Genomic DNA, 56738 nt, shown 5'->3' with positions numbered 1-56738 from the left:
CGCCCCTGCGGGGCTACTCGACCAGCATGATTGCGCCGACCGTTCTGCGAACGGCGCTGCCGTCCCCAGGAGGAGCTCGTCGCGCAGCGACGGCTGTGCTCAGGAGGCTCGTCGCGCAGCGACGGCCCTGCTCCCGAGTGCTCGTCGCGCAGCGACGGCTGTGCTCCCGAGTGCTCGTCGCGCAGCGACGGCTGTGCTCATGAGGCTCGTCGCGCAGCGACGGCCCCACCCCCGTCAGTACCGATCTGCGGGTGCTGGTGGGTGTGATCGCAAGGCGGAGGAGGGGTGCGTAGCGGGAGCTACGGACCCCGACGACAACGCCGCGAGCGCGCCCACCAGCGCCCGCAGATCACATGCCGGTGTCGAGGCCGGAGTAGGCGTGAAGCCCCTTGAAGAAGACGTTGACGACGCCGAAGTTGAACATGACGGCGGAGAAGCCGATGATCGCGAGCCAGGCGGAGGGGGTGCCGCGCCAGCCGCGGGTGGCGCGGGCGTGGATGTAGCCGGCGTAGATGGTCCAGATGATGAAGGTCCAGACCTCCTTGGTGTCCCAGCCCCAGTAGCGGCCCCACGCCTTCTCGGCCCAGACGGCGCCGGCGATGAGGGTGAAGGTCCAGAGGATGAAGCCGATGATCGTGACGCGGTAGGCGAGGTTCTCGAGCGTCAGCGAGCTGGGCAGGGTGCGCAGGAAGCGGAGGACGGAGGGGGCGCTCTCGCCGCTGGTCTCCCTCCGCGACTGGAGCAGCTGGGTGACGGAGAGCGCGAAGCCGAGCGCGAAGAAGGCGGTGCCGAGGATCGCGACGAGCACGTGGATGACGAGCCAGTAGGACTGCAGTGCCGGCGGCAGCGGGACGACGTCGACGTAGTAGTTGACGGTCGCGACGCCGAGGAGGACCAGCACGAGGCCGGTGATGAACGCCCCGAGGAAGCGGAGGTCCCAGCGCAGCTGGACGGCGAGGAAGACGCCGATGATGAGGACGGTCCCGGTGATCGAGAACTCGTACATGTTGGCCCACGGCACCCGGCCGGCGGCGATCCCGCGGAGGACGGTGGCGCCGAGGTGCAGGACGAAGGCGAGGAGCGTGAGCGAGAAGCCGATCCGCATCGCCTTCGAGCGGGACGGCGCGTTGTAGACCTCGTCCTCGACGCGGCTGCCGAGGCGGGAGAGCGTCGCGGTGCGTCCGTTGCCGCCGGCGGAGGCTGCTCCGGTGGCGACGGTGGCCTTGCCGCTCGCCGCGCGGTCGGCGGCGGCGCTGGAGGCGACCCGCTCGGCCTCGCGGACGACCTCGATCGAGTCGCCGTCGGCGACCGACGAGCGCCGGGCCAGGTCGATGGCGAAGAAGATGAAGGCCAGGGCGTAGATGCCCATGGCGGAGTAGAGGCACAGCACGGAGTACTGCGAGAGGGTCTCGATCACCCCTCCAGGGTAAGCGACGGCGCCGTGAGGCGCCCCTGCACACATGCACAGGTTGGATCACTTGACCGCGACCCCTGAGGAGTCCGGTGCCGGCCGCCGTCAGGGCCGGCCGGCGTCGGAGCAGATCGACGTCGGGCCGGCCGTCGTCAGGGCTGGTCGAGCGGAGCGTGCCGGTCCGCGATCGTCCGTACGGCGCGCGTCAGCTGCGGGTCCTCGCCGCGGGCGAGCCCGGCGTACTCGAGCGTCAGCCCGCCGTCCGCCCCGCTCGTCGCCTTCACCCACACCCGGCGCCGCGGCACGAACAGCGAGGTGAGCAGTCCCGCGAGCACGAGGATCGCGAAGAGCAGCACCCAGCCCTGGGTCGCGTCGTGGTGGATGTCGAACGAGGCGAAGCGCTTGACGCTGTCCGTCCCGACGACGGAGGTGTCCGCTCCGACGTTGTCGAAGGTCACCGTGCCGAGGCCGTTCGGCAGCTCGGCGGAGTCGCCCGGCTTGAGCGTGATCGACGGCACGCCGGTCTGCCCGCCGGTGAGGCGGGTGAGCGAGTCGGTGTTCAGCACGTAGACCGAGGTCGGGACGCCGCCGTCGAGGCCGAGGTCGCCCTCGAAGACGTTGAGCGAGAGCACCGGGTACTGCAGGTCCGGGAAGATCGAGGTCGATGCTCCCGAGGGCAGCTCGTCCTGCGTCGGGTAGAAGAAGCCGGTGAGCCCCACCTGCTCGGCGAGACCGTCCGTCACCTTCACGACGCCGACCGAGGTGAGGTTCGCGTCCTGCGGCAGGAACGGCACGGAGTCGGTGAAGATCGCCGTCCCCGAGGGGTCGCGCACCGTGATCGTCGGCGCGTAGCCGTTGCCGAGCAGGTAGACGTTGGTGCCGCCGATCGCGAGCGGGTCGTTGACCTTGATCGTCTCGTCGGAGGAGTCGCCGCCGCGCTCGGTGGTCGTCACGTGCGCGGTGAAGTCGACCGGCTGCCCGAGGGCCTGCTGGTTCCGCTCCTCGTACTGCACGTCGAGCGAGTCGAGGGTCAGCTGGTACGGATCGAGCTGGCCGCTGTCGAAGAAGCGCCCCGGGTTGAACGAGTCGTAGCCGGCCAGGTTGTTCGCGAAGCCCTGCGAGCCCTCGACCAGCACGCGCTGGCCGCTGTAGCCGAAGCCGCCGCCGATGCCCACGGCGACGAGGATGCCGACCAGGGCGGAGTGGAAGACGAGGTTGCCGGTCTCGCGGAGGTAGCCGCGCTCGGCGGAGACACTCGACCAGCGGCCGCGCGGGTCGTCGTGGCGCTCGGTGCGGTAGCCCGCCCGGCGCAGGACGGCCTGCGCGGAGGCGACGGCCTCCTCCTCGCTCGCGCCCTCGACCTCGCGGACGGTGTAGCCGGCCAGGCGCTGCAGGCGGGCGGGGGTGCGCGGCGGCCTCGAGCGCATCGCCTCGAAGTGGTGCTTCGTCCGCGGGATGATGCAGCCGATCAGCGAGACGAACAGCAGCAGGTAGATGCTCGAGAACCACGCCGAGGTGTAGGTGTCGAAGGCCTGGACCTTGTCGAGCAGCGGCGCGAGGTCCGGGTTGTCGACGAAGTACTGGGTGACGCCGTTGGGGTCGGAGGAGCGCTGCGGCACGAGCGAGCCCGGCACCGCCGCGATCGCGAGCAGCAGCAGCAGGAACAGCGCGGTGCGCATGCTGGTGAGCTGGCGCCACATCCAGCGGACCCAGCCGGTGAAGCCGAGGGTCGGCTGCGTGATCGAGCCGTCGGAGTCGAAGTGGTCGGCGGGGCGGAAGGACGCGTCCGCCTTCTGCTGGGTCGCGTCGGCGCCTGCCGAGGCGTCGGTGCCCGAGTCGGACTCGGTGCTCGAGTCGGACTCAGAGCGCGGGCTGGAAGCCATTGATCACCTCGAAGAGTGCTCCGTAGACGAGGGTGTTCCACAGGCCCGTGACCATCAGGACTCCGATCAGGACGAGGGCGACGCCGCCGGCGATGTTGATGACGCGGATGTGACGCTTCACGAACGCGAGGGTGGTGGTCACCCAGCTGAAGCCGAACGCCACCAGGAGGAAGGGGATGCCGAGGCCGAGGCAGTAGACGACCGTCAGCAGCGCGCCGCGCCAGGGCGAGCCGGCGCCGTAGCTCAGGGCGAGGATCGAGGTCAGCGTCGGGCCGAGGCAGGGGGTCCAGCCGACGCCGAAGACGATGCCGAGCAGCGGGGCCCCGATCAGCCCGGTCGCCGGGCGGAAGCCGGGCCGGACGGTGCGCTGCAGGAAGGAGAGCTGGCCGATGAAGACCAGCCCCATCGCGATGACGAAGACGCCGAGCACGCGGGTGATGACGTCGGCGTAGGCGCGCAGCCAGAAGCCGATCGAGCCTGCGGCGACGCCGAAGAGCACGAAGACCAGTGAGAAGCCGAGCACGAACAGCAGCACGCCGAGCACGACCCGGCGGCGGCCCCGGGCGGCGCGCTCGCCGGCGTCGGTGAAGCCGCCGACGTAGGCGAGGTACCCCGGCACGAGCGGGAGCACGCAGGGCGACGCGAAAGAGACCAGCCCGGCCAGCAGCGCGATCGGCACCGCGAGGAGGAGCTGGCCGCTGATGACGACCTCGCTCACCGCGCTACTCCGACTCCGCGAGCGTGTCGCCCACGAGCGTCGAGAGGATCGACGCCTCCTGCAGCTGGCCGAGGATGCGCGAGGCGACCCGGCCCTCCTTGTCGAGGACGATCGTGGTGGGCACCGCGTTCGGCGGCACCTCGCCGGTGAAGGCGAGCTGCACCGAGGAGTCGGTGTCGACGATCGAGGGGTAGGTGAGTCCGTAGTTCGCGGAGAACGCGGCAGCCGTCGGCGCCTGGTCGCGCACGTTCACGCCGACGAACGAGACGTCCTGGTCGGCGAACTCGGTGTTGACCGTCTCGAGATCGGCCGCCTCGGCACGGCAGGGAGCGCAGCTGGCGTACCAGAAGTTGACCACCACGACGCGGCCGGCGAGATCGGCGGAGTCGATGGTCGCGCCGTCCTCGTCGGTGCCGGTGAACTCGATCGCCTCGCCCCGCCGGTCGACGGGGACCTCCTTGATCGTGCCGTCGCCCGAGATGAAGCCGTTGTTCGTGCCCTGCCGGTAGTCCTCGGCGAGCTTGTCGCGGGTGCAGCCGCTCAGCGCGAGGGCGCCGACGAGCACGAGCACGCCGAGCGCGCGGGTGCGGCGCATCAGACGGCTCCGACGTCGGTCGCGAGGCCCTGGAGGCCGGCCGCCGGGTCGGAGTAGCCGACCTCGACGAAGCGGTCGCCCCGGCGCTCGAAGGTGGTGATGCTCGACAGCGCGCAGCGGCGCTTGCGCGGATCGTGGAAGAGCTTCTCCCCCGCGATCGCGCGGTGGGTGGTCCAGATCGGCAGCTGATGGCTGACGAGCGCGGCGTCGCCGGAGGCCGTGCCCTGCCAGGCGGACTCGAGCGCCGCATACATCCGCGCCGAGATGGAGAGGTAGGGCTCGCCCCAGCTGGGCTCGAAGGGGTTGCGGAGCAGCGGCCAGCTGCGCGGGTCCTTGAGCGCCGAGTTGCGGGCGGCGACGCGCTTGCCCTCGAAGCGGTTGGTCGGCTCGATCAGGCGCTCGTCGGTGACGATCTCGAGCTCGAAGGCCTGCGAGATCGGCTGGGCCGACTCCTGCGTGCGCTGCAGCGGCGAGGCGAAGAGCGCCGTGACGGGGCGGCGGCGCTCGAGCAGGTCGTCGGCGGCGGCGCGCGCCATCCGGTTGCCCAGGTCCGAGAGCCGGAAGTGCGGGAGTCGCCCGTAGAGGACCCGGTCGGGGTTGAAGACCTCGCCGTGCCGCACGAGATGGATCTGATCGGCAACCACGAGCGTCAAGTGTACGGAACGCCGCGTGGAGGAACGCCGGGAATAGGGACGGCCGATCCGCACCTCTGCCGTGCCCGGCTGCGGCGGGCGGTCAGCGCCGCGCGCTCACCGCCGCGGAGAGCCGGCGGACCAGGGAGCCGGGCAGGTGGCGCACCACGCTGATCGGCACGCCGAACCGCCAGGAGGGGATCGAGACGACCGAGCCGCGCGCCACGTCGCGCAGGAACTCCTCGACCACCGCGTCCGCGTCCAGCCAGAGGAAGGAGGGGATCGAGGCGGTGTCCATCGCCGCGCGCTCGTGGAACTCGGTGCGCACCCAGCCCGGGCAGAGCGCCGCGGCCCGCACGCCCGTACCGCGCAGCTCCACCGCCAGCGACTGGGTGAAGGCCGTCGCCCAGGCCTTGATCGCCGAGTACGGCCCGAGGTGCACGAAGCCGGCGACGCTCGACACGGTGAGGATCGCCCCGCGCCCCCGGCCGACCATCGCCTGCGCGGCGGCGCCCGAGAGCACGGACACGGAGCGGACCATCACCTCGAACGCCTCGTCCTGCGCCGCGACGTCGGGCTCGGCGAAGCTGCCGTCGATCCCGAAGCCGGCGTTGTTGACCAGCACCCGGACGGGCCGCTCGGGGTCGACGAGCCGGACGCGCACCCGCTCGACGTCGTCGCGGTCGGAGAGGTCGGCGGGCAGCACCTCGACGCGCGGGGCGCCGAGCGCGCGGAAGGCGGCGGCCGCCTCCTCGAGCCGGCCCCGGTCGCGCGCGACGAGGACGAGGTCGAAGCCCCGGCGGGCGAAGGCGCGCGCGAACGCGGCGCCGATGCCCGTGGACGCTCCGGTGATCAGTGCGGTGCTCATGCGGGCGACGCTACCGCGCCGCGGACCGCCGACCGGCCGGCACCGCGACGCTCGGCTCGCCGGCCGACAGCCGGCCGTCCCGCATCGTCGCCACGCGGTCGAGCCGCGGGAGGTGCGCCTCCTCGTGCGTCACCAGGAGCGTCGCCGTGCCGCGCTCCCGGGTGAGGCGGACGATCAAGTCGATGATCGCCGCGCCGCGCTCGGTGTCCAGCGCGCTCGTCGGCTCGTCGACCAGCAGGACCGACGGCGCGTTCATCAGCGCGCGGGCGATGTTCACCCGCTGCCGCTGACCGCCCGAGAGCTGCGCCGGGCGGGCGTGGGCGCGGTCCGCGAGGCCGACCACCGCGAGCAGCTCGTCCGCCCGCGCCGACGCCGAGGAGCGCCGCCGGTCGCCGAGCCGGTCCATCACCAGCAGCTGCTCGCGGGCCGTCAGCGCGGGCAGCAGGTTGGCCTGCTGGAAGACGATGCCGATCCGGGAGCGGCGCAGCCGCGCCGCCCCCGCCCGGGACAGGCGCGACACGTCGTCACCGTCGATCAGCACGCGGCCGGAGTCCGGGCGGATCAGCGTCGCCGCCAGGGCGAGCAGGCTGGACTTGCCGGAGCCGCTCGGGCCGGTCAGCCCGGTCGTGGTCCCGGGCCGGCAGTCGAGGCTCGCCCGGTCGACGGCGGTGAGGCGCGAGCCGCCGTCGTCGAAGGTGAGGGTGGCGTCGTGCAGTTCGATCATCGTGCGCTCCCGAGTGCGGTGAGGGGGTCGGTGGAGACGACGGCGCGCAGGGCCGCGGCGGCGCCGAGCAGTCCCAGCGCGATCATCAGCGCGGCCGGGGCCAGCGTGGTCACGGGACTGAGCAGGAAGGGCAGGGCGGAGCCGGCCAGGCTCCCGAGCCCGACCACGGCGAGCAGCCCCGCCCCCGTCCCGGCGACCAGCACGACGAGGGCCTGGCCGAGGGCGTCCCGGAGCAGCGAGCGCGTCGACGCCCCGAGGGCCTTCAGCACGGCGATGTCGCCGGAGCGCTGCATCGTCCAGACCGTGAAGAACGCGCCGACGACCAGCGCGGCGATCCCGAAGAGCATCGCGACCATCAGCAGCAGCGAGCCGATCTCGGACCGGAACGACCCGATCGCGGTGAGCGCGGCGAGCGGAGCGCGCGAGACCGTGCCGATCGCCGCCTCCCCCGCTGCCCAGTCCGGCGAGCCGCGCACCGCGAGGACGGTCGCGTCGGCCGGTGTGCCGAGCGAGGCCGCGAGCGCCTGCCAGGCGGCCAGCGGGAGGCGGACGACGGGGGTGTGGCTGTACCAGTCGTCGCCGCCGATCGAGGAGACGACGGCGGAGGCGCCCGCGAGGCTCACGGTGTCGCCGACTCCGACGCCGAGCGCTCTCGCCGCCGGGGCCGAGAGGGCGATGCCGCCCGGGTCGGCGGGAGCCCCGAGCGCCGCGTCGACGCCGAGGACAGCGACCGCGACGCGCGCTCCGCCCGCCTCCGCCCGGGCCTGCAGCACGCCGAGCGGCTCGACGGACGCGACGCCCGGCAGCGCCGCCCACTCCGCCTCCTGCTGCGCGGTGACCGAGGAGTCGGCGAACGAGGGTGCGTCGTCGCCGGCCGAGAAGACGAGGCGGTCGGCGGGGACGCCGAGCACCGCCGAGACGTTCTGCAGGGCCAGACCGCCGGTCAGGCCGGAGAGGAACCCGACCAGGAGGGTGAGCAGCGCGACCACTGCGCCGATGAGCAGGAATCGGCCGCGTGCGGAACGCAGCTCGCGCCAGGCGACGAACACGGGGACCTCCAGGGAGTCGATGCCGCGGGGATCGGCGGCCCCTCCAGCCTGGAAGCGGCGCGGATCCAGCGCATCGTGCGGTCGACCTGGGGCGCCGCCCGCTCTTCGAGGGACGGCCGCCTCCTCCTTTCGCACGATGACAGGCAGCCCCGCGGTGCGTAGCGTTCCCCCGTGCCGCACACTCCGCTCGCCCCCGTCCTGACGGGACTGCGCGCGGGACTGCACCTCCTGGTCGGCGGCCTGCTCGCCCTCGTCGCCGTGCGCACGCTCGTCGAGCCCGGCCCGCGCACTCCGGCGGTGCTCCTGCTCTGCCTCCTCCTGCTCGGCGCGTACCTCGCCGGGCCGCGCTGGACGGCCCGCTCGCGGCGCCGCGGGATGCTGTGGCTCGCGGGAGTGACCCTCGCCTGGGCCGCCCTCGTCCTGCTCGAGTCCGACGCCGCCTACCTCGCGTTCCCGCTCTTCTTCCTGGCGATGCACGTGCTGCCCCCGCGGGCGGCGATCGCCGCGGTGCTCGGCCTCACCGCCATCGCCGTCGCCGCGCTCGGCTGGAACGACCGGTGGAGCATCGGCGGGGTCGTCGGCCCGGTGATCGCCGCCGGGATCGCGATCCTGATCGGCCTCGCCGCGCGCGCCCTCGCCCGGGAGGCGCGCGAGCGGGAGGAGCTGCTCGCCGAGCTGCTCGCCACCCGCGACCGGCTCGGCGCGAGCGAGCGCGCAGCCGCCGTCGCCGAGGAGCGCTCGCGGCTGGCCCGCGAGATCCACGACACCGTCGCGCAGGGCCTCTCCAGCATCCAGATGCTGCTGCACGCGGCCGAGCGCGCGGACCCGGGGCGGCCGGGGATCGAGCACGTCCGCCTCGCCCGGGAGACGGCGGCGGCCGATCTGGACGAGACCCGGCGCTTCATCCGCGAGCTCGCCCCGCCCGCCCTCGACAGCGAGAGCATCGACGGAGCGCTGCGGCGACTGGCCGCCACGCACTGGGAGCGCTCGGGAGTCGTCGTGACGGTCGACGCCGAGGACGGCCGCGCGCTGCCGATGCAGACGCAGACGGCGCTGCTCCGGCTCGCGCAGGGCGCGGTCGCGAACGCGCTGCAGCACTCGGGAGCGAGCACGGTCGCGCTGACGCTCCGCAGCGACGGTCGCACCGCCCGCCTCGAGATCGCGGACGACGGGGCCGGCTTCGATCCCGAGGCGGACACCCCCTCGACGCGGCAGGACTCCTTCGGCCTGCGGGCGATGCGCGAGCGGGCCGAGCAGCTCGGCGGGCGGCTGGACGTCGACTCCTCGCCGGCCGGGACGACGGTCCGCGCCGAGCTCCCCGCGGGAGGCGCCGCGTGATCCGCGTCCTCCTCGTCGACGACCACCCCATCGTCCGCGCGGGGCTGCGCGCGCTGATCGGCGCGGAGGACGGGCTGACCGTGGTCGGCGAGGCCGGCTCCCCCGCGGAGGCGATCAGCGCCGCCGCCCGCCTGCACCCGGACGTGGTGCTGATGGACCTGCGCTTCGGCGCCGACCGCGAGACCGGCGTCGACGCGACGCGGGCGCTGCGCTCCTCCGCCGAGCCGCCCTCCGTCCTCGTCCTGACGACCTACGACACCGACGCGGACATCCTGGGCGCGGTGGAGGCCGGCGCGAGCGGCTACCTGCTCAAGGACGCGCCGCCGGAGGAGCTGCTCGCGGCGATCCGCGCGGCCGCCGCCGGCGAGAGCGCGCTCGCCCCCGCCGTCGCCGCGCGGCTGTTCGAGCGGCTCCGCTCCCCCGCGCCGCGGCTCAGCGCCCGCGAGACCGAGGTGCTCGCCCTCGTCGCCCAGGGCCTCAGCAACACCGAGGTCGCCGCCCGGCTGTTCGTGACCGAGACCACCGTCAAGTCGCACCTCGCGCACGTGTTCGCGAAGCTCGGCGTCGCCTCCCGCACCGCCGCCGTCTCGGCGGCCCGCCGCCTGGGCGTGCTGCGCTGACCCCTCAGCGGACCCCGCGGGTAGACTCCCCTACCGTGACCGACGAGACCCGCCTCCCCCGAACCACCGTCAGCAAGCTCGCCGCGCTCGAGGACGGGCCGGTGCGCGTCGCCGGCTGGGTCGAGACCGTGCGCGATCAGAAGAAGGTGCAGTTCGTCGTCCTCCGCGACGAGTCCGGCGCCGTGCAGCTGGTGAACCCGGCTGTCCGCGAGGCGGTCGAGGGCGACGACGCCTCCGCCGCGAAGCTCGCGATCACCGAGGCGATCTCCGGGCTCGCGCAGGGCTCGTTCGTCAGCGTGACCGGCCAGCTCAAGCACGACGAGCGCGTCAAGCTCGGCGGCCTCGAGGTCAAGCTCGAGTCGCTCGAGATCGTCAGCGCGTCGATCCCCGAGGCGCCGATCGCGGCCGACTCCGGCATCGACAAGCGGATGGACTGGCGCTTCCTCGACCTGCGCCGCCCCGAGCAGAACCTCATCGCCCGGGTGCAGACCACGTTCGAGCACGCGCTGCGCACGTACTGGATCGAGCACGACTTCATCGAGATCCACACCCCGAAGCTGATGGCGAGCGCCTCCGAGTCGCGCGCCGAGCTCTTCGAGGTCGAGTACTTCGAGACCAAGGCGTACCTCGCGCAGAGCCCGCAGTTCTTCAAGCAGATGGCGCAGCCGGCCGGCTTCGGCAAGGTCTTCGAGGTCGGGCCCGCGTTCCGCGCCGACCCGAGCTTCACCTCGCGGCACGCGACCGAGTTCACCAGCGTCGACGCCGAGGTCTCCTGGATCGACTCGCACGAGGACGTGATGGAGCTGCACGAGCAGCTCATCGTCGCCGGCCTCGCCGCGGTCGTCGAGAAGCACGGCGAGGCGATCAAGGCGCTCTTCGACATCGACCTGCGCGTGCCGACCACGCCGTTCCCGCGCATCCCGCTCGCCGAGGCCAAGCGGATCGTCGCCGAGCGCGGCTACGAGGTGCCCCGCGCCGACGACGACATGGACCCCGAGGGCGAGCGCCGCATCGCGGCCTTCGTGCAGGAGGAGTTCGGCCACGACTTCGTCTTCCTGACCGACTACGCCTCGAGCATCCGGCCGTTCTACCACATGCGCCGCGAGGGCGACGGAACGATCACCAACAGCTACGACCTCATCTACAACGGCGTCGAGATCTCCACCGGTGCGCAGCGCGAGCACCGCGTCGACGTCCTCGTCGAGCAGGCGCGCGAGAAGGGCCTGGAGCCGGAGGAGCTCGAGTTCTACCTCGACTTCTTCCGCTACGGCGTTCCGCCGCACGGCGGCTTCGGCATGGGCCTCTCCCGCGTGATCATGCTGATGCTCGGCCAGGCCAACCTGCGCGAGGTCACCTACCTCTTCCGCGGCCCGACCCGCCTGCTGCCGTAAGGCCGGCGGACCGGGGTCTCGATACGCCGCTGCGCGGCTGATCGACCAGCAGGGGGACGCTCGTCAGCGGGGCAGGCGCTCGTACGGGACGCGGCGGCTTAGCCAGGCGAGCAGCCCGGCGACGAGCGCCGCGACCGCCGCGGGGACGAGCAGCAGCCAGAGCGCCGACGTGACCGCGACGAGCGCGAGCGCCACCGCGGCGACGCCGGCGCCGATCGCGAAGTTCCAGCGCACGTCGGTCGCCACCCCGGCCTCCGGTCGCGCCCAGAGCACGACGAGCGCCGTCGCGATCGGGCCGAGCAGCAGCCCGAGCACGAACCAGCGCCAGCGCGAGCGGCCCTTCTGCTCGGCGAGACCGGCCGTGACGATCGCGAGAGCGAACCAGAGCCAGCCGGAGCCTTGGGTGAGAGTCATGCCCGGAGCCTACGGCGCGGGCAGGATCATCAGGTCGAGGTAGTCGGTCAGGCAGGCCACCATGTCGACCGCGTCGTTCTCCAGCAGCCACTGCAGCTGGATGCCGTCCCAGAGCGCGATGATCGAGGCGGCCACCCGGTCCGGATCCGCGCCCTCGCGCAGCCGGCCCGCGGCGCGCAGCTCCCGGAGCTGGCCGGCGTAGTCCGCGCGCAGCCGCTGGAAGCGCGACGCGAAGAAGTCGCGCCCCGGGTGCTCGTCGGTCGTCGACTCGCCGCAGAGCACCGCGTAGAGCTCGATCACCCCGGGCGCCGTCTCGTTGTAGCGGGTCTGGCGGACGATGCCCTCGACGAGCCCCTCCTCGGGATCGACGGGCGTCGAGCCGTCGCCGGTGATCCGGTCGCGGTGCTGCAGCACGGCCAGGAGCAGATCGGTCTTCGACGGGAAGTAGTGCAGCAGGCTCGTCTGGCTGAGCCCGACCCGGTCGGCGACGTCCTGCAGCGAGCCGCGGGCGTAGCCGCGGGCGGCGAAGACCGCGTGCGCCGCCTCGATGATCGCGCGCCGCCGCTCGGCCGACTTCGCGTAGGGGCCGCGGCGCGCGCTCCGGGTGGTGCCCGCCTCCGCCATCAGCCGCTCCTCGCCCTCGAAGTGCCGGCTGCGCAGCCGGTCGATCGCCCAGCGTAGCGCGCACTCGGAGCGACCGAGCGGTGCCGTCCGCCAATTTCGAGTACGCACTCGAAATTGTGATAGCGTCCGGATCAGCCGGGCGGACTGGTCCCGGACTCCACCACGATGAAGTGAGGGACACATGCATCCGTTCACCCGGCGACAGCTGCTCGCCGCGGGCCTCGGCACCGCGGCACTCGGCGGCCTCACCGCCTGCTCCACGCCCGGCACCGTCTCGGTCAACGCCGGCGCGGCGATCCCGGCGGCCGACGGGCCGATCCGGCTCCAGTACTGGGCCTGGCTCAAGGACCTGCAGAAGGTCTGCGACGTCTGGAACGCCTCGCACCCCGAGGTCCAGGTCGACGCGGTCTGGATCCCCGGCGGCAACGCCGGCGGCTATCAGAAGCTCTACTCGGCCCTCGCGGCCGGCGGCGGGCCCGACCTCGGCCAGGTCGAGATGCGCTCGCTCCCCGAGTTCCTGCTCGTGAACGGCCTCGTCGACCTCAACCGCTACGGCGCCGAGGACTACGCCGACCGCTACGACCCGACCCTCTGGGGACAGGTCAGCTACACCGGCGGCGTCTACGGGATCCCGCAGGACAGCGGCCCGATGGCGCTGTTCTACCAGCCGGAGATCTTCGACAGCGTCGGCGCCGAGACGCCCACCACCTGGGACGACTGGGCCGCGGTCGCGACCGAGCTGCGCGGCGTCGACTCCTACATCGACTGCTTCCCGCTCGCCGACGCCTCCGTCTTCGCCGCCTTCGCGACGCAGGCCGGCGCGCAGTGGCTGAAGGCGGAGGAGGACGGCTGGGTCATCGACATGACCGACGAGGCCACCACGAAGGTCGCCTCCTTCTTCGACTCCGCGATCGACCAGGACCTGGTCGAGGTCGGCTACGGCGCCTACTCCCCCGCCTGGTTCGCGGCCGCCGCGAACGGCGGGATCGCCTCCTGCACGACCGCGAGCTGGGGCGACGCCCTGATCGAGGGCGTCAGCGGCGGGGCGGGCAAGTGGCGCGCGGCGCCGATGCCGGTCTGGGAGGGCACGGGCTACGGCTCGAGCTTCCTCGGCGGCTCGACGGCCGCGGTCTTCGCGAACAGCAAGCACCCGAAGGAGGCGCTCGAGTTCGCCGTCTGGATGACCACCACGCAGGAGGGCATCGACGCGATGATCGCCAACAGCGGCATCGGCTGGTCCCCGGCGGTCGGCGAGATCGGCTCGGTCCGGAAGGGCCCGAGCGAGTTCTTCAGCGGTCAGAACTACAACGAGGACGTCTTCGTCCCCGCCGCGACGGAGCAGAACCCGGACTGGTCCTGGTGGCCGGTCACGCAGCAGTCGTTCAACATCCTCAGCGACGGCTTCCGCAAGAAGGCGTCCGGGCTCTCCCTCGTCGACGCCGTCGCGCAGGCGGAGCAGCAGATCATCACGGTCTTCCAGAACAAGGGCCTCAGCATCAGGAAGGCCTCCGCATGACCACCACGACCTCCCCCGCCGCCGCCGCGGTCGCCGCCACCTCGAAGGCGCCCGGCGCCTCGAAGCGGAGCCGCTCCGTCACCCGCGCCCCGTGGATCCTGCTGGCGCCGTTCCTGGCGCTCTTCGTCCTCACCTTCATCATCCCGATCGTCGTCGCCATCGGCTCGAGCTTCACGAAGGTGACCCGCTCGGGCCTCTTCGGCGAGGCGGGCGTGACCAGCGGCTTCGCCGGCTTCGACAACTACGCGCAGGCCCTCGCCGACGGCAACTTCATCGCCTCGATCGGCCGGATGTTCCTCTTCGGCATCGTGCAGGTGCCGATCATGATCGCGCTGTGCACGGTGCTCGCGCTGATGCTCGAGTCCGCGTCCGCGCGCTTCCCCGGCTTCTTCCGCGCCGCGTACTTCCTGCCCTACGGCGTCCCGGGCGTCATCGCGACGATCCTGTGGTCCTTCCTCTACGTGCCCGGGCTCAGCCCGATCATCGACGCGGCGAACGTGGTCGGCCTCGACCCCGACTTCCTCGGCGCGAACTCGGTGCTCTGGTCGATCGCGAACATCTCGCTCTGGAGCTACACCGGCTACAACATGCTGATCATCGTCGCTCAGCTGAAGTCGATCCCGGTCGAGCTCTACGAGGCCGCGAAGGTCGACGGGGCCTCCACCTGGCGGGTCGCGCGGAGCATCCAGCTGCCGCTGATCCGCCCGGCCCTCGTGCTCACGACGATCTTCTCGATCATCGGCACGCTCCAGCTGTTCGCCGAGGCGCAGGTGCTGAAGACGGTCGCACCTGCGATCGACAGCCAGTACACGCCGAACCTCAGCGCGTACACCACCGCCTTCGCCTACAACGACTACAACGTCGCCGCCGCGCAGGCCGTGCTGATCGCGCTCGTCGCGTTCGCCCTCTCCTTCACGTTCCTCTCGATCTCGAACAGGAAGTCCTCATGAGCACGACGGAGCGCGCCACCGCCGATGCGCCCACGACCACCGGCATCGTCACCGCAGAACGACCCGCAAAGGCCGGCCGCGGCCCCGACCGCTCGGCCGGACGCAACCGCGCCTCGACGATCATCGTCACCGCGATCCTCGTCGTCGTCGCGATCTACTTCCTGATCCCGGTCTACTGGGTCGTCGTCGCCGCGACGAAGACCACCGGCGACCTCTTCGCCACCTACGGCTTCTGGTTCGCGCCGACCTTCGCGCTCTGGGACAACCTGGGCCAGGTGCTGACCTACGACGGCGGCATCTTCGTCCGCTGGTTCCTCAACTCCGTGCTCTACGCCGGCGTCGGTGCGCTGCTCGCGACCTACCTCGCGGCCGCGGGCGGCTACGCGCTGGCGAAGTACGAGTTCAAGGGCAGCAAGCTCGTCTTCGGCACGATCCTCGCGGGCGTCCTCGTCCCCGGGACCGCCACCGCGCTCCCGCTGTTCCTGCTCTTCAGCCAGATGGGCATCGCGAACACCTACTGGAGCGTGCTGATCCCCTCGCTGGTCTCGCCGTTCGGCCTGTTCCTCTGCCGGATCTACGCGCAGGCGACGGTCGACACGGCCATCATCGAGGCCGCCAGGATCGACGGCGCGAGCGAGCTGCGGATCTTCCACACCCTCGGGCTGCGGATCCTCACCCCGGCACTGGTCACCGTGTTCCTCTTCCAGCTGGTCGGGATCTGGAACAACTACTTCCTGCCGCTCGTGATGCTCTCGGACACCGAGCTCTTCCCGATCACCCTCGGCCTGAACAACTGGCTCAGCCAGGTGGACCGGCTGCCCGAGTTCTACGAGCTCACGACCGGCGGCGTCCTGCTGTCGATCATCCCGCTCGCCATCGCCATGATCGTGCTGCAGCGCTTCTGGCGCGGCGGCCTGACCGAAGGATCCGTCAAGTGACCCTCGCCCCGACGTCCCTCCACTACCTCGCCGACACCGGCCCCGGCTCCGGCCGGCGCCGCGCCGCCCGCTCGTGGCTGCACACCGACGCACCGACGCTCTCGCTCGACGGGGACTGGCGCTTCCGCCTGCTCCCCGCCGCACCGGGCACGCCCGGCGGCGCCGATGCGCTGCCCGAGGGCGAGGGGGTGGACGACGTCGGGGCGGAGTCCTTCGACGACTCCGGCTGGGACGTGCTGCCCGTCCCGTCGCACTGGGTCCTCCAGGGCGACGGGCGCTACGGACTCCCCGCCTACACGAACGTGCAGTTCCCGTTCCCGACCGAGCCGCCGTTCGTCCCGGACGAGAACCCGACCGGCGACCACCGCCGCAGCTTCGAGCTGCCGGAGTCCTTCGCCGGCGCCGAGGCGGTCGTGCTCCGCTTCGACGGCGTCGAGTCGCGCTACCGCGTCTGGGTCAACGGCGTCGAGATCGGCATCGGCTCGGGCAGCCGGCTCGCGCAGGAGTTCGACGTCACCGAGGCGGTGCGGCCCGGCGAGAACCTCGTCGTCGTCCGCGTGCACCAGTGGTCCGCCGCGAGCTACGTCGAGGACCAGGACCAGTGGTGGCTGCCGGGGATCTTCCGCTCGGTCCACCTGATCGCCCGCCCGGTCGGCGGCGTCGAGGACGTCTTCGTGCGCGCCTCCTTCGCCGCCGGCGCGGGCCGGATCGAGACCGAGCTGACGGCGGACGACGCGGCCTTCCCGGTCACCCTCCGCGTCCCCGAGCTCGGCATCGAGACGGTCTGGGCGAGCGCCGTGGAGGTCGCTCCGATCGAGGTGCCGGCCGTCGAGCCGTGGTCGGCGGAGGCACCCCGCCTCTACGACGCCGAGGTCGCCTCCTCGGGCGAGACGGTCTCGCTCCGCCTGGGCTTCCGCACCGTCGAGATCCGCGGCGACCGCTTCCTGGTCAACGGCGAGCGCGTCGTCTTCCACGGCGTCAACCGCCACGAGACGCACCCCGACCGCGGCCGCGCCTTCGACGAGGACTTCGCCCGCGCGGACCTCGCTATGATGAAGCGGTTCAACGTCAACGCGATCCGCACCAGCCACTACCCGCCGCACCCGCGCCTGCTCGACCTCGCCGACGAGCTCGGCTTCTGGGTGATCCTCGAGTGCGACCTCGAGACCCACGGCTTCGAGCGCTACGGCTGGAAGGGCAACCCCAGCGACGACCCGGCCTGGCGCGAGGCGTACCTCGACCGGATCGAGCGCACCGTCGAGCGCGACAAGAACCACCCGAGCATCGTCATCTGGTCGCTCGGCAACGAGGCCGGCACCGGTGCGAACCTCGCCGCCATGTCGTCCTGGGTGCACGGCCGCGACCCCGAGCGCCCCGTGCACTACGAGGGCGACTACACCGGCGCCTACACCGACGTGTACTCGCGGATGTACTCGTCGATCCCCGAGACCGAGCAGATCGGCCGCGACGACTCGCGGACGCCGCTGCTCGGCTGCTCCGCGGGCGAGTCGGCGCGCCAGCGCTCGAAGCCGTTCCTGCTCTGCGAGTACGTGCACGCGATGGGCAACGGCCCCGGAGCGATCGACCAGTACGAGGACCTCGTCGACCGCTACCCGCGGCTGCACGGCGGCTTCGTCTGGGAGTGGCGCGACCACGGTCTGCGCGCCCGCACTCCCGAGGGCGTCGAGTACTACGCCTACGGCGGCGACTTCGGCGAGGTCGTGCACGACGGCAACTTCGTGATGGACGGCATGGTCCTCTCCGACGGCACGCCGAGTCCGGGGCTGTTCGAGTGGAAGCAGATCGTGGCGCCGGTGCGCGTCACGGTCGAGGCGGACGCCGTGCTGGTCGAGAACCGCCGGCACGACGCGTCGACCGCCGACCTGCGCTTCGCGTGGCGGGTGGAGCTCGACGGCAGGGTGAGTGCGGAGGGAGTGCTCGACGCTCCCTCGATCGCGGCGGGCGACTCCGCTCGGCTCGCGCTGCCCTCCTTCGACGTGCCGACCGGCGGCGAGGCGTGGCTGACCGTCGACGCGGCGCTCGCGTCGCGCACCGTCTGGGCCGAGGAGGGGCACGTGATCTCCACCGGTCAGCGCCGTCTCTCCGCGCTCGCACCGATCCCCGCTTGGGCGCGCTCGCCCCGCGGCGGCGCTTCCGTCGAGGGTGCTCTGGGCCTCGCGAGCTTCCGGAACGGCCGGCTCACCGCGCTGGCCGGCCTGGCGGTCGACGGGCCGCGCGCCGAGCTCTGGCGTGCGCCGACCGACAACGACGAGGGCGACGGCTTCCCCGGGTACACGGAGGGCGACCCGCGCGCCGGCAACGGCAACGGCGTGCCCGCGCCGTCCTCCGCGTCGCGCTGGCGCGAGGTGGGACTGGACCGGCTGGTCGGCCGGGTCGAGTCGGTCGACACCTCGTCGGGGGTCCGCCGGCGCACCCGCTGGTCCGCCGCCGACCTCGACGCGGCGCTCCTCGTGGAGGAGCACTGGAGCCTCGACGGCGACGCGGTCGTCCTCCGGGTCGACCTGGTGCCGACCCGCGGCTGGGGCTCGGTCTGGCCGCGGCTGGGCATCCGGCTCGACCTCCCGGCGTCGGTCGACGGCGCGGAGTGGTTCGGCACCGGACCGCGGGAGTCGTACCCCGACAGCATGCGCGCGACCAGGGTCGGCCGCTTCTCGGCCGGCATCGACGAGCTCAAGACGGAGTACGCGCGCCCGCAGGAGAACGGTCACCGCAGCGCCGTGCGGGAGCTGATCCTCAGCGAGGGCGGGTCCGCTCGCCTGCGCATCGAGGCGGCAGCCGACCTGCACGGCCGGCTGCCCGGATTCACGCTCGCGCGCCACACCGCGCACGAGCTGACGGCGGCAGGCCACCCGCACGAGCTGCCCGCGTCCACCCGCTCGGTGCTCACGATCGACGCCGCCCAGCACGGCCTCGGCTCGCGCGCCTGCGGCCCGGACGTCTGGCCCGACTTCCAGCTGCGCCCGGAGGCCCGCACCATCCTGCTGCGCTTCACCGCCGCCGGCTGACGTCCCCTGCTGATCGAGTAGCCCGCGGAGCGGGCGCATCGAGATCCACCCACCGGACGACGGTGGGTCTCGATACGCCCTCCGGGCTACTCGACCAGCAAGAAGGGTGCCGGCTCGTCGAGCTCAGCCGACGCCCTCTTCCGGACATGTCCGCAAGCGGCGCTTGCGGCGCGCGGGCCCGACTCCGGACACTGGGGACTGCCTGGTCGGCGCAGACGACCACTCGGGGCGACCCGAACCCTCCCCGAGTGGTCGGGACCCTTCTCGGCACCTGGGCCGGGAAGCCCGGACCGGAGCCGCGCCGCTACACCTCGGCCGGTCCCTCCGGGGCCGCCCGGCCCTCCTCCGCCGCCCAGGCCGCTCCCAGGGCGAAGAGAGTCGGAGCGCCGTAGTGCTCCATCGCGGCGGAGATGCGGCGCCGCCCCGTGCGGGGGTTGATCCCCAGCCGGTGCGACGCCGTCTCGAGAGTGAGGCCCGTCCGCATCAGCCGGAGCAGCGACGTCCAGCTCTGCTCGGCCGCATCGACCGGCAGCGCCTGCCGCCACAGCTGCTCGAAGTAGGCGCTGACGAGTCCGGCGAGCGCCTCGTGCCGCACGCCCAGCACGCTCGTCGGCCGGGTCTCGCCCCACTCGAACGGCACGGCCAGGTACTCGCCGTCGACCCAGAACCAGCTCGGCATCGCCTCGAGCAGGCGGTACTCCACCCCGGCCTTCTGGTACGCCTCGATCCGCGCGAGCACCCGCGGGTCCCGGACGCCCTCGGCGGGGATGATGACCCGTACCCGGTCCTTCGCCGCCAGCGCCTCGCCGAAGCGCAGCGCCCGCTCGGTCGGCGGATCGAGGAAGCGCTGCACGTCCGGGAGCACCGCGATCAGCGTCCCGGAGTCGCTGCGGACGAGGTCGAACCAGAGGTCCTCCGAGGCGTGCGGCCCGTGGCGCAGCAGCGTGGGGACGAGATCGTCCGCGGCGGCGCCGACCGACCACGCTCCGAGCAGCGAGGGCAGGTCGCCGACGAGGCGCTCGATGCCGTCCAGCGCCTCGAGCGTGGCACGGCGAGCCGCCACGGTGTGCCGGAGGACCGCGTCCGCCGCCCAGTCGGCGGGCGGGACGTAGGCGATCTCCTCGCCCTCGCCGCCGAGGAGCCCGAGGGCGCGGAACCGGTCGACGGCGATCCGCACGTCGGCCGGCGCCAGGTGGACCAGCTCCGCCGCCGCCGCGATCGTCCGGGGACGACCGCGGTGCAGCGCCGCGATCAGACTGTCGTCACGCACCGGGCGCGGCGCCTCACTGCTCCGTCGGGTGCGGGAGCGGTCCGCCGATGAGCAGGTCGTCGTTCTCGCGGCGACGGCGCAGGACGACGGCCGTCACGAGTCCGGCGATCAGCAGCGCGACGAGCACGCCGGCGCCGATGGTGAGGCCGACCCCGGCCGAGAGGCCGCCGGTGCCGGCGGCCGCGGGTGGCACGGCGCCGGCCTTGGCGGAGGTGATCGCGATGCCGCAGACCTGCGCGGCGTCGGGAGCGGTCGCGGTCGCGCCCTCCGCCGGATAGGCGACCGTGACCGCGGCGGTGCGCTTGCTGACCGAGCCGACCGCGACGATGCAGTAGACCTCGGCCGTGGGCTCCGCGACGACGGCCTCGCCGAGGTCGAGGTCGGACCAGCCGAGCGCGTCGACGCGGACCGCGAGGTCGCCCGCCGCGAGGTCCGCCTGGACGCCGGCGGTCGTGTACGCGCCGACGGTGACGCTCTCGACCGGGCCGAAGCCCCAGACCGCGCCGCGCGGCATGGCCGCCTCGGAGCTGGAGGCCTCGCGCGGCTCGACGAGGATCCCGGGAGCGGAGGAGGCGATCAGAGCGAACGTCGTGGTCGCCGACGAGCCGCGGTCACCCGAGATCGTCACCGTGTAGGTGCCGATGGAGAGGAGCGCGGCGGTCGGAACGGTGGCCGATCCGGTGCTGGTCGTCTCGCCGTCCTGGCGGTTCTCGACGGTCAGCGGGGTCTCGGTGCCGGCCGGCGCCTTGAGCGTCGCGGTGGCGTTCTCCTCGCGCTGGAATCCGGCGTAGGCGACGCCGACTCCGTAGAAGCGGGCCAGGTCGACGGTGAGCGCGCCGGGGTCGACGCCGGCGTCACGGGTGAGGAACACCGAGACGGCGGGACCGCCGGCGGTCTCGGTCCCAGGCGTGGGAGCCGCGGCGGGGTCGCCAGCGGAGGTCGAGAGCAGGGTCCGGCCGGGCGCGGAGGCGCGGGGCGGCGTCGCGCCGGCCTCGGTGGTCGCGGTGCCGCCGGTGCTGCCGCCGCCACTGCCCGAGCCGCCGGCGGGCGACTGCTGCGTCTGCCCACCGCCACCGGTGGTCGGCTGCTGCTGCGGTTGGGAGGGCTGCTGGGGCTGGGAGGGCTGCTGGGGCTGGGACGGCTGCTCCGGCTGCGACGGCTGCTCGGGCTGGGACGGCTGCTGCGGCTGCGACGGCTGCTCGGGCTCGGACGGCTGCGACGGCTGCTCGGGCTGCGACGGCTGCTCCGGCACGCTCGGCACCTCCGGCTGCGACGGCTGCTCCGGCAGACTCGGCACCTCCGGCTCCGAGGGCTGCGCCGGCTCCGACGGCTGCTCCGGCTCGGAAGGCTGCTCCGGCTCCGCCGGCTCCGAGGGCTCCTCGGGCAGGCTCGGCACGTCCGTCGACTCGGCCGCGGTGGTCGCAGTACCGCCCGGAAGCGTCTCCGCGTGGGCCGACGCCGGCAGCGCGAGCCCCGCGACGAGCAGGGCGAGCGCGAGCGCGGAGGCCGTGGAGCGGCGACGCTGCTTCAGCAGACGCTGTCGAGTCATGGAAGTTCCTCCCCCGCGAGACGCCGAACGCACCCCGAACGCGGGGAGCGAGCCTCCCCGTGAAGAGACTATGCGCGAACCGCGAGCACTCGCAGGCACTCCGGTCCCCCATCCGAGGGGCCTTCTACAACATTCGCATCACGGCGGAGTCCCGCCGTCGCGCTGCCGTCAGGCGCGCTCGAGCAGGGCTCGACGCAGGCGGTCCGGCTCGACCCGCCAGTAGGTGTGCACGCGTCCGTCGATCAGGACGACCGGGATCTCCTCGACGAAACGCTCGTGCAGCTCCGCGTCGTCGAGGATCGAGGCCTCGGCGAGCGAGACGCTCGGAGCGCCGGGCACGTCCGCGAGCTCGGCGAGGACCTGCTGGACGATGGCGCGGGCGTCGTCGCAGAGGTGGCAGCCGGGCTTGCCCACGAGAGTCAGTGCCACATCCACGTGACCACTGTAGCCGCGGCCATCGCGCGGGACCCGGGACGGAGCGACCCCATAGACGCAGACGAGCGCCCGACCCCAGAGGGGCGGACGCTCGAAGGGTGAAGAGGCGCGAGCCTACTTCTTGTTGCGACGCTGGTGACGAGTCTTGCGAAGCAGCTTGCGGTGCTTCTTCTTCGCCATACGCTTGCGACGCTTCTTGATGACAGAACCCACGAAGACCTCACAACGTTCAGGGGGTCGACCGCCCGACGGACGGCCGCTTACGAAAAACTGGCTCCCGCGAGCTTACACGACGCGGACACCGACGAGGATCCGCGCCGTCGCGCCACCCCTGGCGGCGACCGACGTGGCCTCACTTCCGGATGCGCAGCGCCCCCGCGACCTTCGTCGCTCCCTCGCTCACGCCGCGCTGGATGTCCTGCACGACCGCGGTGACCTGGTGGGTGCGCTCCGCGAGCGCCCGCCCGAGCGACTCGGCCCGGGCGGCGGCGGCCGCGTCGAGCACGGCGGCGCCCTCGTCGGCCTCGTCCGCCGCGCCGAACGGCAGCAGCCAGTCCTCGACGGCGACCAGCGGCCCGTACTGCAGTGCGTAGATGCGGTGCTGCCCGCTCTCACGGACGGTGACGAGCCCCGCCTCGCGCAGCACCTTGAGGTGCTTGGACACCGTCGGCTGGCTGAGCTCGAGCTTCGCCACGATGCGCGAGACGCTCATGCCGCCGGCGCCCCCGGAACCCTCGACCCGCTGCTCCAGGAGGAGCGAGAGGATGTCGCGGCGGGTGCCGTCCGCGATCACCGCGAAGATGTCAGCCATCCCCCCAGGGTAGTCAGCGCCCTCCGCCGCGGGCAGGGTGTCGCCCGTGCGTATGCCCCGCGGCGCATGGCGTCCCGGCGCCCCGGGCGACGACCGGCGAGCGGGTAGCATGGCCGCGATCGAGTGGAGGGCCCGCCGTGGTGGTTCGGCAGCAGTTCCGCAGCCCCGTGGGCGTCTCGCCGGCCTCGCCGTGGTCGAGCTTCGCCCGGGCCCGCGACCTCGTCGACGACTTCGCCGGCCGCTCGCCGTCGCGCTTCGCGATCATGATCTTCTCGGGCCTGATCCTCGTCTTCACCCTGCTCTTCTCGCTGCCGGTGTCGAGCACGACCGGCACCGTCACTCCGCTGCACGACGCCTTCTTCACCGCGATGTCGGTCATCTGCGTCACCGGCCTCGCCACGGTCGACATGGCGACGCACTGGTCCGCGTTCGGCCACTCGATCGTCTTCATCGGCGTGAACATCGGCGCCCTCGGCGTGCTGACGCTCGCGTCGATCATGGGTCTCGCCATCTCGCGCCGCCTCGGGCTCCGCGCGAAGCTGATGGCTGCGAGCGACTCGAACCCGCTCCGCATCCACTCCGGTCCCGTCGCCGAGGGCCAGGCCGTGCGGCTCGGCGAGATCGGCGGTCTGCTCGCGACAGTCGCCATCAGCGCGGCGGTGATCGAGATCGTGGTCGCCCTGCTCCTCTTCCCGCGGATGCTGATCGACGGGATCCCGATCGGCGAGGCGATCTGGCACTCCTTCTACTACTCCGCGATGGCGTTCACGAACACCGGCTTCGCGCCCAACGCTGCCGGCCTCACGCCGTTCGAGGACGACTACTGGTTCCTCGGCATCCTGATGATCGGCGTCTTCCTCGGCTCGATCGGCTTCCCGGTGATCTACGCCTTCTCGCGCGGCTGGCGGCGCCCGCGCAAGTGGTCGGTGCACGTGAAGCTCACGCTGGTCACCTCGCTGATCCTGCTCGTCGCGGGAGCGGTGCTCTACATCGTGCTCGAGTTCGACAATCCGACGACCTTCGGCACCCTCGACGCCGGCGACACCGTCTTCCAGTCCTTCTTCCTGTCGACGATGACGCGCTCGGGCGGCTTCTCGACCATCTCGATCCCCGATCTCAACGGCTCCAGCCTGCTCGTCACGGACATGCTGATGTTCATCGGCGGGGGCTCGGCCTCGACCGCGGGCGGCATCAAGGTGACGACGCTCGCGATCCTCTTCCTCGCGGCGTTCGCCGAGGCGCGCGGCAACAACGACATGGAGGCGTTCGGCCGCCGGATCCCCAACGACGTGCTGCGCCTCGCGGTCTCCGTCGTGCTCTGGGGAGCCACCACCGTCGCCGTCTCCTCGGTCCTGATCCTGCACATCACCAAGGCGTCGCTGGACCACGTCCTCTTCGACGTGATCTCGGCGTTCGCCACCTCCGGCCTGTCGACCGGGCTCACCGCCGAGCTGCCGACGTCGGGTGTCTACGTGATGGCGCTGACGATGTTCATGGGCCGCGTTGGTACCGTGACTCTCGCTGCCGCGCTCGCCGCGAGCCAGCGCAGGCAGTTGTTCAGACGACCGGAAGAGAGGCCCATCGTTGGTTGACCGCATCAGGTACGACGCCCCGGTGCTGGTGATCGGCCTCGGTCGCTTCGGTGCCGCCACGGCCGGCCAGCTCGACCGCCTCGACCGCGAGGTGCTCGCGATCGACGCCGACGCCGGACTCGTGCAGAAGTGGTCGGAGCGGGTCACCCACGCGGTCCAGGCCGACGCCCGCTCGCTCGACGCCCTCGCCCAGATCGGCGCGCAGGACTTCCAGGTCGCCGTCGTCGCCGTCGGCTCCTCGATCGAGGCGTCCGTGCTGATCACCGCGAACCTCGTCGACCTCAAGATCCCGCAGATCTGGGCCAAGGCGATCTCGCGCTCGCACGGCAAGATCCTGGAGCGGATCGGCGCCAACCACGTGATCTACCCCGAGGCCGAGGCGGGCGAGCGCGTCGCGCACCTGGTCTCGGGCCGCATGCTCGACTTCATCGAGTTCGACGACGACTTCGTGCTGGCCAAGATGTACCCGCCCAAGCCGATCCGCGGCCTGACCCTCACCGAGTCGGGCGTGCGCCGCAAGCACCGCGTCACCGTCGTCGGCGTGAAGAGCCCGGGCAAGCCCTTCACCTACGCGACCGAGCAGACCGTCGTCTCGAACCACGACCTCATCGTCGTCAGCGGCACCCCCACCGACATCGAGCGCTTCGCAGCCCTCGGCTCCTGACCCCTCCCGCGAGATGCCACTTATGAGCTCCCGTCACGGCGTGTCGGGCTCATAAGTGGCATCTCGCGGAGGAGCGGCAGGGGTCAGGAGGCGGCGAGCTCGCGGGCACGGGCCAGGGCCGCGTCGGTGGCGCGGGTGAAGAGGGCGGCGAGGTCGGCCTCCTGCAGCACGGCGATCGCGCGCTCGGTCGTGCCGTTCGGGCTGGTGACCCGGCGGCGCAGCTCGGCGGGCTCCTCGCCGGAGTGCACCAGCAGCTCGGCGGCGCCCCGGAAGGTGCCGGTGACCATCGTCGCCGCCTGCTCGGGTGTGAAGCCCTTGGCGAGCGCCGCGGCGGTCAGCTCCTCGACCAGGAGGAAGACGTAGGCCGGCCCCGATCCCGAGATCGTCGACAGCGCGTCGAGCTGCGCTTCCGGCACCTCCACCACCTCGCCGACGGTCTCGAACAGCCGGCGGACCAGCGCCAGGTCGTCCTCGCTCGAGCGGGTGCCGGCGCTCAGGCCGGTGACCGCGCGGCCCACGACGGCCGGGGTGTTCGGCATCGAGCGGAGCACGGACACCGACGCGGGCAGGTGCGCCTCGAACGTCGCGACGGTCACTCCCGCCGCGACGCTGACCACGATCGTCCCGGGGGCGACGGCGTCGGCGATCTCGTCGAGCAGCGCGGGAACCATGTGCGGCTTCACGGCCACCAGCACCACGGCGGCGCCGTCGACCGCGCGCCGGTTCGCCTCCGGGTCGTCGGCGGTCGCGAACGCGGTCACCACCGGGTGGCCGCTCCAGCGCGCCGCCTTCTCCGCGTCGCGGTTGGTCACGCGGACACCGCCCTGCACCTCCACGTCGGGGGCGAGCAGTCCGCTGAGGATCGCGCCCCCCATCGAGCCGAGCCCGAGGACGGCGATGGACGGGAGCTGCACGGGTGCGTCGGTCATCCGCCCATCGTACGAAGGCGATCTCTCCGCAAGGGGCACGACTCGGTCGACGGCGGGAGCCTGCTGCCCGGCGCCCGCCTCCTAGGATGGGCCGACCACCCCCGAGCACCAGCACCCCGACGAGTCACCCCGAGGAGACCCCGTGAGCGCATCCGGAGGCGGTTCCGCCATCATCGCGGCGCTGGCCGCGAACCTCGGCATCGCGCTGACCAAGCTCGTCGCCTGGTTCTTCTCCGGCTCGGCCTCGATGCTGGCCGAGGGCGTGCACTCGCTCGCCGACTCCGGCAACCAGCTGCTGCTGCTGCTCGGCGGCCGCAAGTCGCGGAAGGCCGCCGACGAGGAGCACCCGTTCGGGTACGGCCGCGAGCGCTACGTCTACGCCTTCGTCGTCGCGATCATCCTCTTCTCCGTCGGCGGTGTCTTCTCGATCTACGAGGGTGTCGAGAAGATCGCCGAGCCGCACGAGCTCGAGAACGCCTGGCTGCCGATCCTGGTCCTCGTCGTCTCGATCTGCCTCGAGGGCTACTCGCTGCGCACCGGGGTCAAGGAGTCGAACAAGGTCCGCGGGCAGCAGTCCTGGCTGCAGTTCATCCGCCGGGCGAAGGCGCCGGAACTGCCGGTCGTGCTGCTCGAGGACGTCGCCGCGCTCACCGGTCTCGTCTTCGCGCTGCTCGGCGTCGGCCTCTCGGTGATCACCGGGAACACGGTCTTCGACGCGATCGGCACCATCATGATCGGCACCCTGCTGGTCGTCGTCGCGATCGTCCTCGGCGTCGAGACCAAGAGCCTGCTGGTCGGCGAGGGCGCGACCCCGGCCGACGCCGCGGCGATCCGCGCGGCCATCGAGGCCGGTCCGGACGTCGAGCGCGTCATCCACATGAAGACCCTCTACCTCGGTCCGGACGAGATCCTCGTCGCCGCCAAGCTCGCCTTCCCCGCCGCCGAGACCATGGCCGAGCTGGCCGAGGGGATCGACGCGACGGAGAAGCGGATCCGCGACGCGGTCCCGGCCGCCCGCGTCATCTACCTCGAACCCGACGTCGACCGCGGGGCGCAGCCGCCCTCGGCGGAGCCGACCGCCACCAGCGGGAGCGCCGGCTGATGCGCCGCGTCCTCGCGATCGTCAACGAGCGCGGCGCCGGACTCGGCGCCCTCGAGCCGATGCTGCGCGACCGGGGCTTCGCGGTCGACGCGGTCGCCGGCACCGACCTCGACTCGGTCGACATCCTCGCGCCCGATCTCGTCGTCACCCTCGGCTCGAGCGCCGGCGTCTACGAGACCGCCCGGCACCCCTTCATCTCGCCCGAGATCGCCCTGCTGCAGGACCGGCTGCACCACCGCCGGCCGACCCTCGGCGTCTGCTTCGGCGCGCAGCTGATCGCCGCCGCGCTCGGCGAGGAGGTCCGGCCGGGCCCGACCCGCGAGGTCGGCTTCCGCGGCATCGTCGCGACCGAGGCGGGGACCCGCTCGCCGCTGCGCCACCTCGCCGAGGTCCCGGTGATGCAGTGGCACAGTGACACCTTCGACCTGCCGGCGGGGACGACCCTGCTCGCCTCCTCGCCCTCCTACGCCGTCGAGGCGTTCGCGATCGACGACTGGCTGCTCGGCGTGCAGTTCCACCCGGAGCTCACCGGCGAGCTGGCCGCGCGCTGGCTCGAGGGCGACGCCGAGTACGCCGCGGGAGCGGGCTACGGGCACGAGCAGCTCGAGGACGACGTGCGCGAGGGCCGCTTCGAGCGGATGCGGACGGCGACGGAGGCGGCGCTGACCGAGTGGGTCGGCGCGCAGGGCTGACCGCGCTCCGGCCCGCTCAGCGCTTCGCCGCGAAGAAGTCGAGCAGCAGCCGGGCGCCCTCGTCGGCGCGCAGCCCCGGGTACACCTCGACCACGTGGTGCAGCCGTCGGTCGCGGAGCAGGTCGTGCACCGAGCCGGCCGCGCCCGCCTTCTCGTCCCACGCTCCGAAGACGACGCGCTCGAGCCGGGAGGCGAGGATCGCCCCCGCGCACATCGCGCACGGCTCGAGCGTGACCACGAGGGTGCAGCCCGCGAGCTGCCAGTCACCGCGGGCCGCCGCGGCCTCCCGCAGTGCGACCACCTCGGCGTGCGCCGTCGGATCCGTGCGCAGCTCGCGCTCGTTCCGGCCGCGCCCGATCACCGCGCCCTCGGCGTCCACGACCACCGCGCCGACCGGCACGTCGCCCCACCCGGCGGCCCGGCGGGCCTCGTCGAGCGCGAGCCGCATCCAGGCGTCCGCCTCGGGAGGGAGGGGGAGGTCGCTCTCGCGCATCGCGCCCCCTCGTCCGGCTCCGGCCGACTCCGACCGGCAAGTAGATTGAGCTTATGCGCGTCCATGTAGCCGACCACCCGCTGATCACGCACAAGCTCACCGTGCTGCGCGACAAGCGCACCCCCTCCCCCACCTTCCGGCAGCTCGCCGAGGAGCTGATGACCCTGCTCGCCTACGAGGCGACCCGCGGCGTCCGCACCCGCACCGTCACCATCGAGACGCCGGTCACCACGACCACCGGTCTCGCGCTGAGCGACCCGCAGCCGCTGGTCGTGCCGATCCTGCGCGCGGGCCTCGGGATGCTCGAGGGCATGGTCAAGCTCATCCCCACCGCCGAGGTGGGCTTCCTGGGCATGGCACGCAACGAGGAGACCCTCGAGCCGACCACCTACGCCGAGCGCCTGCCCGACGACCTGTCCAACCGCCAGTGCTTCGTGCTCGACCCGATGCTCGCCACCGGCGGCTCGCTGATCGCCGCCATCCAGTTCCTCTTCGACCGCGGCGCCGAGGACGTCACCGCCGTCTGCCTGCTCGCCGCCCCCGAGGGCCTCGCGGCCGTGGAGAAGGCGTTCGTCGGCAAGGACGTGACCATCGTCCTCGGCTCGCTCGACGAGAAGCTCAACGAGCTGGGCTACATCGTCCCCGGCCTCGGCGACGCGGGCGACCGCCTCTACGGGCTCGCCGGCTGAGCCGCTCCGGGCGCCCGCCGCGGCGCCCGGACCGCGCCAGTGTGCGCGGATCTGTTGACGGGGTCCGCCACCATCCGCTTTACTTTCGACCATGACTGACAACGCGCACGCCCTGACCTCCCTTGAGGCCATCGGGGATGCCGGCATGATGATGGCCGGCGGCCTCGTCCTGCGCTGTCGAATGTGCGCCTGAGGAATCACCCTCGCCGGTTCTCCGCACAGCCTCCGCCCCCGATCGCACTGATCGTCACGATCCTCCGATCGGCCGGGCGTCGCAGGCGCGGTGAACCCCTGGATGCCCCGCATCCGCCCCTGCCGGCCCGCACCTCGTGCACCGGCTCTCGCGCGCACACCCGGATCCGCTCCCCGGACACTCGTCCCGGATCCGACCAGCCCAAGGATTCGTCATGTCCCTCCTCCACGCCCGTCCCGTCTCCGCTCCCGCCGAGGCCCCCCGCCTCCAGGCCGCCCCCGAGCCCGCACCCGCCGCTCCCCGGCTCCGCGCCGTGCCGCAGGGCACCGAGGCCCGCGGCTTCGCCCTCTACGTCGGCATCGACGAGGCCAAGGCCCGCGCCGCCGGCATCGACCTCGGCCGCCTGGTCGAGGAGCTCAAGCGCGTCACCGCCGAGTTCGCTCCCGACGCCGAGACCTACGCCTCCGTCGCACTCGCCCCCCAGGGCGCCGGCGGCCGCGACGTCGACGTCGTCCGCCTCGCCCTCCAGGATCCGGCCGCTGTCGCCCGCCGCCGCTCCGAGACCGAGCCCGACCTCGACCGGGCCCCCGGCGGCGTCGTCATCGACATCTCGCGCAAGCGCGTCATCCTCGACGACGAGACCACGGCCCTCACCTACAAGGAGTTCGAGCTGCTGCAGTACCTCGTCCTCCGCGAGGGCCGCACCATCGAGCGCGCCGAGCTGATCTCCTCACTCTGGGGAGCCGCCGACGACGACGCCCCCAACGAGCGCACCATCGACGTGCACGTCCGCCGCCTCCGCGCCAAGCTCGGCCGCTACGAGGACATCGTCCGCACCGTCCGCGGCGTCGGCTACCGCTTCGACCGCCACGCGGACGTCGCCATCCGCTACGCGTCCACCCCTAGCCCCGACCTGTTTTGAGGAGTGGGCGCTCGCGCCCACTCCTCACGTGCTCGATGTGCTGCGCGAGCGCGAGCGCTCGCTCCGCCGCGGTCGGCTCCGCGGGAGGTCGCGTCTCAGAGAGCGTCCTCCCTACGGCTCGTGAGAAACGCTGGCACGCGTTTCTCACCGAACGCCTCGCAGAGGGCGGCTGGTCGTTCGGCACGAGTCGGACGGGGGCGGCACCACGACATGCTGGTCGAGTAGCCGCGGAGCGGCGTATCGAGACCCATGCTCAGACGGAGGGTGGATCTCGATACGCCCGCGGAGCGGGCTACTCGATCAGCATGAAAGGGACAGCGGAGCTTCGCGCGTCTGCAAGCGGCAGCGCTCCGCGTGCCTGCGGGTCCCGCGCTCGGTTGACGGAGGCCGCGCAACCATGCTGGTCGAGGAGCCGCGGGACGCGGCGTATCGAGACCCCGCCTCCGGGCGACGCGGGGTCACAGGGAAACCTCAGGAAATCGGTCCTTGCGGCGTTATCGATCCGTTATATAGTTCAAGTGCGTCGACCGTTTGCTGTGGCGGGAAGCGCAAGAAGTGATTGCAGGACACTCTTGGTGCAAGGGAATGAAGGCCGGCCGCTCGCCTCAGCGGCCGGCCTTCTGTCGTTCCCGGACTGAGCACCGCCTCCGCGCGACACCCTCCGGACGACCCCCCGCCCCGGGCGCCGCGGGGCCGTCGAGACGCCGTATCCTGAACGGAACACAAGGAGGATGCGTGAGCTCGAGACGTGCGGTCGCCGCGTGGGAGTCGCTGTTCCGAGCGCAGGTGCACGTGATGCGGGCGCTGAGCACCGACTTCCCGTCGAAGGAGATCTCGCTCAACGAGTACGACGTCCTCTTCAACCTCACGCTGCAGCCCGAGCGCCGGGCCCGGCTCCGGGACCTGAACAAGCACGTCCTCCTGACGCAGCCGAGCGTCAGCCGCCTGATCGACCGCCTGGTCGCCCGCGGCTGCGTGACCAAGAGCGAGGACCCGACCGACGCCCGCGGCACGGTCATCCAGATCACCGACGAGGGCTACGCGCTCTTCCGGCGGGTGGCGATGACGCACATGCAGACGATCTCGGACCACGTCGGAGCGGCCCTCGACGACGACGAGCTGGAGCAGCTGACCGCCCTCTGCGACAAGCTGCGCGAGCGCGTCGCCTCGGCTTGAGCGCCCCCGCCCTCCGCTAGCACGCCCCGCCGCCGTGCGGCCAGCACTTCGCAGGGGCGCCGCGCTCGCGGATCATGGAGGGACCATGAGCAGCTCCTCCCCCACCCTCGTCTGGCTCCGCGACGACCTGCGTCTCGCCGACAATCCGGCACTCCGGGCCGCGATCGACCGCGGCGGCCCCGTCGCCGTCTGCTACGTGCTCGACGAGGAGTCCGACGGCATCCGACCGCTCGGCGGCGCGGCCCGCTGGTGGCTGCACGGGAGCCTGCTCGCGCTCGCGGGCGACCTCGAGGAGGCCGGAGCGTCCCTGATCCTGCGCCGCGGACCGGCCGAGGCCGTCGTCCTGCAGCTCGCCGAGGAGCTGGGCGCGGGCGCGGTGCACTGGAACCGCCGCTACGGCAAGGCGGAGCGGACCGTCGACGCCGCGATCAAGGAGGCGCTGCGCGACCGGGACGTCGAGGCGGAGAGCCACCAGGGCTCGCTGCTCTTCGAGCCGTGGACCGTGCAGACCGGCGGCGGCACCCCCTACTCCGTCTACACGCCGTTCGCGCGCGCCTGCCGCAACCGGGACACCCCGCGCGCTCCGCTGCCGCGACCGCGCGAGATCGACGGGATCGAGACGGAGGCGGCCTCCGACGACCTCGACGACTGGCAGCTGCTGCCGACCAGCCCCGACTGGGCGGGCGGGCTCCGCGAGCGCTGGGTGCCGGGCGAGAAGGCGGCGGCGAAGCGGCTGCGTGCGTTCCTCGCCGAGCAGCTCGACGACTACGCCGACGACCGGAACCTGCCGGCGCGCGATGCCACCTCGAATCTGTCTCCGCACCTGCGCTGGGGCGAGATCAGCCCGTTCCAGGTCTGGCACGCTCTCGAGGAGGCGCACGCGAAGGGGCAGCACCGCGGTGAGGGCAGCGACCGCTTCCTCGCCGAGGTGCTCTGGCGCGAGTTCTGCTACCACCTGCTCTTCCACTGGCCCGACCTCGCGACCGCCAACTTCGACTCCCGCTTCGACTCCTTCCCCTGGGGCCACCCGGGCGAGGACAAGATCGATGCCTGGCACCAGGGCCGCACCGGCTTCCCGCTCGTCGACGCGGGGATGCGCGAGCTCTGGAAGACCGGCTACATGCACAACCGGGTCCGGATGGTCACCGCGTCGTTCCTGATCAAGAACCTGCTGGTCGACTGGCGGGTGGGCGAGGACTGGTTCTGGGACACGCTCGTGGACGCGGACCCGGCGAGCAACGCCGCCAACTGGCAGTGGGTCGCGGGGTCCGGCGCCGACGCGTCGCCGTTCTTCCGCGTGTTCAACCCCGTCACGCAGTCGAAGAAGTTCGACCCGGAGGGCGGCTATCTGCGCGAGTACGTCCCGGAGCTGGCCGAGCTCGACCGCACCGTGATCCACGAGCCGTGGACGCTCGGCGACACGCTGACGCCGGAGGCGGACGGCTACCCCGCACCGATCCTCGACCTCAAGGAGACGCGGGTGCACGCCCTGGACGCGTTCGCGGTGATCAAGAGCGCGAAGCGCGACATCTCGCGCCGCGACGACGACGACTGAGACCCCGCCTCGGCCGTGGACGGGCCGGCCTTCGACGGCTCGGCCCTAGATGTACATCGCGGGGTCGATCCAGAATGCCGGATCCGCGAGCGCGTCCTCGGCACGGCCCAGCGCGCGCAGGTCACGGGCGGGGATCCCGACCAGCACCGCGTGGTCCGGGGCGTCCTTCACCACGACCGCGTTCGCGCCGACGCTCACGTCCGAGCCGAGCACGATCGGCCCGAGGATCACGGCCCCCGCGCCGACGACCACGCGGTCGCCGAGCGTCGGGTGGCGCCGCTCGCGCTTCGCCGACTTCCCGCCCAGTGTGACGGAGTGGTAGAGCATGCAGTCGTCGCCGATCAGCGCCGTCTCGCCGATCACGACACCCATGCCGTGGTCGATGAAGAGCCGGCGGCCGATCGTCGCGCCGGGATGGATCTCCACTCCGGTCGCCGCGCGGGCCGCCTGCGCGAGCAGCCGGGCCGGCAGGCGCGCGCCGCGCCGCCACCACCGGTGGGCGAGGCGGTGCACCCAGACCGCGTGCAGCCCCGGGTAGGCGAGCACCACCTCCGCCGCGCTGCGGGCCGCAGGGTCGCGCAGGCGCGCGGCCGCCACGTCCTCGCGGAGGCGTGCGAGGGCGGTGGGACGTCCGGCCACGCCCTGACGGGGTCCGGCGGCGCTCAGCTGCGGAGGTCCTCGTAGAGGACCGTCGAGATGTACCGCTCGCCGAAGTCGCAGACGATCGCGACGATCGTCCTGCCCGCGTTCTCGGGGCGCTTCGCGACCTCGAGGGCCGCCCACATGATCGAGCCGGAGGAGATGCCGCCGAGGATGCCCTCCTGCGCCGCCATCGCGCGTGCCACGCGCACCGAGTCGTCGAGGGTGACGTCGATGATCTCGTCGTAGACGTCGCGGTCGAGGTTGGCGGGCACGAAGTTGGCGCCGATCCCCTGGATCTTGTGCGGGCCGGCCGTGCCCTGCGTGAGGAGCGGCGAGTCGATCGGCTCGACGCCGATGATCTGCACGCCGGGCTTGCGCTCCTTCAGGACCTGGCCGACGCCGGTGATGGTGCCGCCCGTGCCGATGCCGGCGACGAAGACGTCGACCTCGCCGTCGGTGTCCTCCCAGATCTCCTCGGCCGTCGTGCGGCGGTGCACCTCCGGGTTGGCGGCGTTCTCGAACTGACGGGCGAGCACGGCGCCCGGGGTCTCGGCGACGATGGCCTGCGCCCTCTCGACCGCGCCGCGCATGCCCTCGGAGCCGGGGGTCAGCACGATCTCGGCGCCGTAGGCGCGCAGCAGGACCCGGCGCTCGGTCGACATCGTCTCGGGCATCGTCAGGATCACCTTGTAGCCGCGGGCCGCGCCGACCATGGCCAGCGCGATGCCGGTGTTGCCGCTCGTGCCCTCGACGATCGTGCCACCCGGCGGCAGCTCCCCCGACGCCTCGGCGGCGTCGACGATCGCGACGCCGATGCGGTCCTTCACGCTGTTCGCGGGGTTGTAGAACTCGAGCTTGGCCAGGACGACGGCGCTGTCCGCTCCGTCGAGGCGGTTGATGCGGACGAGCGGGGTCCTGCCGACGAGCTGCGTCACGTCGTCGTGGATGCGTGCCATGGTGTGTGCTTTCTGCCGGGGCCGACCGCCCCGGGGCCCCGGGGCGACTGGTGGTGCGGTGATGCCGACGCTCCCCTCGCGGGGACGCACCCTCCACGATACGGAAGCGGCGTCGCCGGGGGCGCCTTCCGCCGGTCATGCGCGCCGGATTCCCACCTCCGGGTCGCCGTCCGATTCCGAGGTCGCGGACGCCTCGTCACAGGTGCATCTCGTCCTCTCGGAGGACCCCCTCCTCCCGGGCGCGTCGCGTACCATGACCGAGGGGATTCGCACGACCGGCGCGACGACCCGCCACCCTGCATTCGCGCGGCACCACCGCGCCGGAAGGACCTCCCGCTCCATGGCTCTCCCCACCGCATCCCGCAGCTCCGCTCGACCGCTCGGGATGTCGTTGCGGGCAGTGCTGGGCTTCATCGGGATGAGTGCCGTGGCCGGCGTGCTGATCACCGTCGGCGTCACTCCGGCGCTCGCGCTGACGGGCCTCGCGACCAGCAACACCATCGGCATGTTCCAGAACCTGCCCGGCTACCTCGACGCCGGCCAGCTGATGCAGCGCACCAACATCTACGCGGGCGACGGCACCACCCTCCTCGCCTCCGTCTACAACCAGAACCGCGTCGAGGTCGGCTGGGACGAGGTCGCGCAGACCGCCAAGGACGCCGCGGTCGCCGGCGAGGACCCGCGCTTCTACGAGCACGGCGGCATCGACCTGCAGGGCACGCTCCGCGCGCTCGCGGTCACGCTGACCGGCGACGACCTGCAGGGCGGCTCGTCGATCACGCAGCAGTACGTCAAGAACGTCCTCGTGCAGAAGGCCGAGTCGATCACCGACGAGGCCGAGCGCGACGCCGCCTACAAGCTCGCCACCGACCCGACCCCCGAGCGCAAGCTCAAGGAGATGCGCCTCGCGATCGGCCTCGAGAAGGAGACGTCGAAGGACGACATCCTGCTCGGCTACCTCAACATCGCGCTCTTCGGCGGGACGGTCTACGGCATCGAGGCCGCGGCCAACTACTACTACGGCATCCCCGCCAGCCAGCTCTCGACCTCGCAGGCGGCGTCACTGCTGGCGATCGTCAACAACCCGTCGAAGTTCCGCTTCGACGACCCGACGGACGAGGCGAACGGCGCCGCGAACGGCTACGCCGCGACGAAGGAGCGTCGCGACTACATCCTGGCCGAGGAGCTGAAGTACTCGAAGATCAGCCAGGAGGTCTACGACGCGGCGATCGCCGAGCCGATCACGCCGAACATCACCGAGCCCTCCACCGGCTGCGCCACCGCGGGCAACGCGGCGTACTTCTGCGAGTACGTGCTGAACGTGCTGCGCAACGACGAGGCGTTCGGCGCCGACGACGACGAGCGCTACCAGCGGATCCGCCAGGGCGGCTTCGACATCGTCACGACCCTCGACCTCGACATCCAGCAGGTCTCGCAGGCGGCGATCAACGCCTACATCCCGTCGTACGACCCCCGCTTCCAGGTCGGCGCGACCGCCGCGTCGGTCGAGGCCGGCACCGGCCGCGTGCTGTCCATGGTGCAGAACACGAAGTACAGCCAGGACGAGGAGTTCCTCGCCGCGAACCCCGGCTTCAGCGCGATCAACCTCAACGTCGACGTCGACATGGGCGGCACGGCCGGCGTCCAGACCGGCTCGACCTACAAGGTCTTCACCCTCGCGCAGTGGCTGCAGGCGGGTCACACTCTCAACGAGTCGTTCCCGTCGCCGACCTCGGGCTTCCGCTCCTATCCGCAGAAGTGCGACACCGCGAACGACGGCTACTACGCGGGTGCGCGGTTCGCACCGCGGAACGACGTCGCGTCCGAGGACGCCTCATCGATGACCGCGGTCCAGGCGACGGCCAACTCGATCAACACCGGCTTCATGGGCATGGCCAACCAGCTCGACCTCTGCGACATCCGCACGACGGCGGAGTCCTTCGGCATCCACCGCGCCGACGCCAAGGAGCTGCAGAGCGGACCGGCAGCGGTTCTCGGGACCAACGAGATCGCACCGCTCACCGTCGCCAACGCGTACGCCGGCATCGCGAACGACGGGACGACCTGCGCCGCGATCGTCATCGACCGGATCACGGACAGCGCCGGCGCGGCCGTGGCGCCGCCCGCCCCGTCCTGCACGCAGTCCGTCACCCCGGAGGTGGCTCGAGGAATGCAGTACGCCATGCAGCGGGTCATCACCTCCGGTACCGCCACCGCCTCGGACCCGCGCGACGGCATCGAGCACATCGGCAAGACGGGCACGACCGACGAGGCGGCGGACGTCTGGACCGCCGGCGCCAGCCGCTCCGCGTCGCTCGCCGTCTGGGTCGGCAGCATCAAGGGCTTCGACGACGGATCGAAGCAGAACCTCCGCACCACCCGCCTCACCGGCGAGGAGGGGACCATCCGGGCCGCCGACGCGCGTCACGCGATCTGGAAGCCGATCATGACGGCGCTCGACCAGAAGTACGGCGGCGACGACTTCATCGACCCGCCCGCCTCGATGCTCGCGTCGTCCCCGCGCACCGCCACGCTGACCGAGGTGCCGGACGTGACCGGGCTGACGGTCGCCGCGGCCACGGCCACCCTCACCGCCGCCGGCTTCTCCGTCGGCAGGAGTGAGCCTGTCGGCTCGACGTCGGTCCCCGAGGGCTCCGTCGTCTCGACGACGCCCAGCGCGGACGAGACCGTCCTGCGGGGTGCCGTCATCCCGCTGCAGGTGAGCATCGGCGAGGCGTCGAAGAACCCGGGCGACAACGCCGACATCAACGGCACGCTGCTCACCGCCGATTCCGAGTGACGTCGCCGGGCCGCCGCACCTGACGGCGTGCGCCACCCCGTCGCACGACACCGACCGTGCAGGACGTCGGCGATCCGGTCCTCACCCTGAACAGCGCGGGTCACTCAGCGTGCCCGCACGGCTGAAGGGTCACGTGGTCACGTGGTCGTCGCGCGGAGGATGTGCCCGCGGCTCGCTCCCGTCAGCGGGCGGACGTGTTCCGTGCCGGGCGCTGGAGCCGCGGGCGCGCCTGGGCGGGGATGTCGGGAGCGTCGCCTAGGGTGCTGGTGCACCGAGAGGATCCATCCTGAAGCGTCCGAACGTTCCCGTCTTCCAGCCCCGTCGCACCGTCCACGGGGCCCTCGGCGCGCTGTTCGGATTCGTGATCGTCAGCGTGCTGGCCGGGCTGCTCGCGACGATCGTCGTGGCGCCGGCGGTCGCGCTCACCGGGGCCGCCACCTCGGGCACGATCTCGGCGTTCCAGTCGCTGCCGAGCTACCTCGAGGTCGGCGAGCTGATGCAGAAGACGGACGTCTACGCGGGCGACCCCGAGGACCCGACGCTCCTCGCCTCCTTCTACGACCAGAACCGCATCGAGGTGGCCGCCGACCAGATCGCGGCGCCGGTCTTCGACGCCCTCGTCTCGAGCGAGGACCCGCGCTACTACGAGCACGGCGGCATCGACCTGCAGGGCACCCTGCGCGCCGTCGCCAGCACCTACCTCCTCGACGCGGCGCCGCAGGGCGGCTCGTCGATCACGCAGCAGTACGTCAAGAACGTCCTCGTGCAGAAGGCCGAGTCGATCAGCGACGAGACCGAGCGCGCCGCGGCCTACGCGGAGGCGACCGCGACCACTCCCGAGCGCAAGCTCAAGGAGATGCGTCTCGCGATCGGGGTGGAGAAGGAGTACTCGAAGGACGAGATCCTCCTCGGCTATCTCAACATCGCCCTCTTCGGCGGCACCGTCTACGGCATCGAGGCCGCGGCCGAGTACTACTACGGCGTCGACGCGGCCGACCTCACGGTCGGGCAGTCGGCCGCGCTGCTGGCGATCGTCAACAACCCGGAGAAGTTCCGCTTCGACCGCCCCGACGACCCCGACAACGGCGAGGCGAACGGCTACGCGCTCACCACGAGCCGGCGCGATTACATCCTCGACCGGATGCTCGAGTACGGGAAGATCGACGCCGCGACCCGCGACGCCGCGAAGGCCGCGCCGATCGAGCCGGTCATCACTCCCCCGTCGACCGGCTGCCAGACCGCGGGCAGCGCCGCCTACTTCTGCGACTACGTCTCGCACGTGCTGCGCAACGACCCGGCCCTCGGCGCCACCGCCGACGAGCGCTACGCGGCGCTCAAGCGCGGCGGGCTCAAGGTCTACACGACGATCGACCTCGCCATGCAGGACACCTCGGCGCAGGTCATGACCGACCAGGTGCCCGCGACCGACCCGCGCTTCGACGTCGGGGCCGCGGCCGTCGGCGTGGAGACCGGGACCGGGCGGATCCTGAGCATGGTGCAGAACAAGAAGTACAGCCAGGACCCGGAGCAGATCGCCTCGGCCGACGGCGCCGAGTACTCCGCGATCAACCTCTCGGTCGACGCGGCCTACGGGGGCGGCAACGGCTTCCAGCCGGGCTCCACCTACAAGGTCTTCACGCTGATGGAGTGGCTGCAGGACGGGCACACCCTGCTCGAGCAGTTCGACGCCAAGAACAAGAACTGGACCGGCTTCCAGGACAGCTGCGAGGGCCCGCAGGACTACGGGGTGTTCAATCCGAACAACAACGGCGGGCAGATCTTCCCTGCCTCGCTGAACGCACTGGAGTCCACGATCGACTCCATCAACACCGGCTTCATCGGCATGGCACACCTGCTCGACCTCTGTGACATCCGCAAGACCGCGGAGGCGTTCGGCGTGCATCGCGCGGATGCGACCCCGCTGCTCGAATCCCCGGCGACGGTGCTCGGCACGAACGAGATCGCCCCGCTGACCATGGCGGTCGCCTACGCGGGCGTCGCGAACGACGGCCGGACCTGCAGCGCGGTGGCCATCGACTCGATCATCGGGCCCGAGGGGCAGGACATCGAGGCGCCCGCCTCGACCTGCACGCAGTCGACGACGACGGCCGTCGCCCGCGCCACGCAGTACGCGCTGCTCGAGGTCACCTCGCAGGGCACCGGTCAGGCGGCGAGCCCCGGCGACGGCATCGAGCACATCACCAAGACCGGCACCACCGACGGTGCGGCCGACGGCTGGACGCTCGGCGCCTCCTCCGAGGTCGCCCTCGCGGTCTGGGTCGGCAGCATCTCCGCACTGAACGACGCCGGCAAGCGGATGGCGCTCGACTCGATCGACCTCGACAGCGGTTCGGCGATCCTCGCGCGGCACCGGATCTGGAACCCGGTGATGACCGCCTTCGACCGCGAGTACGGCGGCTCCGCGTTCGCGAAGCCCGACCAGTCCCTCGTGAAGGCGCCGATGGTGACCATCCCGGACGTGACGGGCAAGAGCGTCGACGCGGCCGTCAGCGCGCTGAAGGCGGCGGGGTTCGTGGTCGGCGGGATGAGCCAGGTCGACTCGTCGGTGCCCGAGGGCCAGGTCGCCGGGACGGATCCCTCGGCGGGGACCTCGGTGATCCGCGGCTCGGAGATCGGCGTGCGGATCAGCACCGGCTCGACCGCGACGAGCCCGCCGCAGCCGTCGGTCTGAGCCCCAGCGCGTTCCGCCGTCAGTGGTGGAAGCGGTGCACGACCGCGTGGCCCCTGCCGCGGCTGATCAGCCAGCGGTTGACCGGGGTGGTGACCACGAAGGCCAGGGCGAGCGAGCCGGCGAGGGAGCCCCAGAAGAGCCCCGTCGCGAGACCCGCGTCCATCGCGCCGGGGATCGCCAGCATCGCCGTGTTGTCGATGACCTCCATCACCGCGATCGAGACGGTGTCCGCCGCGAGGGCGATGCCGACGGCGGCGCGCCAGGAGACCCCCGCTCGGAGCACGCCGCGCATCGTCAGGGCGTAGCCGAAGGCGAAGGCGAGCACGATGGAGAGCACGACGGTGCCGAGGGTGTGCAGCCCGAGTGCGGTGCCGAGCACCATGCCGAGGACCTCGCCGATGGCGCAGCCGGTGAGGCAGTGCAGGGTGGCCGTCGCGGCGGTCCGCCAGGACGTCGTGGCGGAGGACGTGTGCGTGCTGTGGTCGTGCGCGGCGTCGGTCATCGGTGCTCCCTCGTGGTCGGTCACCGTGGTGCAACATACCCCCGGGGGGTATATTCCCGAGTCGAGTGATTCCGCGCGACCGGGAAGGGTCAGAGCTGGACGGCGGCGGCAGGCAGGAGGCCGAACTCGACCAGCTCGGCGTCGGTGAGGAGGCGGCTGCGGATCATGAAGCGCTTGCCCTCGGGCGCCTCGACGCTGAAGCCGCTCCCCCGCCCGTCGACCAGGTCGACGGTGAGGTGGGTGTGCTTCCAGTACTCGAACTGCGTCCGCGACATGTAGAACTCGATCGGCTCGAGCCCGTCGACGTGCAGCGTCTCGACGAGCACGTCGGACGCTCCCGTGCGGAACATCCCGACCGGGAAGCACATCGGCGAGCTGCCGTCGCAGCACCCGCCGGACTGGTGGAACATCAGCGGGCCGTGCAGCTCGCTCATCCTCCGCAGCATGCCGGCTGCCGCCTCGGTCACGTCGACGCGCGTGCTGTCCATGGGCGGTGTCCTCTCGGGGATGTGGTGTCTGGCGGGGTGGGTCTCGATACGCCCGCTGCGCGGGCTACTCGACCAGCATGTTCGCGTGAAGTGCGAAGCGGAGCGAGGGGTGCGTGCTGCCGCAGCTGCGGGAGGACGTGGGTCTCGATACGCCCGCTGCGCGCGCTACTCGACCAGCATGCTCAGCAAGGGAGAGCGCGGAGCGCGAATCCGCGTGCCAGCGGATTCGCGGAGCGCGACGCTCCCCGCTCCACTCGGCGCGACCACCTCGGAAAGCCGACCGCGGCGGTGATGACGAGCGGAGCGAGGAATCGCCGCAAGACGGCTCAAAAGAAGCCCATGGGCCCTTCCGCGTAGCTGACGAGGAGGTTCTTCGTCTGCTGGTAGTGGTCGAGCATCATCTTGTGGTTCTCGCGGCCGATGCCGGACTGCTTGTAGCCGCCGAAGGCCGCGTGGGCGGGGTACTGGTGGTAGGTGTTGGACCAGACGCGGCCGGCCTCGATGGCGCGGCCGGCGCGGTAGAGCTGGGCGCCGTTGCGGCTCCAGACTCCGGCGCCGAGGCCGTAGAGGGTGTCGTTGGCGATGGCGATGCCGTCGTCGAAGTCCTCGAAGGAGGTGAGGGCGAGGACGGGGCCGAAGATCTCCTCCTGGAAGATGCGCATGGAGTTGCGCCCCTCGAAGACCGTCGGGTTGACGTAGTAGCCGCCGCTGAGCTCGCCGCCGAGGTCGGCGCGGTCACCGCCGATGAGCAGCTTCGCGCCCTCCTGCTTGCCGATGTCCATGTAGGAGAGGATCTTCTCCAGCTGGTCGTTGGAGGCCTGGGCGCCGATCATCGTCGAGACGTCGAGCGGGTTGCCCTGCTTGATCCGGCCGACGCGCTCCAGTCCGTCGCCGACGAAGTCGTCGTAGATGGACTTCTGCACGAGGGCGCGGGAGGGGCAGGTGCAGACCTCGCCCTGGTTGAGGGCGAAGAACGAGAAGCCCTCGAGCGCCTTGTCGTAGAAGGAGTCGCGCTCGGCGGCCACGTCGGCGAAGAACACGTTGGGGCTCTTGCCGCCGAGCTCGAGGGTGACCGGGATGAGGTTCTCGCTCGCGTACTGCATGATCAGGCGGCCTGTGGTCGTCTCGCCGGTGAAGGCGATCTTGCGGATCCGCGGGTGCGAGGCGAGCGGGGCGCCGGCCTCGATCCCGAAGCCGTTGACGATGTTGAGGACGCCGGCGGGCAGCAGGTCGTGGATCAGGTCCATCAGGACGTGGATCGACGCGGGGGTCTGCTCGGCCGGCTTGAGGACGATGCAGTTGCCGGCGGCGAGCGCCGGGGCGAGCTTCCACACGGCCATCAGGATCGGGAAGTTCCAGGGGATGATCTGGCCGACCACGCCGAGCGGCTCGTGGAAGTGGTACGCGATGGTGTCGTGGTCGATCTCGGAGACGCCGCCCTCCTGGGCGCGCAGGGCGCCGGCGAAGTAGCGGAAGTGGTCGATCGCGAGGGGGATGTCGGCGGCGAGGGTCTCGCGCACCGGCTTGCCGTTCTCCCAGGTCTCGGCGACCGCGAGCAGCTCGAGGTTCGCCTCCATCCGGTCGGCGATGCGCAGCAGGACGTTCGCGCGCTCGGCGGGGCTGGTCTTCCCCCAGCTCGGGAACGCCTTCCAGCCGGCCTCGACCGCGCGGTCGATGTCCTCGGCGGTGCCGCGGGCGATCTCGCAGAAGGGCTTCCCGGTGATCGGGGTGATGTTCTCGAAGTACTGGCCCTTCGCGGGGGCGACGTACTCGCCTCCGATGAAGTGGTCGTATCGGGAGCGGAACGAGGCGACGGATCCCTCCGTGCCCGGGTTGGCGTAGACCGTGGACTCCGGTTCCTTCGGTGCCTGGTCGGCTACCGGGTCGGCGTACAGCGTCATGTGGACCTCCATCGACGTCGTTGTCGGGTGAGTGCGGGGTGTCGCGCTCGGTCCGACCGTACGTCGCGGGAGGTTGCACGCCGTTGCACGGCCGCGCGGAGACGGAGGCGGTGGCCGAGCGCGGGTCAGCGCTGCTCGGCCTCGAGCTCCTCGAGGTGCGCGACGATGCCGGCGCGGCGGGGCGAGCGGCGCGGCAGGATCCGCAGCAGCTCGGCCCAGACCTCCGCGTCGTCGTGGCCGTCGGGCCCGTGCGCGTAGGCGAGCAGCGTCTCGGCGGCAGCGCTGGTGAGCACGGTGGCGCGGACGCGGGCGCGCAGCTCGTCGGCGATCGCGCGGATGCCGGGGGCCTCGGAGCCGGGCAGCGGGGCGCCGGCGTAGGCGTCGAGGGCGAGCCGGTGCGCGCCGCGATCGAGCAGGCCGACCACCTGGCGCGCGTCGAGGTCGACCGGACTGGCGAGGCGGTACGGGCGCGAGAGCGGCACCAGCCTCGGAAGGCGCGGCTCGAGGATCCGGCGCAGGCGCACCATCTCGGCGCGCACGGTGACCACCGCGTCCTCCCGCCCGTAGAGCAGCTGGGCGAGCGCCTCGGCGGACAGCCCCGCGCGGTGCCAGGCGAGGAGGGTGAGGATCTCGGCGTGCCGGGTGGAGAGCTCGAGCTCGACGCCGTCGGCGGTGACGACGCCGGTCTCGCGGCCGAGGACGCGCAGGCTCGGCGCGCGGGCCGCCACGGGCCGAGGTGGCGAGCGGCGGGGTTGCGCGCGGCGCGGGCGCTGCAGCCGCTGCACCATCAGCTGGCTCTCGACGGCCGCCGCGGTCGCCTCCATCAGCGGAAGGGTCTGCGGGGCGACGACCTCGGCGCCGCCGGTGATGTCGATCACCCCGAGGATCTCGTGGGTCTCGGGGTCGTGGATCGGCACCGCGGTGCAGCTCCACGGGTGGACGAGGGAGGCGAAGTGCTCGGCGCCGTGGATCTGCACGCCGTGGTCGAGGACGAGGGCGGTGCCGGGAGCGGAGGTGCCGACGTCGGGCTCGGCCCAGGCCGCGCCCTCGACGAAGAGCATCCGCTCGGCGGAGCTCTTCAGCGCCTGATCGCCGTCGATCCAGAGCAGCCGCCCGAGGGCGTCGCCGACCGCGACGAGCACGCCGCTGTCCTCGTCGGCGTCGCGGACGAGGAGGCGCCGGATGACGGGCAGCACCGAGGCGAGCGGGTGGCCCATCCGGTAGTCGCGCAGCTCGTCGCTCGAGAAGGACAGCGGCGCGGTGAGGCGCTCGGGGTCGAGGCGGTGGCGGCGTGCCCGCTCCCAGGACGCCTCGACCAGCGGGCGGCGGCGACCGCTGCCGGGCAGGGCGAGCCAGGGGTTGGTCATCGGATCCGCCCCCTCGTCGTCGATTGGTGAGGCGCTCAGGCGCCGCGGCAGGGCAGAGGCTACTCCGCGAGGCTCGACGGCGCCTCAGGCGCGACGACCTCGGACCTCCTGCGGCGCGCACTCCCCCGGCGCGCGGGCAGTGCCAGGAGCAGCACGGCGAGCACCAGGACGGCGATGCCGGCGACCGCGTCGGACGTCAGCCGCTCGCCGAGCAGGGCGACGCCGAGGAGGGTCGCGGTGGCGGGCTCGACGAGGGTGAGCGTCGAGACCGTGGCGGCGGGCAGGAGGCGCAAGCCCCGCGCGAAGAAGGTGTAGGCGACTGCGACGGTCACCACGCCGAGCCAGAGCACGGCGGGGAGGGAGCCGGCGAGGCGTCCGGGGTCACCCGCGAGCAGGACCGGCAGCGCGAGCAGCGCGGCGGTGCCGAACTGGGCGCCCATCGCGGCGGCCGGGCTGAAGCCGCGCTCGAGCAGCAGCTTGCCGCAGACCGCGTAGAGCGCGTAGGCGGCGCCGGCCCCGGCCGAGCCGGCGAGACCGAGCACGGAGACTCCGCCCGCGGCGCCACCGGTCAGCAGGCCGGCGAGCAGCACGACGCCGACCGCGGCGAGCGCGGTCGAGACGAACCAGCGCGGGCTCGCGGCGGAGCGCAGCAGGAGCCACTCGAGCAGTCCGGTGAAGGCGGGGGCGGAGCCGAGCGCGACGATCGTGCCGACCGCGACGCCGTTCTCGGCGGTGCCGGTGAAGAAGGCGGGCTGGTACGCGGCGACGCCGGCCGCGCCGAGGAGGACGAGCAGCACCGTCGAGACGCTCGGCCTCCGGGCGGCGCGGCGGGGAGCGCGCGCCGTCTCGACGCCGAGCAGGGCGGCCAGCAGCGCCCCGCCGAGCACGATCCGGGCGGCGCCGAGCAGCAGCGGATCGACGCCCTCCGCGCCGAGCGACTGCGCGGTGCCGGTGGTGCCGAAGCAGACCGCGGCGAGGAGGATCGCGGCGACCGCGGACCCGCGAGACCCCATCTCCGCCCCGTCCCGCGGCCGGGCGGCGCGCGGGCTCCAGTCTGGCAGCGGCGGACCTTCCGCCGTTCAGGTTCCGGGCCCAGGATGGCGGTACGGTCGAGGCGAAGGCGGGTGGAGCATGGGCATCGCGGAACCGTTCGACGTGGAGAGCTACCGTCGCAGCGCGCACGGCAGCCTCCGCGACCACTTCTCGATCCGCGAGTTCGAGGAGGCGCCGCTGGATCGCGAGGCGATCGTCGCGTCCGCCTACCTCCGCGCTCTCGAGCACGCGGCCGTCGTGCGGGTGCTGCCGCTCGCGCGGGCGCACCCCGATCCGCGGGTGCGGTCGTTCGCGACGACCTGGGCCGCCGAGCGGCACCGGATCGCGGACGCGCTCGGCGAGGTGCTGGCGGCCTCGCCGCGGATCCGCGGTGTCGAGACCGGCCCGGCCGAGCCCGTGGTCAGGAGCCGGGTGCTGCGCGACCGCTCGTCCCGGCTGCTCGCAGGGCCCATCGCCCTCGCGCTGGCGGTCGACGCGCAGATCGCCCTGCACGCCTACCGCCGCCTCGCGCGGCTGTCGCTGCACCCCGAGATGGAGCGCCTCGCCGAGACCGTCGCCGCGATCCTCGAGCGGCACGCCGACTTCTTCGGCGAGCTCGCCGGAGACGCGATCGGCCGGCCGCTGCGCCGCCGGATCGTCGCCGCCGCCGTGCTCGCCTCCGTGCGGCTGCCGGTCGGCGAGGCGGCGCTGCCCGAGGAGCTCGCCCGCGAGGGACGCGAGCTGGTCTTCGGCCGCGACGACGGCGGGCTCGACGGGATCGACGCGGGCGTCGTCGCGCTCTACGCGCTGCCCTGCACGGCGGCGCGGCGGCTGCTGCGACCGCATCGCACGCTGCCGCTGCGCGCGGCGGTGCAGGCGGGGCGCGTCGGCGCCGACGTGGTCGCGGGGGTGCGGGAGCTGCGGCTGCTGGTCGCGGACTGAGCCGGCGGCGACCCTGAGCGCCGCGCTTCTCGAGGACGCCCTCCGCGCTACGCGGATTCCCGCTGGACGAGGCTCACGGGCAGGATCCGCTGCCGGTCGACCTCGCGTCCCTGCAGGACGGCGACGACGGTCTCGGCGGCGATGCGGCCCATCTCCGCGAGGGGCTGGCGGATCGTCGTGATCGGCGGGTCCGTCGTGGTCGCGATGACGACGTCGTCGAAGCCCACGACCGAGACGTCCGTCGGCACGCGCCGCCCCGCGGCCCGGAGGACGTGGATCGCGCCGTGCGCCATCAGATCGGAGGAGGCGAAGATCCCGTCGAGATCGGGGTAGCGCTGCAGGAGGCGCACCATCGCGGTCACGCCGCTCTCGACCGTGAACGCACCGTGCGCGAGGGGCGCGTAGTCGATGCCCAGGTGCTCCAGTTCGTCGCGCCAGCCGCGCAGCCGCTCACGGGCGGGCTTCATGTCGTGGGGGCCCGTGATGATGCCGAGTCGCCGACGGCCGGACTCGGCCAGCACTCGTGCGGCGAGCCTCCCTCCCCCGTAGTTGTCCGCATCGATCACGAGCGCGTCGTCCGCGAGGGCGACCCGCGGCCGTCCCACCCAGGCGATCGGCGCGGGAGAGTCGGCCAGCTCCTGGGTCACCTGGGTCATCTCGTTCTGCAGGATCACGATGGCCCCGTCGACCGCGCGCGTGCGGAGAAGCCGGGCGACGCGGCCTCTGTCGTCGTAGTCCGCGGGCAGCAGGACCGGCTGGACCCCCTGCGCGTGCAGGCTCGCCGCGGCGCCCTTCAGGACCGCCGTGAGGATCGTCCCGGGCAGGCGGTCGAGATCCTCGAAGGCGACGATCAGCGCGATCGAGCCCGCGCGTCCCCCGCGCAGCATGCGCGCGGCGCCGTTCGCCTCGTAGCCCAGCTGCTTCGCGGCACGCTCCACGGCGGCGGTCATGCCGGCGTCGACGTTGGTCCGGCCCGCGAGCACGCGCGCGGCGGTCGCACGGGACACCCCCGCGATGCGCGCGACGTCCACCAGTGTCGGTTCAGCCATCGCCTGTCCTTCTGTCGAGGAGGAGCGGCCGCCACGGCGTCGCGGGAGCGCCACGAGTCACCGTCCCGTGCTCCGAAGACACAGGATGTCAGAGTTCGGTCCGCGCACTGCCGGCTGCGATCGGGGGCTTGCGGGCGCAGCGGGACGCGGTCCGCGTGATGCCGGAGTCCCGAGCCGCCGAAACACCCGTGTCACCTGCCTGGGGTACGGTGACCGCCGGGGTTCACGAGGAGACGCATGCACAGGGCAGGACGGCTGGCACGGCGCCTCGGCGTCGGCGCCCTCGCCGCGCTCGTGCTGGTGGTCGGCGCCGGGATCCCCGTCTACGTGCTGCCCGCGATCGATCCGGTGCCGGAGCACGCCGACGCGGTCCTCGTCCTCGGGCCGCCCACCCGCGCGCGCACCGAGCTCGGCCGCGACCTCGTCGAGGCGGGAGTGGCCGACACCCTGGTGATCTCGGTCTGGGCCTCGGATCTGGCCGCGGCTCCCGGCGAGAACGACGTCGTGGCCTGCGACGAGCCGGACATGGACGTGATCTGCTTCACCGCCGAGCCCGGGACCACCCAGGGCGAGGCGCGCGCCCTCGCTGACGACGCGCGGGCGGACCACTGGGACAGCGTCGTCGTCATCACGCAGACCCCCCACATCGCCCGGGCGCGCCTGCTGCTCGGCCGCTGCTTCGACGGCGAGCTGTCGATGGTGTCCTCCGGCGAGCCGTACACCTTCGGCGACTGGGCCTACGAGTACGTCTACCAGACCGGCGCGTTCGTGAAGGCGCTCGCGGACCCGGCCTGCTGACCGGACCCGCGCCGGCCCGGGACGCTCAGCCGAGCAGCTCGCGCACGTCCTCCGCGGTGATGCCGCCGGTCGCCGCCGCGCCGTCGTCGGACATGACGGCCGCGAACAGGGCGGCCTTCGCCTCCTTGAGCGCCATCACCTTCTCCTCGATGGTGTCCTTCGCGACGAGCCGGTAGACCATCACCGAGCGGGTCTGGCCGATGCGGTGCGCGCGGTCGACGGCCTGCGACTCCGTCGCCGGGTTCCACCACGGGTCGAGCAGGATGCAGTAGTCGGCCTCGGTGAGGTTGAGACCGAAGCCGCCCGCCTTCAGCGAGATGAGGAAGACGCCCGCCTCGCCGGAGCGGAAGCGGTCGATGACCTCGTCGCGCTTCTTGGTGGCGCCGTCGAGGTAGGCGTACTCGACGCCGGCCGCGTCGAGCCGGCCGCGCACCCGGCCGAGGAAGCGGGTGAACTGGCTGAAGACCAGCACCCGGTGCCCCTCGGCGAGCGCGTCGGCGAGGAGCTCGTCGAGCAGGTCGAGCTTGGTCGACGGCACCGTGGCGTGCGCCTCGTCGACCAGGGCCGCGTCGAGCGCGACCTGGCGGAGCACGGTGAGGGCGCGGAAGATCGCGAAGCGGTTCTTCTCGAAGTCGCCGATCAGCCCGAGCACCCGCTGCCGCTCGCGGGCGAGGTAGGTGTCGTAGACCTTGCGCTGGCGGGTGCCGAGCTCGACCTCGATGGTCTGCTCCTGCTTGGGCGGCAGCTCCGTCGCGACGAGCTCCTTGGTGCGGCGGAGCATCAGCGGGCGGATGCGGCGGCGCAGCTGGCTGAGGCGCTCGGTGTCGGCGTCGCGCTCGATCGGCTTCTGGTAGTACTCGGCGAAGCCGGCCGGCGAGGGGAAGAGGCCCGGAGCGACGATCGACAGCAGCGACCAGAGCTCCATCACGTTGTTCTCCATCGGCGTGCCCGTGATGGCGAGCTTGAACGGCACGTCGAGGCGCCGCGCGAGCTGGTGGGTGGCCGACTGGCGGTTCTTGACGAACTGCGCCTCGTCGAGCAGGAAGCCGGACCACTGGATCCCGGCGTAGGACTCGTAGTCGAGGCGGAAGAGGGCGTAGGAGGTGACGACCAGCTCGGCCTCGCCGATCATCGTCGACAGCGCCTTGCGCTTCTTCTTCGAGGTCTCGTCGATGCCGACCACGCGCAGGTCGGGGGCGAAGCGCTTGGCCTCGCCGACCCAGTTGGGCACGACGCTCGTCGGGGCGACGACGAGGAACGGGCGGGGCGAGGTGCCGGCGCTCGCGGCGGCCGCGCGCTGCTCCTGCATCACCCGGGTGACGAGCGCGAGCGACTGCACGGTCTTGCCGAGACCCATGTCGTCGGCGAGGACGCCGCCGAGCTGGTTGTCGTAGAGGAACGACAGCCAGTCGTAGCCGAGCTGCTGGTAGGGCCGCAGCTCGACGGCGAAGCCCTCGGGGAGGGCGCGGGACTCGAGGGCGCCGGTCGCGGTGAAGCCGGAGAGGCCCTCGACCGAGCGGCGCCAGGCGGCGGCCTGCGCCTCGACGACGCCGAGCTCGACCAGCTCGTCCCAGAGCGAGGACTGGAAGCGGCTGATCCGGAGCGTCTCGCTCGGGTCGTCGGAGAGCTCGCGCGCCTCGGCGATCAGCTCGCGGAGGCGGCCGAAGCGCTCGTCGTCCAGCGCGAAGTAGACGCCGCTCGGCAGCACCATGTACTCGTCGCCGCGGGCCAGTGCGAGGAAGATCTCGGCGAGCGGGACCGCCTCCTCGTTGACCGTGACCGAGATCTCGAGGTTGAACCAGTCGCGGCTGTCCGGCTGGGCGACCGTCTGCACGGCGACGACCGGAGCGGTCTCGGCCTCGCGGTACTCGACGCGCTGGCCGATCTCCTCGATCTCGACGGTGCCGAGCTCGCGCAGGCGCTCGACCTCGCCGGTGAGGAAGCCGACGGTCTGCATGCCGCGCAGATCGAAGGTGGGGCGGAGGCGGCGGCTCGACGGCGAGACCAGGGCGGGCGTCGACTCCGGGTCGATGCCGGCGCCGCCGAGCGAGTCGAGGATCCGCTGCTCGGCCTCGGCGTCGCGGTAGCCGGACTCGTCGTCCAGGCGCAGCGGGAGGCGCTCGGCCTCGGTGCCGCGGCCGCCCTCGATGCCGTAGCGCCACCACCAGGAGCCACGGAGTCCCGCGCCCTCGGTGTGCTCGAGGGTGAGGCCGAGCCGCGGCTCGGGGACGGGCGGCGCCTCGAAGGAGCCGTCGCGCGAGACGATGTCGAAGAGGCGGTGCAGGCGCTGGTAGTGCTCGGTGAGGAACGCCGACTCCTCCTGCTCCGGGATGCGGATCGGCTCGTTGCTCCAGAGGAAGGTCCGGGCGGAGGAGACCAGCGGCGCCGCGAACGGCACGAGCGTGACGGCCTTGCCGCGCAGCTCGTCGCCCTCGTCCCAGGTGTAGAGGCCGACGGCGGGGTCGCCGATGAAGCCGAAGTGCTCGGGCGCCGGGTGGTCGCCGATCGCGACGAGCGAGCGCAGCTCTAGGCCGGCCGGGGTGCGGGTGACGTCGATGGACGCCGTGGCAGTGGTGTCCAGGATCTTCAGCGGGGTCTGGTCGCGGTCGCCCATGACCAGGCCGATGCCGGCGCGGACGGCGCCGTGCAGGGCCGCCCAGATCGCCTCGCTCCGGCACTGGTCGAGGTAGAGCCAGGTGTCGGGCGAGTAGTAGCTGGAGGCGCTGTGCCCGGAGAGCAGGCCCTGCATCTCGCGGACGACGTCGATCTGGCGCTCGTCGTAGTCGTGGCTGTAGTGCAGGTAGCCGAGGTCGCGCCAGCTGGTGCCGGTGCGGACCCAGCGGTCGCGGTCGCCCATCCGCACCGGGCGGACGCCGAGGCGCGGGCGCGGCTCGGGCGGCGGACGGTAGCTGTTGTAGCGGCCGGGCGGGCGGCGGACGGGCTCGCCGGGGAGGAGCTCGAACTGGAGGCCGAGCGGGATGCCGGAGTGCGAGCGCTCGGCGCCGGCGAGCAGCGGCGCGAGGGCGCTGCGCCACTCCGGGACCGCGTCGACGGCGGCCTCGCCGGGGAACGGGCCGCTCAGGGCGCCCTCGCGCTCGCGGCGCAGCGCCTCGATCAGGACGGCGGCGACGTGCTTGCACTCGTGCTTGACCGGGCAGCTGCAGGCGCCGCCGAGGAGGATCGAGTGGTCGCCCTCGTCGCGCAGCTGCACGCTCACGGCGTAGGGCGAGCGGCCGGAGCCGCGGACCTGGCCGAAGAGCCGGGTGCGCCCGCCGAACCACTGCAGCTCGGCGACGCGGCCCTCGTCGGCGTAGGCGACGCCCTTGTCGAGGGCGGCGGTGCCGACGAGTCCCCGGATGTCCTGCTCGCTGAAGGGTTCGCGGCCCTCGGCCCCGGGCGCGGCCGAGGGGGGCAGCACCTCTTCGGGGGGACTCTGGCGGGCCATGGACCTCACGCTCTCCGCGCACCGACCGGAGCGCATCCGTCCATTCAACCCGATTCCGGAGGCGCCGGGAGCCGCGGGGCGGGATCCGCGCCCTCCGCGCCCGCTCCTACGATGGACGGATGCCCCGCCTGTCGATCGTCTCGGCGCACACCTCGCCCCTCGAGCAGCCCTCGACCGGCGACGCCGGCGGGATGAACGTGTACCTCGCCGGGGTGCTGCCCGAGCTCGCGGCGCTCGGCTGGGAGGTCACCGTGCTCACCCGCGGCGAGGGCGTGCGGCGGCTCGCGCCGGGGGTCTCGGTGGTCGGCGTGCCGGTCGAGGCGGCGGACAAGTACGCGCTGGCCGCCTCCGCGCCGGCGTTCGCCGCGGCCGCCGAGGGTGCGGACGTCGTGCACTCGCACTACTGGGTGTCGGGGCTGGCGGGGGCGCTGACCGGCGCTCCGCACGTGCACTCGATGCACTCGAACTCGCTGGCGAAGAACGTGCGGCTGGTGCCGGGCGACGTGCGGGAGCCGGAGGAGCGGATCCGCGCCGAGCGCTCGGTGCTGGGCTCGGCGGACGCGGTGGTGGTCGCGGGGGCGTCGGAGCGGTGGGACGTCGTGGACGGCTACGGGGTGGATCCGGCGCGCGTGCTGGTCGTGCCGCCGGGGGTGGATGCGCGGTTCTCGCCGGGGGCGGGCGAGCGCGCGCGGGAGATCGTGCTGCTCGGGCGGGTGCAGCCGCTGAAGGGGCAGCTGCTGGCGGTGCAGGCGCTGGCGCGGATCCCGGTGGGCGAGCGGCCGCTGCTGCGGCTGGCGGGCGGGCCGGCGCCGGGACGCGAGGGGTACCTGGAGGACGTGCGCGCGGCGGCGCGGGAGCTCGGCGTGGCCGAGTGGGTGCGCTTCGAGGGCGTGGCCGACCGGGAGACGGCGGCGGCGCTGCTGCGGGGGGCGCGGCTCGCGCTGGTTCCGTCGGCGGCGGAGACGTTCGGGCTGATCGCGCTCGAGGCGGCGGCGAGTGCGACGCCGGTGCTCGCGCGGCGGACGACCGGGCTGGTCGACGCGGTGCGCGACGGCGAGAGCGGCGTGCTGATCGACTCCGGCGACCCGGCGGTGTGGGCGGCGGAGATCCGCCGGCTGCTCGCCGACGACGCCGAGCGCGCGCGCCTCGGCCGCGGCGGCTCGCAGTGGGCGGCGGCCCACACCTGGGCGGCCGCGGCGGCGCGCCTGGACGCGCTGTACCGCGGGCTGCTGCGGGGGCGCTGACGCCGACATGCTGATCGAGCAGCCCTCGCAGAGGGCGTACGCACCATGCTGATCGAGTAGCCCTCGCAGAGGGCGTATCGAGATCCGGCGTCGCTCGGTGGGCGGGTCTCGATACGCCGCGATGCGGCTACTCGACCAACATAGGGGCGCCGCTCCGCGGCTCCGCAGGCGGCTAGTCGGCGATGGCCGGGGTGCCCGGGTCGAAGTGGGCGCCGCGGGTGGAGCGGTACCAGGGGGCGAGGCGGTCGGGCGAGACGGCGACCATGGCGGCACCGGTGAACCCGGCGTCGTTGCCGAAGCGGGCGGAGACGATCTCGGTGCCGAGGTCGAGGAAGCGGGCGAACTCGTCGAAGACGTGCGCCGCCGCTCCGCCGATCACGAAGAGCTGCGGCGAGAGCAGCATCTCGAGGTGCCGGTAGTAGACGTTGAGGCGGCCCGCCCACTCCTCGAGCGTGATGCCCTCGCGGCGGACGGCGGAGAAGCCGACGCGCGGCTCGAAGTCGGGACCGTCGATGTGCACGTGGCCGAGCTCGGAGTTCGGGATAACCTCGCCCTCGTAGACCAGCGCGGTGCCGATCCCGGTGCCGAGCGTGGTGAGCAGGCAGAGGCCCTCGCGGTCGCGCATGGCGCCGAACTCGCGCTCGGCGACCCCTGCGGCGTCCGCGTCGTTGACGACGACGACGTCGACGCCGGTCGCCTCGGACAGCAGGGCCTGCGCGTCGATCCCGACCCAGCGCTGCGAGACGTGGGTGGTCTGCCGCACGATGCCGCCGCGGACGATGCCGGGGAAGCCGACGCCGACGGGGGTGCCGGCGATCGGCGAGACGTCGCGGACGATGCCGGCGATGGCCGCGGCGAAGTCCTCGGGCTCCTTGCCGACCGGGTTCGCGACGGCGAAGCGGCGGGCGGCGCGCTCGCCGGTGGTCACGTCGACGAGGGAGGCCTTGATCGAGGTGCCGCCGATGTCGACGCCGACGGCGAAGCGCGGGAGGAGGCCGTCCTGGGGCTGGGTCACGGATGCTCCGTCTGGGAAGTGGTGGCGAGGGCTGACCTCGGGCTCGCGGGAACGCGGACGGCTCGCCGGATCACAGGATCCCGACGAGCATTGGACGAGTCTACGAGCCGGAGGTCCGAGCGGGCTCGGAGGTGGCGTCGAGGCCGTCCAGGAGGTAGGCGATCACCGGCTCGTAGAGGTGCACGGCGAGACCGTCGTCGATCGGGACGACCACCTCGATCGTGCCCTGCGCCTCGGCGACGAAGACGGCGGGGTCGTTGCAGTCGGCGATCGCGATCGTCGGGAGGCCGCGCCGCCCGGAGGCGCCCGCCCAGCCGTGGTCGGCGACGACGAGGTCGGGGCGGATGCCGAGCGCCTCGAGCTCGTCGAGGAGGGCGTTCATCGGCTCGGCCGAGTGGGTGTGCTGGAGGCTGCCGCCGCGGTAGGCGCAGGTGACGCCGCCCGTGCACCAGAGCCGCTGGTGCTCGTCGGCCAGAGTGACTCGGATGCCGTCGGGGCGGGCGAACGGGAGGGCGTTCACGTCGATCACGCGGGCGCCCGCCGCCGTCGCGGCCGCGGCGAGCCGGCGGTAGACGTCCAGCAGGGTCGCAGGGTGCGCGGTGGCGAAGAGGATCAGCGCGCCCTCGCGCACGGCGCGGGCGAAGCGGTCGCGATAGGCGTCGAGCGCGGCGACGGTGAGGGCGGCGTCGATCCGGTCCTGGCCGTGCTCGAACGCGGGGTCGGTGCTGATGCCGACCCGCTGCCCCATCAGCGCGAGCAGGCTCTCGACGTCCCAGTGCTCGGCGACGTCGACGCCGTAGAGGTGGGCGGGCTCGCGGGCGGCCAGGCGGCGGAGGTTGCCGAGGTTGCTCGCGCGGCCGGTGAGGACGGCGCCGGTGAGGAGTGACTCGTCGAGGAGCGCGGCGAGCGCGGCGGCGGACAGCGGCATGCGGAGGGGCCTTCCGGTGGGGGGTCCCTCGAGCGTAGTTCGAAACCCGTGCTTGACGAGTGACAGTCGCCGATATATCGTTACTACATCGCCGACAGATCGTGAGCACTCGCTCCGACGGGCGAGACGGATTTCGAGAGGAATCCCCAGACACGAGAAGAGACACCATGAACACCAGGAACTCCTTCCACGACCACAGCGACCGCTTCGACCGCTCGCACGGCGACCACGACCACGGCCGCGGCGGCCATGACCAGCCCGGCCGCCGCGAGCGCCGCGGCCCCGGCGGACACGGCCGCGGCTTCGGTCCCGGCTTCGGCTTCGGCCCGGGCTTCGGCGGCTTCGGCCCCGGCTTCGGCGGCCCCGGCTTCGGCCGCGGCGGCGGACGGGCTCGTCGCGGCGACGTCCGCGCCGCCCTGCTCTCCCTCCTCGCCGAGAAGTCCTCGAACGGCTACGGCCTGATCAAGGCGATCGCCGAGAAGACCAACGGCTCGTGGCGCCCCAGCCCCGGCTCGGTCTACCCCACGCTCCAGCAGCTCGTCGACGAGGGCCTCATCACGGCCGTCGGCGAGGGCCGCGGCACCGAGTACCAGCTCACCGACGCGGGCGGCACCTACGTGCGCGAGCACGCCGACGAGCTCGCCGCCGCTTGGGAGGCCACTCCCGGAGCGAGCGACGCGGACCGCGAGTTCGTCGAGAACATCGGCAAGCTGATGGGCGTCGTCCAGCAGTTCCGCGGGGCCTCGGAGGCGCAGCGCGCCGCCGCCTCCGCGAAGCTCGACGAGACGCGCCGCGCGCTGTACCTGATCCTCGCCGACTGACGAGGCTCGGCCGCCGGTGGATCTCGATACGCCCGCGGAGCGGGCTACTCGATCAGCAGGAAGGGGGCGCGGTCCTGCGGTGGCGGCGACCACTGCGGGTCGAGCAGGCCCGTCTCATGCTGGTCGAGTAGCCCCGCAGGGGCGTATCGAGACCCGGCGTTGTCAGAAGGGCGGGTCTGCAGACTCGACTTCTAGCGGTGGTGGATCTCGATACGCCCGCTGCGCGGGCTACTCGATCGACATGGAAGCGATCAGCATGAAGGCACGCCCGCGGAGCGGGCCGCTCCACCAGCAGGCGTGACGACGGACGCCCCTCGCGCACTCGCGCGGGGGGCGTTCGGCGTGTCAGCGGTAGGAGGCGGCCAGGCGGGCGAGGCCCTCGTCGAGGGTGACCGCCGGCGTCCAGTGCAGGTCGGCGCGGGTCGCGCGCTGGTCGAACCAGTGCGCGGTCGAGAGCTGCTCGGCGAGGAAGCGCGTCATCGGCGGCTCGTCCTCGCCCGGGCGCACCGCCCAGACGCGCTCGACGAGCGAGCCGGCGGCGCGCGCGACGCCCGCGGGCACCGACCAGCTCGGCGGCTGCACGCCGGCGGCGCGGCAGATCCCGGCGAGCAGCTCGGCGACCGGCCGGGGCTCGCCGTTGGTGACGACGTACGCGCGTCCGTGTACCGCCTCCGCCCGCCCGAGCGCGGCGATGATCGCCGAGGCGGCGTTGTCGATGTAGGTGGAGTCGATGAGCGCCTGGCCGTCGCCGAGCAGCGGCAGCCGGCCGGTGCGGGCGCGCTCGACGATGCGCGCCACGAGCTGCGTGTCGCCCGGCCCCCAGACCAGGTGCGGGCGGACCGCGACCACGGCGAAGCCCGGCGCATCCGCGGCCAGCGCGAGCAGCTCGGCCCGCGCCTTGGTGCGGGCGTAGTCGCCGCGGGCGCGCTCGGGATCGGCGGGCTCGGCGCCCTCGCCGATGATCGAGGCGCCGGAGTGCGCGACCGACGGCGACGACACCTGGACGAAGCTCCGAACGCCGGCCTGCGCGGCGGCCGCCAGCAGATCCCGGGTCCCGTCGACGTTCACCCGGACGAAGTCGGCGGGATCGCCCGCGAGCGACACTTTCGCTGCGAGGTGCACCACGCCCTCGCAGCCCTCGACCGCGGCCTCGACGGCGCCCGAGTCGGCCAGCGAGCCGCGGACGTCCTCCACCCCGCTCACTCCCGAGGGGCGGCGCTGGAAGGTGCGGACCTCGTGCCCCGCCGCGACGAGCCCCGCCGCGACGGCGCCGCCGAGCAGCCCGCTCGCCCCGGTGACGAGGACCCTCACGGCGCGACCATCCGGCCGCCGGCGAGGATCGACTCC

General features: G+C 72.7%; 51 protein-coding genes (1 of these 51 only partly in view). 21 read left to right on the top strand and 30 right to left on the bottom strand.

The genetic code is table 11. The features are described from left to right. Window positions 1-349: 349 nt before the first annotated feature. The 8 genes from ccsB to MT355_RS01735 all read right to left on the bottom strand — a co-directional run bounded on the left by ccsB (window position 350) and on the right by MT355_RS01735 (window position 7880). Window positions 350-1417 (bottom strand): c-type cytochrome biogenesis protein CcsB, encoded by a 1068-nt coding sequence (gene ccsB, locus MT355_RS01770; protein ID WP_374204627.1) that lies wholly within the window; start codon window positions 1415-1417, stop codon window positions 350-352. 146 nt (window positions 1418-1563) lie between these two features. Then, complete coding sequence (locus tag MT355_RS01765; RefSeq protein WP_243598305.1) at window positions 1564-3294, bottom strand: cytochrome c biogenesis protein ResB; 1731 nt, start codon at window positions 3292-3294, stop codon at window positions 1564-1566. Then, window positions 3272-4012 (bottom strand): cytochrome c biogenesis CcdA family protein, encoded by a 741-nt coding sequence (locus MT355_RS01760; protein WP_132437525.1) that lies wholly within the window; start codon window positions 4010-4012, stop codon window positions 3272-3274. The genes MT355_RS01765 and MT355_RS01760 overlap by 23 nt, the downstream gene beginning before the upstream one ends. 4 nt (window positions 4013-4016) lie before the next feature. Beyond that, window positions 4017-4607: a TlpA family protein disulfide reductase gene (locus tag MT355_RS01755; RefSeq protein WP_243598304.1), complete on the bottom strand. Its 591-nt coding sequence runs from the start codon at window positions 4605-4607 to the stop codon at window positions 4017-4019. After that, the gene (locus MT355_RS01750; protein ID WP_123446605.1) at window positions 4607-5251 is read right to left on the bottom strand and encodes a histidine phosphatase family protein; all 645 of its coding nucleotides are present in this window, start codon (window positions 5249-5251) and stop codon (window positions 4607-4609) included. Before MT355_RS01750 ends, MT355_RS01755 begins: the two co-directional genes overlap by 1 nt. Before the next feature lie 91 nt (window positions 5252-5342). Continuing rightward, window positions 5343-6107 (bottom strand): SDR family oxidoreductase, encoded by a 765-nt coding sequence (locus tag MT355_RS01745; RefSeq protein WP_243598303.1) that lies wholly within the window; start codon window positions 6105-6107, stop codon window positions 5343-5345. Between the two features lie 10 nt (window positions 6108-6117). Then, the gene (locus MT355_RS01740) at window positions 6118-6831 is read right to left on the bottom strand and encodes an ABC transporter ATP-binding protein (protein ID WP_243598302.1); all 714 of its coding nucleotides are present in this window, start codon (window positions 6829-6831) and stop codon (window positions 6118-6120) included. Next, window positions 6828-7880, bottom strand: a complete 1053-nt coding sequence (locus tag MT355_RS01735; RefSeq protein WP_243598301.1) for an ABC transporter permease — start codon at window positions 7878-7880, stop codon at window positions 6828-6830. Before MT355_RS01735 ends, MT355_RS01740 begins: the two co-directional genes overlap by 4 nt. A gap of 171 nt (window positions 7881-8051) precedes the next feature. On the opposite strand from MT355_RS01735, the gene MT355_RS01730 reads away from it, so the two are divergent. From MT355_RS01730 to aspS, 3 genes are read left to right on the top strand one after another with little or no spacing between them, the layout of a single operon-like run. After that, window positions 8052-9218: a sensor histidine kinase gene (locus MT355_RS01730; RefSeq protein ID WP_243598300.1), complete on the top strand. Its 1167-nt coding sequence runs from the start codon at window positions 8052-8054 to the stop codon at window positions 9216-9218. Next, window positions 9215-9838, top strand: coding sequence for a response regulator transcription factor (locus MT355_RS01725; protein ID WP_243598299.1), 624 nt, complete (start codon window positions 9215-9217; stop codon window positions 9836-9838). The genes MT355_RS01730 and MT355_RS01725 overlap by 4 nt, the downstream gene beginning before the upstream one ends. 35 nt (window positions 9839-9873) lie before the next feature. Then, window positions 9874-11229, top strand: coding sequence for an aspartate--tRNA(Asn) ligase (gene aspS, locus MT355_RS01720; RefSeq protein ID WP_243598298.1), 1356 nt, complete (start codon window positions 9874-9876; stop codon window positions 11227-11229). A gap of 63 nt (window positions 11230-11292) precedes the next feature. Here the strand turns inward: aspS and MT355_RS01715 are convergent, their stop codons facing one another. Continuing rightward, window positions 11293-11643, bottom strand: a complete 351-nt coding sequence (locus MT355_RS01715) for a hypothetical protein (protein ID WP_123446611.1) — start codon at window positions 11641-11643, stop codon at window positions 11293-11295. 9 nt (window positions 11644-11652) lie between these two features. Continuing rightward, on the bottom strand, window positions 11653-12375 hold the full coding sequence (locus tag MT355_RS01710; RefSeq protein ID WP_243598297.1) for a TetR/AcrR family transcriptional regulator: 723 nt from the start codon (window positions 12373-12375) through the stop codon (window positions 11653-11655). A gap of 73 nt (window positions 12376-12448) precedes the next feature. Between MT355_RS01710 and MT355_RS01705 the strand changes: the two genes are divergently transcribed. From MT355_RS01705 to MT355_RS01690, 4 genes are read left to right on the top strand one after another with little or no spacing between them, the layout of a single operon-like run. Beyond that, complete coding sequence (locus MT355_RS01705; RefSeq protein ID WP_243598296.1) at window positions 12449-13783, top strand: ABC transporter substrate-binding protein; 1335 nt, start codon at window positions 12449-12451, stop codon at window positions 13781-13783. Continuing rightward, on the top strand, window positions 13780-14733 hold the full coding sequence (locus MT355_RS01700; protein ID WP_123732826.1) for a carbohydrate ABC transporter permease: 954 nt from the start codon (window positions 13780-13782) through the stop codon (window positions 14731-14733). The genes MT355_RS01705 and MT355_RS01700 overlap by 4 nt, the downstream gene beginning before the upstream one ends. Continuing rightward, window positions 14730-15671: a carbohydrate ABC transporter permease gene (locus MT355_RS01695; protein ID WP_123705362.1), complete on the top strand. Its 942-nt coding sequence runs from the start codon at window positions 14730-14732 to the stop codon at window positions 15669-15671. Before MT355_RS01700 ends, MT355_RS01695 begins: the two co-directional genes overlap by 4 nt. Further along, window positions 15668-18697 (top strand): glycoside hydrolase family 2 TIM barrel-domain containing protein, encoded by a 3030-nt coding sequence (locus MT355_RS01690; RefSeq protein ID WP_243598295.1) that lies wholly within the window; start codon window positions 15668-15670, stop codon window positions 18695-18697. The genes MT355_RS01695 and MT355_RS01690 overlap by 4 nt, the downstream gene beginning before the upstream one ends. Before the next feature lie 304 nt (window positions 18698-19001). Here the strand turns inward: MT355_RS01690 and MT355_RS01685 are convergent, their stop codons facing one another. The 5 genes from MT355_RS01685 to MT355_RS01665 all read right to left on the bottom strand — a co-directional run bounded on the left by MT355_RS01685 (window position 19002) and on the right by MT355_RS01665 (window position 22762). Beyond that, window positions 19002-19967: a hypothetical protein gene (locus MT355_RS01685; RefSeq protein WP_243598294.1), complete on the bottom strand. Its 966-nt coding sequence runs from the start codon at window positions 19965-19967 to the stop codon at window positions 19002-19004. Between the two features lie 13 nt (window positions 19968-19980). Continuing rightward, window positions 19981-21516, bottom strand: a complete 1536-nt coding sequence (locus tag MT355_RS01680; protein ID WP_243598293.1) for a hypothetical protein — start codon at window positions 21514-21516, stop codon at window positions 19981-19983. 168 nt (window positions 21517-21684) lie between these two features. Next, complete coding sequence (locus MT355_RS01675) at window positions 21685-21951, bottom strand: glutaredoxin family protein (protein WP_243598292.1); 267 nt, start codon at window positions 21949-21951, stop codon at window positions 21685-21687. Between the two features lie 114 nt (window positions 21952-22065). Next, window positions 22066-22164 carry a 30S ribosomal protein bS22 gene (locus tag MT355_RS01670; protein WP_003792170.1) on the bottom strand — a complete coding sequence of 33 codons (99 nt, stop codon included), beginning with the start codon at window positions 22162-22164 and terminating at the stop codon, window positions 22066-22068. Window positions 22165-22303: 139 nt separating this feature from the next. Beyond that, complete coding sequence (locus MT355_RS01665) at window positions 22304-22762, bottom strand: helix-turn-helix transcriptional regulator (RefSeq protein WP_123736765.1); 459 nt, start codon at window positions 22760-22762, stop codon at window positions 22304-22306. A gap of 167 nt (window positions 22763-22929) precedes the next feature. Here MT355_RS01665 and MT355_RS01660 point away from each other — a divergent pair, with 167 nt between their 5' ends. Together MT355_RS01660 and MT355_RS01655 are read left to right on the top strand one after the other, a co-directional pair. Beyond that, window positions 22930-24354, top strand: coding sequence for a TrkH family potassium uptake protein (locus MT355_RS01660; protein WP_374204633.1), 1425 nt, complete (start codon window positions 22930-22932; stop codon window positions 24352-24354). Beyond that, a complete protein-coding gene (locus MT355_RS01655) occupies window positions 24347-25018 on the top strand; it encodes a TrkA family potassium uptake protein (RefSeq protein ID WP_123446620.1) in 672 nt (223 codons plus the stop codon). The genes MT355_RS01660 and MT355_RS01655 overlap by 8 nt, the downstream gene beginning before the upstream one ends. A gap of 83 nt (window positions 25019-25101) precedes the next feature. On the opposite strand, the gene proC is transcribed toward MT355_RS01655, so the two are convergent. Next, the gene (gene proC / locus MT355_RS01650; protein ID WP_243598291.1) at window positions 25102-25947 is read right to left on the bottom strand and encodes a pyrroline-5-carboxylate reductase; all 846 of its coding nucleotides are present in this window, start codon (window positions 25945-25947) and stop codon (window positions 25102-25104) included. 142 nt (window positions 25948-26089) lie between these two features. On the opposite strand from proC, the gene MT355_RS01645 reads away from it, so the two are divergent. Then, the gene (locus MT355_RS01645) at window positions 26090-27049 is read left to right on the top strand and encodes a cation diffusion facilitator family transporter (RefSeq protein WP_243598290.1); all 960 of its coding nucleotides are present in this window, start codon (window positions 26090-26092) and stop codon (window positions 27047-27049) included. Next, window positions 27049-27741, top strand: a complete 693-nt coding sequence (locus tag MT355_RS01640) for a gamma-glutamyl-gamma-aminobutyrate hydrolase family protein (protein ID WP_123736762.1) — start codon at window positions 27049-27051, stop codon at window positions 27739-27741. Before MT355_RS01645 ends, MT355_RS01640 begins: the two co-directional genes overlap by 1 nt. Before the next feature lie 16 nt (window positions 27742-27757). Here MT355_RS01640 and tadA read toward each other — a convergent pair whose 3' ends face one another. Further along, window positions 27758-28234, bottom strand: coding sequence for a tRNA adenosine(34) deaminase TadA (tadA, locus tag MT355_RS01635; protein ID WP_243598289.1), 477 nt, complete (start codon window positions 28232-28234; stop codon window positions 27758-27760). A gap of 53 nt (window positions 28235-28287) precedes the next feature. Here tadA and upp point away from each other — a divergent pair, with 53 nt between their 5' ends. The 4 genes from upp to MT355_RS01615 all read left to right on the top strand — a co-directional run bounded on the left by upp (window position 28288) and on the right by MT355_RS01615 (window position 32769). Further along, on the top strand, window positions 28288-28923 hold the full coding sequence (upp, locus tag MT355_RS01630) for a uracil phosphoribosyltransferase (RefSeq protein ID WP_123446624.1): 636 nt from the start codon (window positions 28288-28290) through the stop codon (window positions 28921-28923). A gap of 407 nt (window positions 28924-29330) precedes the next feature. Then, window positions 29331-30038 (top strand): winged helix-turn-helix domain-containing protein, encoded by a 708-nt coding sequence (locus MT355_RS01625; RefSeq protein WP_123736761.1) that lies wholly within the window; start codon window positions 29331-29333, stop codon window positions 30036-30038. Between the two features lie 795 nt (window positions 30039-30833). Then, a complete protein-coding gene (locus MT355_RS01620) occupies window positions 30834-31214 on the top strand; it encodes a MarR family winged helix-turn-helix transcriptional regulator (RefSeq protein ID WP_243598696.1) in 381 nt (126 codons plus the stop codon). An 85-nt stretch (window positions 31215-31299) separates the two neighbouring features. Then, window positions 31300-32769, top strand: a complete 1470-nt coding sequence (locus MT355_RS01615) for a deoxyribodipyrimidine photo-lyase (protein ID WP_243598288.1) — start codon at window positions 31300-31302, stop codon at window positions 32767-32769. Between the two features lie 45 nt (window positions 32770-32814). Here the strand turns inward: MT355_RS01615 and epsC are convergent, their stop codons facing one another. Next, on the bottom strand, window positions 32815-33408 hold the full coding sequence (epsC, locus tag MT355_RS01610; RefSeq protein ID WP_243598287.1) for a serine O-acetyltransferase EpsC: 594 nt from the start codon (window positions 33406-33408) through the stop codon (window positions 32815-32817). 23 nt (window positions 33409-33431) lie between these two features. Then, window positions 33432-34367 (bottom strand): cysteine synthase A, encoded by a 936-nt coding sequence (gene cysK / locus MT355_RS01605; protein WP_123736823.1) that lies wholly within the window; start codon window positions 34365-34367, stop codon window positions 33432-33434. Window positions 34368-34707: 340 nt separating this feature from the next. Between cysK and MT355_RS01600 the strand changes: the two genes are divergently transcribed. Both MT355_RS01600 and MT355_RS01595 read left to right on the top strand, forming a co-directional pair. After that, window positions 34708-37167 (top strand): penicillin-binding protein, encoded by a 2460-nt coding sequence (locus MT355_RS01600; RefSeq protein ID WP_243598286.1) that lies wholly within the window; start codon window positions 34708-34710, stop codon window positions 37165-37167. Between the two features lie 361 nt (window positions 37168-37528). Continuing rightward, window positions 37529-39859 carry a penicillin-binding protein gene (locus tag MT355_RS01595; RefSeq protein WP_243598285.1) on the top strand — a complete coding sequence of 777 codons (2331 nt, stop codon included), beginning with the start codon at window positions 37529-37531 and terminating at the stop codon, window positions 39857-39859. 19 nt (window positions 39860-39878) lie between these two features. On the opposite strand, the gene MT355_RS01590 is transcribed toward MT355_RS01595, so the two are convergent. The 5 genes from MT355_RS01590 to MT355_RS01570 all read right to left on the bottom strand — a co-directional run bounded on the left by MT355_RS01590 (window position 39879) and on the right by MT355_RS01570 (window position 45130). Continuing rightward, entirely contained in the window at window positions 39879-40361 is a 483-nt protein-coding gene (locus MT355_RS01590) for a DUF4396 domain-containing protein (protein ID WP_243598284.1), read from the bottom strand. Window positions 40362-40450: 89 nt separating this feature from the next. Further along, window positions 40451-40849 (bottom strand): DUF779 domain-containing protein, encoded by a 399-nt coding sequence (locus tag MT355_RS01585; RefSeq protein ID WP_132437506.1) that lies wholly within the window; start codon window positions 40847-40849, stop codon window positions 40451-40453. Window positions 40850-41175: 326 nt separating this feature from the next. After that, window positions 41176-42750: an aldehyde dehydrogenase family protein gene (locus MT355_RS01580; protein ID WP_123736754.1), complete on the bottom strand. Its 1575-nt coding sequence runs from the start codon at window positions 42748-42750 to the stop codon at window positions 41176-41178. Between the two features lie 125 nt (window positions 42751-42875). Further along, entirely contained in the window at window positions 42876-44117 is a 1242-nt protein-coding gene (locus tag MT355_RS01575; protein ID WP_243598283.1) for a helix-turn-helix domain-containing protein, read from the bottom strand. Window positions 44118-44176: 59 nt separating this feature from the next. Further along, window positions 44177-45130: an EamA family transporter gene (locus MT355_RS01570; protein ID WP_243598282.1), complete on the bottom strand. Its 954-nt coding sequence runs from the start codon at window positions 45128-45130 to the stop codon at window positions 44177-44179. Window positions 45131-45248: 118 nt separating this feature from the next. Here MT355_RS01570 and MT355_RS01565 point away from each other — a divergent pair, with 118 nt between their 5' ends. After that, window positions 45249-46091, top strand: coding sequence for a ferritin-like domain-containing protein (locus MT355_RS01565; RefSeq protein WP_243598281.1), 843 nt, complete (start codon window positions 45249-45251; stop codon window positions 46089-46091). Between the two features lie 47 nt (window positions 46092-46138). On the opposite strand, the gene MT355_RS01560 is transcribed toward MT355_RS01565, so the two are convergent. Continuing rightward, window positions 46139-47140, bottom strand: a complete 1002-nt coding sequence (locus MT355_RS01560) for a LacI family DNA-binding transcriptional regulator (RefSeq protein ID WP_127887452.1) — start codon at window positions 47138-47140, stop codon at window positions 46139-46141. Between the two features lie 237 nt (window positions 47141-47377). On the opposite strand from MT355_RS01560, the gene MT355_RS01555 reads away from it, so the two are divergent. Beyond that, a complete protein-coding gene (locus tag MT355_RS01555; protein ID WP_243598280.1) occupies window positions 47378-47938 on the top strand; it encodes a YdcF family protein in 561 nt (186 codons plus the stop codon). 25 nt (window positions 47939-47963) lie between these two features. Here MT355_RS01555 and MT355_RS01550 read toward each other — a convergent pair whose 3' ends face one another. Beyond that, a complete protein-coding gene (locus tag MT355_RS01550) occupies window positions 47964-51383 on the bottom strand; it encodes an SNF2-related protein (RefSeq protein ID WP_127887454.1) in 3420 nt (1139 codons plus the stop codon). 119 nt (window positions 51384-51502) lie between these two features. On the opposite strand from MT355_RS01550, the gene MT355_RS01545 reads away from it, so the two are divergent. Then, the gene (locus MT355_RS01545) at window positions 51503-52627 is read left to right on the top strand and encodes a glycosyltransferase (protein WP_243598279.1); all 1125 of its coding nucleotides are present in this window, start codon (window positions 51503-51505) and stop codon (window positions 52625-52627) included. A 172-nt stretch (window positions 52628-52799) separates the two neighbouring features. On the opposite strand, the gene MT355_RS01540 is transcribed toward MT355_RS01545, so the two are convergent. Both MT355_RS01540 and MT355_RS01535 read right to left on the bottom strand, forming a co-directional pair. Then, window positions 52800-53642 carry an ROK family protein gene (locus MT355_RS01540; RefSeq protein WP_123446641.1) on the bottom strand — a complete coding sequence of 281 codons (843 nt, stop codon included), beginning with the start codon at window positions 53640-53642 and terminating at the stop codon, window positions 52800-52802. 100 nt (window positions 53643-53742) lie between these two features. Next, window positions 53743-54570, bottom strand: coding sequence for a phosphatase (locus MT355_RS01535; RefSeq protein WP_243598278.1), 828 nt, complete (start codon window positions 54568-54570; stop codon window positions 53743-53745). A 167-nt stretch (window positions 54571-54737) separates the two neighbouring features. Here MT355_RS01535 and MT355_RS01530 point away from each other — a divergent pair, with 167 nt between their 5' ends. Next, a complete protein-coding gene (locus MT355_RS01530; RefSeq protein WP_243598277.1) occupies window positions 54738-55391 on the top strand; it encodes a PadR family transcriptional regulator in 654 nt (217 codons plus the stop codon). A 345-nt stretch (window positions 55392-55736) separates the two neighbouring features. Here MT355_RS01530 and MT355_RS01525 read toward each other — a convergent pair whose 3' ends face one another. Together MT355_RS01525 and MT355_RS01520 are read right to left on the bottom strand one after the other, a co-directional pair. Continuing rightward, window positions 55737-56702 (bottom strand): NAD(P)-dependent oxidoreductase, encoded by a 966-nt coding sequence (locus MT355_RS01525; RefSeq protein WP_243598276.1) that lies wholly within the window; start codon window positions 56700-56702, stop codon window positions 55737-55739. Further along, window positions 56699-56738, bottom strand: partial view of an alpha/beta fold hydrolase gene (locus MT355_RS01520; protein WP_243598695.1) — the 3' portion only. It continues 2621 nt past the right edge of the window; 40 of the gene's 2661 nt are visible here — the last part of the coding sequence; its start codon lies off the right edge, out of view — the gene reads right to left on this strand; the stop codon is at window positions 56699-56701. The genes MT355_RS01525 and MT355_RS01520 overlap by 4 nt, the downstream gene beginning before the upstream one ends.

It is taken from the genome of Rathayibacter sp. VKM Ac-2929 (assembly GCF_022815495.1).
Lineage (GTDB): Bacteria > Actinomycetota > Actinomycetes > Actinomycetales > Microbacteriaceae > Rathayibacter > Rathayibacter festucae.
The sequence above is the reverse complement of the archived record's forward strand: the minus strand, read 5'-3'. Positions and strand labels throughout refer to the sequence as shown.

Bases quoted from the DNA above. Each gene is read 5' to 3' on its own strand.
- MT355_RS01765 (WP_243598305.1), bottom strand. From the start codon at position 3,294: ATGGCTTCCAGCCCGCGCTCTGAGTCCGACTCGAGCACCGAGTCCGAC.
- MT355_RS01550 (WP_127887454.1), bottom strand. From the start codon at position 51,383: ATGGCCCGCCAGAGTCCCCCCGAAGAGGTGCTGCCCCCCTCGGCCGCG.
- MT355_RS01740 (WP_243598302.1), bottom strand. From the start codon at position 6,831: ATGATCGAACTGCACGACGCCACCCTCACCTTCGACGACGGCGGCTCG.
- upp (WP_123446624.1), top strand. From the start codon at position 28,288: ATGCGCGTCCATGTAGCCGACCACCCGCTGATCACGCACAAGCTCACC.
- MT355_RS01575 (WP_243598283.1), bottom strand. From the start codon at position 44,117: ATGACCAACCCCTGGCTCGCCCTGCCCGGCAGCGGTCGCCGCCGCCCG.
- MT355_RS01755 (WP_243598304.1), bottom strand. From the start codon at position 4,607: ATGCGCCGCACCCGCGCGCTCGGCGTGCTCGTGCTCGTCGGCGCCCTC.
- MT355_RS01615 (WP_243598288.1), top strand. From the start codon at position 31,300: ATGAGCAGCTCCTCCCCCACCCTCGTCTGGCTCCGCGACGACCTGCGT.
- MT355_RS01620 (WP_243598696.1), top strand. From the start codon at position 30,834: ATGCGGGCGCTGAGCACCGACTTCCCGTCGAAGGAGATCTCGCTCAAC.
- proC (WP_243598291.1), bottom strand. From the start codon at position 25,947: ATGACCGACGCACCCGTGCAGCTCCCGTCCATCGCCGTCCTCGGGCTC.
- MT355_RS01695 (WP_123705362.1), top strand. From the start codon at position 14,730: ATGAGCACGACGGAGCGCGCCACCGCCGATGCGCCCACGACCACCGGC.
- MT355_RS01715 (WP_123446611.1), bottom strand. From the start codon at position 11,643: ATGACTCTCACCCAAGGCTCCGGCTGGCTCTGGTTCGCTCTCGCGATC.
- MT355_RS01665 (WP_123736765.1), bottom strand. From the start codon at position 22,762: ATGGCTGACATCTTCGCGGTGATCGCGGACGGCACCCGCCGCGACATC.
- MT355_RS01590 (WP_243598284.1), bottom strand. From the start codon at position 40,361: ATGACCGACGCCGCGCACGACCACAGCACGCACACGTCCTCCGCCACG.
- MT355_RS01745 (WP_243598303.1), bottom strand. From the start codon at position 6,107: ATGAGCACCGCACTGATCACCGGAGCGTCCACGGGCATCGGCGCCGCG.
- MT355_RS01625 (WP_123736761.1), top strand. From the start codon at position 29,331: ATGTCCCTCCTCCACGCCCGTCCCGTCTCCGCTCCCGCCGAGGCCCCC.
- cysK (WP_123736823.1), bottom strand. From the start codon at position 34,367: ATGGCACGCATCCACGACGACGTGACGCAGCTCGTCGGCAGGACCCCG.
- MT355_RS01585 (WP_132437506.1), bottom strand. From the start codon at position 40,849: ATGGACAGCACGCGCGTCGACGTGACCGAGGCGGCAGCCGGCATGCTG.
- MT355_RS01705 (WP_243598296.1), top strand. From the start codon at position 12,449: ATGCATCCGTTCACCCGGCGACAGCTGCTCGCCGCGGGCCTCGGCACC.
- MT355_RS01600 (WP_243598286.1), top strand. From the start codon at position 34,708: ATGGCTCTCCCCACCGCATCCCGCAGCTCCGCTCGACCGCTCGGGATG.
- MT355_RS01535 (WP_243598278.1), bottom strand. From the start codon at position 54,570: ATGCCGCTGTCCGCCGCCGCGCTCGCCGCGCTCCTCGACGAGTCACTC.
- MT355_RS01555 (WP_243598280.1), top strand. From the start codon at position 47,378: ATGCACAGGGCAGGACGGCTGGCACGGCGCCTCGGCGTCGGCGCCCTC.
- MT355_RS01680 (WP_243598293.1), bottom strand. From the start codon at position 21,516: ATGACTCGACAGCGTCTGCTGAAGCAGCGTCGCCGCTCCACGGCCTCC.
- MT355_RS01640 (WP_123736762.1), top strand. From the start codon at position 27,049: ATGCGCCGCGTCCTCGCGATCGTCAACGAGCGCGGCGCCGGACTCGGC.
- MT355_RS01530 (WP_243598277.1), top strand. From the start codon at position 54,738: ATGAACACCAGGAACTCCTTCCACGACCACAGCGACCGCTTCGACCGC.
- MT355_RS01700 (WP_123732826.1), top strand. From the start codon at position 13,780: ATGACCACCACGACCTCCCCCGCCGCCGCCGCGGTCGCCGCCACCTCG.
- MT355_RS01570 (WP_243598282.1), bottom strand. From the start codon at position 45,130: ATGGGGTCTCGCGGGTCCGCGGTCGCCGCGATCCTCCTCGCCGCGGTC.
- MT355_RS01565 (WP_243598281.1), top strand. From the start codon at position 45,249: ATGGGCATCGCGGAACCGTTCGACGTGGAGAGCTACCGTCGCAGCGCG.
- MT355_RS01580 (WP_123736754.1), bottom strand. From the start codon at position 42,750: ATGACGCTGTACGCCGACCCGGTAGCCGACCAGGCACCGAAGGAACCG.
- tadA (WP_243598289.1), bottom strand. From the start codon at position 28,234: ATGCGCGAGAGCGACCTCCCCCTCCCTCCCGAGGCGGACGCCTGGATG.
- MT355_RS01545 (WP_243598279.1), top strand. From the start codon at position 51,503: ATGCCCCGCCTGTCGATCGTCTCGGCGCACACCTCGCCCCTCGAGCAG.
- MT355_RS01560 (WP_127887452.1), bottom strand. From the start codon at position 47,140: ATGGCTGAACCGACACTGGTGGACGTCGCGCGCATCGCGGGGGTGTCC.